The 46541-nt window shown below is 66.8% G+C and carries 43 protein-coding genes and 2 pseudogenes; 23 read left to right on the top strand and 22 right to left on the bottom strand.

Annotated elements, in window-relative coordinates; genetic code table 11:
* The 3 genes and pseudogenes from COGEMETH_RS14630 to COGEMETH_RS14640 form a co-directional block, all read left to right on the top strand.
* Positions 1-815: chloride channel protein (locus COGEMETH_RS14630; RefSeq protein ID WP_238183365.1), on the top strand; the 815-nt coding region annotated here is incomplete at its 5' end.
* Between the two features lie 10 nt (positions 816-825).
* Positions 826-1227 (top strand): DUF190 domain-containing protein, encoded by a 402-nt coding sequence (locus tag COGEMETH_RS14635; RefSeq protein ID WP_018042929.1) that lies wholly within the window; start codon positions 826-828, stop codon positions 1225-1227.
* Positions 1228-1363: 136 nt separating this feature from the next.
* Positions 1364-2002, top strand: a pseudogene (locus COGEMETH_RS14640) (Na+/H+ antiporter NhaA); the annotation flags it as partial.
* A gap of 180 nt (positions 2003-2182) precedes the next feature.
* On the opposite strand, the gene COGEMETH_RS14645 reads toward COGEMETH_RS14640, so the two are convergent.
* Positions 2183-2626, bottom strand: coding sequence for a hypothetical protein (locus tag COGEMETH_RS14645; RefSeq protein WP_238183366.1), 444 nt, complete (start codon positions 2624-2626; stop codon positions 2183-2185).
* Between the two features lie 20 nt (positions 2627-2646).
* Complete coding sequence (locus tag COGEMETH_RS14650; RefSeq protein ID WP_147764909.1) at positions 2647-3291, bottom strand: TetR/AcrR family transcriptional regulator; 645 nt, start codon at positions 3289-3291, stop codon at positions 2647-2649.
* A 230-nt stretch (positions 3292-3521) separates the two neighbouring features.
* Here COGEMETH_RS14650 and COGEMETH_RS14655 point away from each other — a divergent pair, with 230 nt between their 5' ends.
* The 5 genes and pseudogenes from COGEMETH_RS14655 (at position 3522) to COGEMETH_RS14675 (ending at position 10693) form a co-directional block, all read left to right on the top strand.
* A complete protein-coding gene (locus COGEMETH_RS14655; protein ID WP_147764910.1) occupies positions 3522-4580 on the top strand; it encodes an efflux RND transporter periplasmic adaptor subunit in 1059 nt (352 codons plus the stop codon).
* The gene (locus tag COGEMETH_RS14660; protein ID WP_147751751.1) at positions 4577-5650 is read left to right on the top strand and encodes an efflux RND transporter periplasmic adaptor subunit; all 1074 of its coding nucleotides are present in this window, start codon (positions 4577-4579) and stop codon (positions 5648-5650) included. Before COGEMETH_RS14655 ends, COGEMETH_RS14660 begins: the two co-directional genes overlap by 4 nt.
* A gap of 87 nt (positions 5651-5737) precedes the next feature.
* Positions 5738-8833, top strand: a complete 3096-nt coding sequence (locus COGEMETH_RS14665) for an efflux RND transporter permease subunit (RefSeq protein WP_238183367.1) — start codon at positions 5738-5740, stop codon at positions 8831-8833.
* Between the two features lie 20 nt (positions 8834-8853).
* Positions 8854-9420 (top strand): TetR/AcrR family transcriptional regulator, encoded by a 567-nt coding sequence (locus tag COGEMETH_RS14670; RefSeq protein ID WP_283214995.1) that lies wholly within the window; start codon positions 8854-8856, stop codon positions 9418-9420.
* Between the two features lie 56 nt (positions 9421-9476).
* Positions 9477-10693: pseudogene (locus COGEMETH_RS14675) on the top strand (patatin-like phospholipase family protein).
* A gap of 51 nt (positions 10694-10744) precedes the next feature.
* Here the strand turns inward: COGEMETH_RS14675 and COGEMETH_RS14680 are convergent.
* The gene (locus COGEMETH_RS14680) at positions 10745-11653 is read right to left on the bottom strand and encodes a VOC family protein (protein WP_238183369.1); all 909 of its coding nucleotides are present in this window, start codon (positions 11651-11653) and stop codon (positions 10745-10747) included.
* Positions 11654-11695: 42 nt separating this feature from the next.
* Complete coding sequence (locus COGEMETH_RS14685) at positions 11696-12136, bottom strand: DoxX family protein (protein WP_238183370.1); 441 nt, start codon at positions 12134-12136, stop codon at positions 11696-11698.
* Between the two features lie 101 nt (positions 12137-12237).
* Here COGEMETH_RS14685 and COGEMETH_RS14690 point away from each other — a divergent pair, with 101 nt between their 5' ends.
* A complete protein-coding gene (locus COGEMETH_RS14690; RefSeq protein WP_238183371.1) occupies positions 12238-13161 on the top strand; it encodes a LysR family transcriptional regulator in 924 nt (307 codons plus the stop codon).
* Positions 13162-13230: 69 nt separating this feature from the next.
* Here COGEMETH_RS14690 and COGEMETH_RS14695 read toward each other — a convergent pair whose 3' ends face one another.
* Both COGEMETH_RS14695 and COGEMETH_RS14700 read right to left on the bottom strand, forming a co-directional pair.
* Positions 13231-13734: a CsbD family protein gene (locus tag COGEMETH_RS14695; RefSeq protein WP_238183372.1), complete on the bottom strand. Its 504-nt coding sequence runs from the start codon at positions 13732-13734 to the stop codon at positions 13231-13233.
* Positions 13735-14125: 391 nt separating this feature from the next.
* Positions 14126-15040, bottom strand: a complete 915-nt coding sequence (locus tag COGEMETH_RS14700) for a LysR family transcriptional regulator (RefSeq protein WP_238183373.1) — start codon at positions 15038-15040, stop codon at positions 14126-14128.
* A 124-nt stretch (positions 15041-15164) separates the two neighbouring features.
* Between COGEMETH_RS14700 and COGEMETH_RS14705 the strand changes: the two genes are divergently transcribed.
* From COGEMETH_RS14705 to COGEMETH_RS14725, 5 genes are all read left to right on the top strand, one after another.
* Complete coding sequence (locus tag COGEMETH_RS14705) at positions 15165-15875, top strand: SDR family oxidoreductase (protein WP_238183374.1); 711 nt, start codon at positions 15165-15167, stop codon at positions 15873-15875.
* 10 nt (positions 15876-15885) lie between these two features.
* Positions 15886-16287 (top strand): VOC family protein, encoded by a 402-nt coding sequence (locus COGEMETH_RS14710; protein WP_238183375.1) that lies wholly within the window; start codon positions 15886-15888, stop codon positions 16285-16287.
* Complete coding sequence (locus tag COGEMETH_RS14715) at positions 16284-16814, top strand: ester cyclase (protein WP_238183376.1); 531 nt, start codon at positions 16284-16286, stop codon at positions 16812-16814. The genes COGEMETH_RS14710 and COGEMETH_RS14715 overlap by 4 nt, the downstream gene beginning before the upstream one ends.
* A gap of 167 nt (positions 16815-16981) precedes the next feature.
* Positions 16982-17986 (top strand): L-dopachrome tautomerase-related protein, encoded by a 1005-nt coding sequence (locus tag COGEMETH_RS14720; protein WP_238183381.1) that lies wholly within the window; start codon positions 16982-16984, stop codon positions 17984-17986.
* Positions 17987-18070: 84 nt separating this feature from the next.
* On the top strand, positions 18071-18496 hold the full coding sequence (locus COGEMETH_RS14725; RefSeq protein WP_238183377.1) for a cupin domain-containing protein: 426 nt from the start codon (positions 18071-18073) through the stop codon (positions 18494-18496).
* 360 nt (positions 18497-18856) lie between these two features.
* On the opposite strand, the gene COGEMETH_RS14730 is transcribed toward COGEMETH_RS14725, so the two are convergent.
* Positions 18857-22030 (bottom strand): multidrug efflux RND transporter permease subunit, encoded by a 3174-nt coding sequence (locus COGEMETH_RS14730; protein ID WP_147812796.1) that lies wholly within the window; start codon positions 22028-22030, stop codon positions 18857-18859.
* A gap of 58 nt (positions 22031-22088) precedes the next feature.
* Entirely contained in the window at positions 22089-23258 is a 1170-nt protein-coding gene (locus COGEMETH_RS14735; RefSeq protein WP_147812797.1) for an efflux RND transporter periplasmic adaptor subunit, read from the bottom strand.
* 145 nt (positions 23259-23403) lie between these two features.
* Here COGEMETH_RS14735 and COGEMETH_RS14740 point away from each other — a divergent pair, with 145 nt between their 5' ends.
* The gene (locus COGEMETH_RS14740; protein WP_056093220.1) at positions 23404-23937 is read left to right on the top strand and encodes a TetR/AcrR family transcriptional regulator; all 534 of its coding nucleotides are present in this window, start codon (positions 23404-23406) and stop codon (positions 23935-23937) included.
* Positions 23938-24150: 213 nt separating this feature from the next.
* Here the strand turns inward: COGEMETH_RS14740 and pdxR are convergent, their stop codons facing one another.
* Positions 24151-25638: a MocR-like pyridoxine biosynthesis transcription factor PdxR gene (gene pdxR, locus COGEMETH_RS14745; RefSeq protein ID WP_056093223.1), complete on the bottom strand. Its 1488-nt coding sequence runs from the start codon at positions 25636-25638 to the stop codon at positions 24151-24153.
* A gap of 239 nt (positions 25639-25877) precedes the next feature.
* Between pdxR and COGEMETH_RS14750 the strand changes: the two genes are divergently transcribed.
* Entirely contained in the window at positions 25878-28040 is a 2163-nt protein-coding gene (locus COGEMETH_RS14750; RefSeq protein WP_056093225.1) for a molybdopterin-containing oxidoreductase family protein, read from the top strand.
* A gap of 334 nt (positions 28041-28374) precedes the next feature.
* Here COGEMETH_RS14750 and COGEMETH_RS14755 read toward each other — a convergent pair whose 3' ends face one another.
* Together COGEMETH_RS14755 and copM are read right to left on the bottom strand one after the other, a co-directional pair.
* Positions 28375-29811, bottom strand: a complete 1437-nt coding sequence (locus COGEMETH_RS14755) for a YncE family protein (protein ID WP_056217678.1) — start codon at positions 29809-29811, stop codon at positions 28375-28377.
* Positions 29808-30263, bottom strand: coding sequence for a CopM family metallochaperone (gene copM, locus COGEMETH_RS14760; RefSeq protein ID WP_056160290.1), 456 nt, complete (start codon positions 30261-30263; stop codon positions 29808-29810). Before copM ends, COGEMETH_RS14755 begins: the two co-directional genes overlap by 4 nt.
* Before the next feature lie 182 nt (positions 30264-30445).
* Between copM and COGEMETH_RS14765 the strand changes: the two genes are divergently transcribed.
* Genes COGEMETH_RS14765 through COGEMETH_RS14785 form a run of 5 tightly spaced genes read left to right on the top strand, consistent with a single transcriptional unit; the run spans position 30446 to position 33413 of the window.
* Positions 30446-30829, top strand: coding sequence for a COG4315 family predicted lipoprotein (locus tag COGEMETH_RS14765; RefSeq protein WP_056160287.1), 384 nt, complete (start codon positions 30446-30448; stop codon positions 30827-30829).
* A gap of 13 nt (positions 30830-30842) precedes the next feature.
* Positions 30843-31352 carry an RNA polymerase sigma factor gene (locus COGEMETH_RS14770; protein WP_056217681.1) on the top strand — a complete coding sequence of 170 codons (510 nt, stop codon included), beginning with the start codon at positions 30843-30845 and terminating at the stop codon, positions 31350-31352.
* Complete coding sequence (locus COGEMETH_RS14775) at positions 31349-32158, top strand: anti-sigma factor family protein (RefSeq protein WP_056160280.1); 810 nt, start codon at positions 31349-31351, stop codon at positions 32156-32158. The genes COGEMETH_RS14770 and COGEMETH_RS14775 overlap by 4 nt, the downstream gene beginning before the upstream one ends.
* On the top strand, positions 32155-33045 hold the full coding sequence (locus COGEMETH_RS14780; protein ID WP_056217684.1) for a LysR family transcriptional regulator: 891 nt from the start codon (positions 32155-32157) through the stop codon (positions 33043-33045). The genes COGEMETH_RS14775 and COGEMETH_RS14780 overlap by 4 nt, the downstream gene beginning before the upstream one ends.
* Positions 33042-33413: a YidH family protein gene (locus tag COGEMETH_RS14785; RefSeq protein WP_056160273.1), complete on the top strand. Its 372-nt coding sequence runs from the start codon at positions 33042-33044 to the stop codon at positions 33411-33413. The genes COGEMETH_RS14780 and COGEMETH_RS14785 overlap by 4 nt, the downstream gene beginning before the upstream one ends.
* Before the next feature lie 3 nt (positions 33414-33416).
* Here the strand turns inward: COGEMETH_RS14785 and COGEMETH_RS14790 are convergent, their stop codons facing one another.
* From COGEMETH_RS14790 to COGEMETH_RS14830, 9 genes are all read right to left on the bottom strand, one after another.
* Positions 33417-34502: a sulfite oxidase gene (locus COGEMETH_RS14790; RefSeq protein ID WP_056160270.1), complete on the bottom strand. Its 1086-nt coding sequence runs from the start codon at positions 34500-34502 to the stop codon at positions 33417-33419.
* A gap of 78 nt (positions 34503-34580) precedes the next feature.
* Positions 34581-35564: a beta-propeller fold lactonase family protein gene (locus tag COGEMETH_RS14795; RefSeq protein ID WP_056160267.1), complete on the bottom strand. Its 984-nt coding sequence runs from the start codon at positions 35562-35564 to the stop codon at positions 34581-34583.
* 184 nt (positions 35565-35748) lie between these two features.
* Positions 35749-36087 carry a c-type cytochrome gene (locus COGEMETH_RS14800; protein WP_056160265.1) on the bottom strand — a complete coding sequence of 113 codons (339 nt, stop codon included), beginning with the start codon at positions 36085-36087 and terminating at the stop codon, positions 35749-35751.
* A gap of 11 nt (positions 36088-36098) precedes the next feature.
* Positions 36099-37322 carry a molybdopterin-dependent oxidoreductase gene (locus COGEMETH_RS14805; RefSeq protein ID WP_056217685.1) on the bottom strand — a complete coding sequence of 408 codons (1224 nt, stop codon included), beginning with the start codon at positions 37320-37322 and terminating at the stop codon, positions 36099-36101.
* Between the two features lie 196 nt (positions 37323-37518).
* A complete protein-coding gene (locus tag COGEMETH_RS14810) occupies positions 37519-38658 on the bottom strand; it encodes an adenylate/guanylate cyclase domain-containing protein (RefSeq protein WP_056217688.1) in 1140 nt (379 codons plus the stop codon).
* 101 nt (positions 38659-38759) lie between these two features.
* Positions 38760-39821, bottom strand: coding sequence for a YeiH family protein (locus tag COGEMETH_RS14815; protein ID WP_373875374.1), 1062 nt, complete (start codon positions 39819-39821; stop codon positions 38760-38762).
* A gap of 183 nt (positions 39822-40004) precedes the next feature.
* Positions 40005-40643, bottom strand: a complete 639-nt coding sequence (locus tag COGEMETH_RS14820) for a 2,3-bisphosphoglycerate-dependent phosphoglycerate mutase (protein ID WP_056278302.1) — start codon at positions 40641-40643, stop codon at positions 40005-40007.
* Positions 40644-40959: 316 nt separating this feature from the next.
* Positions 40960-41592 (bottom strand): tyrosine-type recombinase/integrase, encoded by a 633-nt coding sequence (locus COGEMETH_RS14825; protein ID WP_147763988.1) that lies wholly within the window; start codon positions 41590-41592, stop codon positions 40960-40962.
* 241 nt (positions 41593-41833) lie between these two features.
* Complete coding sequence (locus COGEMETH_RS14830; protein WP_056093231.1) at positions 41834-42709, bottom strand: helix-turn-helix domain-containing protein; 876 nt, start codon at positions 42707-42709, stop codon at positions 41834-41836.
* Positions 42710-42818: 109 nt separating this feature from the next.
* Here COGEMETH_RS14830 and COGEMETH_RS14835 point away from each other — a divergent pair, with 109 nt between their 5' ends.
* Positions 42819-43592: an SDR family oxidoreductase gene (locus COGEMETH_RS14835; protein ID WP_056093234.1), complete on the top strand. Its 774-nt coding sequence runs from the start codon at positions 42819-42821 to the stop codon at positions 43590-43592.
* A gap of 157 nt (positions 43593-43749) precedes the next feature.
* Positions 43750-44937 (top strand): adenylate/guanylate cyclase domain-containing protein, encoded by a 1188-nt coding sequence (locus COGEMETH_RS14840; RefSeq protein ID WP_157085588.1) that lies wholly within the window; start codon positions 43750-43752, stop codon positions 44935-44937.
* A 110-nt stretch (positions 44938-45047) separates the two neighbouring features.
* Here the strand turns inward: COGEMETH_RS14840 and COGEMETH_RS14845 are convergent, their stop codons facing one another.
* Both COGEMETH_RS14845 and COGEMETH_RS14850 read right to left on the bottom strand, forming a co-directional pair.
* On the bottom strand, positions 45048-45479 hold the full coding sequence (locus COGEMETH_RS14845) for a hypothetical protein (protein ID WP_238183379.1): 432 nt from the start codon (positions 45477-45479) through the stop codon (positions 45048-45050).
* A 466-nt stretch (positions 45480-45945) separates the two neighbouring features.
* On the bottom strand, positions 45946-46541 hold a 596-nt coding region (locus COGEMETH_RS14850; RefSeq protein ID WP_238183380.1), incomplete at its 5' end, for a response regulator.

Genomic DNA, 46541 nt, shown 5'->3' on the forward strand with positions numbered 1-46541 from the left:
TTCAACGCTGTTTGACACTCCTCGCCGCGGTGGTCGGCGACTGGACCTGCCAAGCCTGGGGCATCCACCACGGATTCTACCACGTCGACTTCCTCGCCGGCGGCGCGAAGGCCCTGACCGTCGATCCACTGCTACTCGCCAAGGTCGCCGTCGCCGGCGTCGCGTTCGGCCTCGTCGGTTTGCTGTTCGCGGAGGCCAACCACCTCCTCGGCGGGTGGCTCAAGCGCTTGGTCCCGTACGGACCGCTTCGCCCGGTGATCGGCGGCCTGGCCGTGATCGGCCTCGTCTACGCCCTCGGGACGCGCGACTACCTCGGGCTCGGCGTCTCGGCGGCCGACCCCGGCGGGATGACCATCAACACCTTCTTCGGACCGGACATCCATCCCTGGAGCTGGGTCCTAAAGGTCCTCTTCACGGTCGTGACCCTCAGCGCCGGGTTCAAGGGCGGCGAGGTCACCCCCCTGTTCTTCATCGGGGCCGCGCTCGGCAACGCCCTGGCCGGATTGCTCGGCGCGCCGGTGGACCTGTTTGCGGCGCTGGGGTTCGTCGCGGTCTTCGCGGGCGCCGCCAACACGCCGCTCGCCTGCACGCTGATGGGCATCGAGCTCTTCGGCGCGACGCACGGGGTCTACCTCGCGGTGGCCTGCTTCCTCGCGTACCTCTGCTCGGGCCACAACGGCATCTACCTGTCGCAGCGCATCGCCGTCCCGAAGGCGGCGACAGGCCTCGCCGGCGGCGCGACCTTGCGCGAGGCGCGGTCGGGGCGCGCGCCGGCCGTCGGGCCCCGGCCCGCCCCCTCGTCCACCATCCACTGAAGGAGCCGACATGAACGCTTCGCATCGCGTCGTCGCGACCGAGACCGGCATGATCCGGATCTACATGAGGCCCCGGGACCGGGCGGGCACCGGTCGGACCGGATGGTTTTCCGGCGGCAGGCCGCTCTATCGGGAGCTCGTCGCCCAGGCCAAGGCGGAGGGCCTCATGAACGCCGTCGCCCACCAGTCCCACCACGGCTACAGCAACCATGGGCCGATCCAGGACGATGGGGCCGAGTCGCTCAACCCCGAGCTGACCATGTGCGTCGAGCTGATCGGTACCCGCGAGCAGCTCGAAGGCTTCTGCGGCCGGCACGGTGCCCAACTCGCGAACAAAGTCATCGTCTACAAGCACCTTGAGCACTGGAGCGTCAGCCATGTCGGCGTCGGCGCGGCGGGGCGGGCTGCCTGACCTGGACCGTCCCGGGCCGTTCCAGGCATCGGAGCGCCGGATAGGCCAACGGATGCGATAGCCGGCCATGGGTGCGCGGTCCGACCTTCGGACCGGCAGGCTTCAGCGCTGGTCGGGCCGCCAGCGCGGGAGACCTATGCCCATGCCGCTTCGCCCGATCTCCGCCCTGCGTAACGTCCTCCAGGGGGAGGCATCCGACGGCCTGATCCTGATGGCGAGCGCCGCCCTGGCGCTCGCCATCGCGAACTCCGGCTGGTCGGACGCCCACTTCCCAGTCCTCAAGACATACGTCGGCGGCCTCAGCGTCCTGCACTGGGTCAACGATGGTCTGATGGCGGCGTTCTTCCTGCTCGTCGGCCTGGAGATCAAGCGCGAGGTCCTCGACGGACGCCTGCGGACCTGGCCCGACCGTGTCCTTCCAGGCGTCGCGGCGCTTGGCGGCATGGTCGCCCCGGCCCTGATCTAGATCGCGGTGAACCGGCACTCGCCCGAGACCCTGCGCGGTTGGGCGATCCCGACCGCGACCGACATCGCCTTCGCCCTCGGGGTGCTGGCCCTGCTCGGGTCGCGCGTGCCCGTGTCACTCAAGATCTTCCTGACCGCGCTCGCCATCATCGACGACCTCGGGGCGATCCTCATCATCGCCGCCTTCTACACCGCGGACCTGTCGCTTCCGATGCTCGCCGGGGCGGCGGCCGTGTTCGCGGGCCTGTTCGGCATGAACAAGGCGGGGGTGAGCCGGCTGACGCCCTACCTCGTCCTCGGCGCCGTGCTGTCTTATCGTGCATCCGCCCCTGCTGCATCCGGACCATCAAGCATGGCTGCCAATAAATTATTGAATACCGAATTTACCGGAAAATAAGTGCCCTATCGATTATAAAACTCGGATGTGTATTTTTGTGACCGTTCCCTATCGGATCTATTGTGGTGCGTGCCACTGCGTTTCGGGGGCGTTCTAGATACGGAGAACTTCGAGTTCCCGTCTGCAGGTCTCGCCGAAGTCGGCGAGGGGGTCCGCGTCCTTCCCCTGTCTGATCCTGTCCTGGATCTCGGCGAAGGTCAGGTTCGGCGAGGCATAGATGTCGACCACCTGTGAAAGCAGCCGCTCGGCCGCCTCGATCACCGGGCGCGTCGACCTCAGGCGCATGCGGCCGATGAGGGCGAACATGCCGACGACCACCTCCGGGCCCTCTGGGTCGTGGGTGATCGCGTCGGCCAGACACTTCGACGCCTCGGCGATGAACTCGTCGTAGAGCGCCTCGCGCTTCCCCGCCTCCTGCGCCTGCCATTGCGCCTTGCGCGCGCCGTTCTGGGTCAGCCACGTCGTCACCAACGACGAGGCCGCGCCCACGAGGGAGCCGGCCAGGCCGGTGGCGGCCGTAAGGACCGCGATTTCCATGACGTCCTCCTGATCGAATCTCAGCGACCTTCGCCTGCGCGACCCACGACGAGGGTCCGTTCAAGCATGTCGAGGTGGGCGTCGAAGTAGGCGGCCATATCCATGGGGTAGGCATCCCCGAACTGCGTGCGCCAGATCGAGGCGGACACGGCCGCTGCCATCATCAGGTTCGGGAACTCGCTAGCGGCGACAGGCCGGAATTCGCCGCGTTCCACACCGTAGGCGAGGACGGCGGCCAACCGGGCGTTCACCGGCCCGATGACCTCGTCGTGCCACCGCACAGCCAGTTCCGGAAAGCGCGTCCCGTCGGCTAGCAGCAGCCGGAGCAACTCCCGGCCGCGTCGGTCATGGACCAGGGCGTCGTAGACGAACCGGAAGTAGGCCCGGAGGATCTCCATCGCCGGGCCCTTCGGATTGGTCGCCAAGCTGGCGAGTAGGTCGAGGGTGGGCTGCACCATTTCCTTGAAGGTGGCGACGAAAAGATCCTCCTTGCTCGGGAAGTAGAGGTAGACCGTGCCCTTCGTGATCCCGGCGCGAAGGGCCACGTCGTCGACCCGCGTCCCAGCGAAGCCCTTGAGGGCGAACTCCTCGAACGCCGCCTCCAGGATCTCGCCCGGTCGCGCTTCCTTGCGCCTCTGCCTCGGTCCCACCGCCGCCTTGCTCATCTCATTCCCTGTTGACTGACTGGTTAGTTATTAGTAGATCATGGGCATCCCGGCAAGCGCGTCGCCTTCATGGCCGCGTGGCCGTACGGGACAACCCCTTCGCCCCATCCAGGGGCACCGGAATGGCCGTCGCCCCCCGGGAGCGACGGCCGAGAAGGAGCGGCTGCTTCGCCCCCTCGCAGCCGCTCCTTCGCCCCCCCGTCCACGCGGGTGATACGGAGCCCGATCCCATGATGACCCGCCTGACCCTTCTTTCGGTGGCGCTGCTCGTCGCAAGTGATGCGGTTGCGACCGAGGCGGTCTCTGTGAAGACGGTCACCGCGGTCCGCGCCCCGGTCTCGGAGGACGTGGTGCTGAGCGGGGACATCCAGGCGAAGTATCTGTCCAACGTCTCCTTCCGCGTGACCGGCAAGATCTCGGAGCGCCTGGCCGAGGTCGGGGACCATGTCCGGGCCGACCAGGTCATCGCGAGGCTGGAGACGCAGGAGCAACAGGTCAACGTCGACACCGCCCAGGCCGCTCTCAACTCCGCCGAGGCGCTCCTTATACAGGCCAAGGTGAACTTCGAGCGCCAGCAGACCCTGATGAAGAGCGGCTACACCACCCGCACCACCTACGACGGGGCGGAGCAGCAGCTTCGAACGACGCAGGCGTCGGTCGATTCGGCCCGGGCGGCCCTCGGTACGGCCAAGGAGCAGTTCACCTACACCGAGCTTCGGACCGGCGTGGCCGGCATCATCACAGCCCGCAGCGCGGAGGCAGGCCAGGTGGTCTCCTCTGGCCAGACCGTGTTCACGCTGGCGCAGGACGGAAGCCGCGACGCCGTCTTCACGGTCCCGACCATCCTGCTGGAGCCGCCCCCCGAGAGCCGGAAGGTCGACGTCTCGCTCCAGGCCGACCCGCGCGTGACCACAGTCGGGACCGTGCGGGAGATCTCCCCCACCGTCGACACGAACTCCGGCGGCGTCCGCGTGAAGATCGGTCTCGACGCGGTGCCGGCCGGGATGTCGCTGGGGGCGGTGGTGCTCGGACGTGCCCGCCTGCGCCCGCGGGATGCGGTGACGCTGCCGTGGAGCGCGCTCTTCCGATGGAAGGACGCGTCGGCGGTGTGGGTCCTCGACCCGGGAACGGGGAGCGTGTCGCCCAAGCCCGTCGAGATCGACCGCTACGAAGGCTCGGGCATCGTCCTCGCCGGTGGCGTCGAGCCCGGCGAGGAGGTCGTCACCGCCGGCATCCAGTTCCTGTCACCGGGCCGAAAGGTCACCGTCGCCGGAAAGGGCACGCCGTGAGACGCCTCGTCCTCCCCATCGCCGCCCTCGTCGCCCTTTCGGGCTGCAAGGAGCAGAAGGCCGAGGCCCCGCCGCCGGTCCGCCCGGTCCTGACGACGACCGTGGCACTGGAGGAAGCCCGGACCTTCGGCCCCTTCGCGGGCACGGTCCAGCCTCGCTACGAGAGCCAACTCGGCTTCCGGATCGGCGGTCGCATCGTCGCCCGCGACGTCTTCGTCGGCGACCAAGTCGCCAAGGGCACGCGGCTTGCCGCCCTTGATCCCACCGTGCAGCAGTTCGCCCTGGTGCGGGCCCGCGCCGACGTGGCCGATGCCCAGGCGCAAGTGAAGAACGCCTCGGCCGCCGAGGGGCGGCAACGCATCCTGTTCGAGAACAACAGCGCCGTGACGCAGGCCCAGCTCGACGGGGCGGTGGCCAATCGCGACACCGCCGACGCCCGGCTGGCCCAGGCCAAGGCCGCCCTGCAGAAGGCCACGGACGAGCTCGGCTACGCCACGCTCACCGCGGGCTTCGACGGCGTCGTCACGGCGTGGAGCGCCGAGGTCGGGCAGGTGGTCCCGCCGGGGCAGGTGGTGGTCACGATGGCGCGTCCCGACGTGCGCGAGGCCGTGGTCGACATCCCGGACGATCTGATCGGCGAAATGCCGAAGGACATCGAGTTCACGGTCAGGCTCCAGGAGGTTCCCGAGGTCACCGCCAGGGCCCGCGTGCGCGAGATCGGTCCCCTGGCCGAAGCCTCGACCCGGACGCGACGCGTGCGCATGTCCCTGATCGATCCGCCCGATGGTTTCCGCCTCGGCAATACCGTCACGGTCGCGTTCGAGCGGCCGGTCTCTCCGCGCTTCCCGGTGCCGTCGACGGCCCTCGTCGAGGACGACGGCCACGCCGCGGTCTGGGTCGTCGCCCCGGACGGCAGGACCATAAACCGCCGCGAGGTCACGATCCTGGAACGCGAGGAGGGTCGCGCCTTCGTCGGGACCGGTCTCAAGGCCGGCGAGAAGGTCGCCGTCGCCGGCGTCCACGGCTTCACCGAGGGCCAGGCCGTCCGGCTTCCCGAGACCGACCTCTAGGCCCGATCCGCCGCGGTCTTCCCCTCCAATCGCCCTTTCCGTTCACCCGCGGGTCCCGGACCTGTCGAGCCGCGCAAGGATGCGCCGATGAAATCCTTCAACATCTCGGAATGGGCGCTGTCCCACCGGTCCTTCATCTGGTTCCTCATGGCCATCGCGCTGTTGGCCGGGGCCATGGCCTACACCAAGCTCGGGCGCGAGGAGGACCCGGCCTTTGCGATCAAGACCATGGTCGTCCAGGCCCGCTGGCCGGGCGCCACCATCGACGAGACGCTGCAACAGGTGACCGAGCGCATCGAGAAGGAGGTCAAGCAGATCAACGCGGTCGATTACACGAAGAGCTACACGACCCCGGGCCAGACAACCGTGTTCGTCAACCTTCGCGAGACCACGCCCCCCAAAACCATCCCGTGGCTGTTCTACCAGGTGCGCAAGCGCCTCGGCGACATCCAGGGCACGTTCCCGCAGGGCGTCCAGCCGCTGGGCTACAACGACGAGTTCGGCGACGTGTTCGGCAACATCTACGCCTTCACGTCGGACGGCCTCTCGATGCGTCAGCTCCGCGACTACGTCGAGCAGGTGCGCACCGGCGTCCTGGCCGTGGAGAACGTCGGCAAGACCCAGATCCTGGGCGCGCGCGACGAGGTGATCTACCTCGACTTCTCGGTGCGCAAGCTCGCCGCGCTCGGCATCGACATGCAGAGCGTCATCAACACCCTGCAGGCCCAGAACGCCGTCCAGCCCTCGGGCGTGATCCAGGCCGGGCCCGAGCAGGTCAGCGTGCGCGTCGGCGGGCAGTTCACGGACGAGAACAGCCTGAAGGCCATCAACCTGCGGATCAACGACCGCTTCTTCCGGCTCTCGGACGTGGCCGAGATCTCCCGCGGCTTCACCGATCCGCCCGAGGCCCTGTTCCGCTACGACGGCCAGCCCGCCATCGGGCTCGCCGTCGCCATGCAGGCCAGCGCCAATCTCCTGCACTTCGGCGAGGCGCTGAAGGAGAAGATGCGCGAGCTCGAAGCCGACCTGCCCGCGGGCGTCGGCATCCACCTCGTCTCAGACCAGCCCAAGATCGTGGAGGAGGCCGTGGGCGGCTTCGTCCAGGCCCTGATCGAGGCGGTAGTGATCGTTCTGGCGGTGAGCTTCATCAGCCTGGGGTGGCGCGCCGGCCTCGTCGTCTCGCTCTCCATCCCGCTGGTCCTGGCCATCACCTTCGTGATCATGGACGCCATGGGGGTGACGCTCCAGCGCATCTCGCTCGGCGCGCTCATCATCGCGCTCGGCCTCCTGGTCGACGACGCCATGATCTCCGTCGAGATGATGGTCGCACGTTTGGAGGTCGGCGACAGCCTGCAGAAGGCCGCCGTCTTCGCCTACACCTCCACCGCCTTCCCGATGCTGACGGGCACGCTCGTGACGGTGGCGGGCTTCATCCCCATCGGATTCAACGGCTCGTCGGCGGGCGAGTACACCTACTCGCTCTTCGTCGTCATCGCGGTCTCGCTCCTCGTCTCATGGGTGGTGGCCGTGGCGTTCACCCCCCTGATCGGGGTCAAGATCCTGCCGAAGGCCATCAAGGGCCACCACGACAAGCCGAGCCGCACGCTCTCGGCCTTCCGCGCCCTGCTCCTGCCCGCCATGCGCCATCGCTGGCTGACCGTGACGGTCTGCGTCGCGCTGCTCGGGGCCTCCGTCTACGGCCTCGGCTTCGTCCAGCAGCAGTTCTTCCCGTCCTCGGATCGGCCCGAGGTGCTCGTCGACATGACGCTGCCGCAGAGCGCCAGCATCGGCGAGACGCAGGCCCAGATGGACCGCTTCGAGAGCGTGCTGAAGGGCGATCCCGAGATCCGGCACTGGACCTCCTACGTCGGACAGGGCGCCGTCCGCTTCTACCTTCCGCTGGACCAGCAACTCGCCAACGCCTTCTTCGGCCAGATCGTCATCGAGACGGCCTCCCTGGAAGCGCGCGGCCGCACCATCGCGCGCCTGAGCGAGGTCGCGAAGCGGGACTTCGTCGGCACCGACGTCTTCGTGCATCCGCTGGACATCGGGCCGCCGGTCGGACGCCCGATCCAGTACCGGATCGGCGGCCCCGACCTGCAGGTGGTGCGCCAGTCGGCGATGACGCTGTCGAACATCGTCGCCGCGAATGCCAGCCTGTCCGTCCCGACCCTCGACTGGAACGAGCCCGGCAAGGTGCTCAAGGTCGAGATCCTGCAGGACAAGGCGCGCCAGCTCGGCATCACCTCGAAGGACATCGCCACCATCCTCAACGGGGTCGTGGGCGGCGGCAGCATCACCCAGGTCCGGGACTCGATCTATCTCGTGAACGTGGTCAGCCGCGCCCAGGCCGCCGAGCGGCACTCCATCGACACCCTGAAGAGCCTCCAGGTCCCGCTCCCCAACGGCAGCACCGTCTCCCTGCTGGCCTTCGCCAAGATCCGCTACGACCTGGAGCAACCCATTGTCTGGCGGCGCGACCGGCTCCCCACCATCACCGTCAAGGCCACCATCAAGGACGCCACGCAGGCGGCCACGGTCGTGGCCGCCCTGAAGCCCGAGATCGAGGCGTTCCGGAAGACGCTTCCCGCGGGCTACGTCCTCGCGACGGGTGGCGAGGTCGAGGAAAGCGGGAAGGGTGCCGGTCCCATCGCGGCCGTGGCGCCTGTGATGCTCCTCGCCATGGCCTTCTTCCTCATGGTGCAGCTGCAGAGCATCCAGAAGCTCTTCCTGGTGGTCAGCGTCGCGCCCCTCGGCCTCATCGGCGTCGTGGCGGCCCTCCTGCCCTCGGGGGCGCCGCTCGGCTTCGTCGCGATCCTCGGCGTGCTGGCCCTCATCGGCATCATCATCCGCAACTCGGTAATCATGGTCGCCCAGATCGAGGAGTACGAGGCCACGGGCATGCCGAGGTGGGACGCCGTGGTCGAGGCGACCTGCCATCGCATGCGGCCCATCCTCCTCACGGCCGCCGCCGCCAGCCTCGCGATGATCCCCATCGCGCGCGAGATCTTCTGGGGGCCGATGGCCTATGCCATGATCGGCGGCATCATCGCCGGCACCTTCCTGACCCTGTTCTTCCTGCCCGCCCTGTATGTCGGCTGGTACCGGATCAAGCCCGGTCGGGGCGAAGGAAAGGCGGCGACCGCCGCGGACCCGCATGGCCACAGTCAGGTGCCGGCGTGATCCTCGCGGCCCACGATCCGATGGGATCGGCCACGCCGCCGGCATCGCCGATCCGCGGCCGGAGGGGCTCTGACCGCAAGGAGCGGCTCCTCCGGGCCGCTTGCCGCGTGCTCCTGCGCCATGGCGTCCAGGCGCTGACGTTGGAGGCCGTCGCGCGGGAGGCGCGCACCAGCAAGGGCGGGCTCCTCCATCACTTCCCCAGCAAGGCGAGGCTGCGGGCCTCGTTGCTCGACGACCAGATCGACCGGCTCCAGCGGGACCTGCTCCGTCTCGTGGCGACCGATCCCGACCCGCGCGGGCGTCGTCTGAGGGCCTACGTCCAGGCCCACGTCGCGCCGGACCCTGCCTGCGACCGGCCCCTCATCCTGGCGGCGCTGCTGTCCGACCCGGAGGCGCTCCACAAGTGGCAGGGCTTCTCCGACGCATGGCTGGGCCCGGACCTGAACGGCATCGACCCGGGCCGTGCCGACGCCGTGCGGGCTCTCGTCGAGGGCTCCTGGCTCGCCCTCGCCCTCGGGCTGGGACCGGCCGACCCGGCCAGGCGGGCCGCGGCCCTGAAGGACCTTCTGCGCCTCGCCCAAGCCTGAGCCGGCCGAGCGCGCGCGTGACCGACCCTCGGTCGAGGGCAAGCGAGAGGCTTACGATGAAGACCATGCCATTCGCAGGCCGGATACGGGCCGTCCTCGCGGCGTCCGCCCTGTCGAGCCTCGGGGCCTGCGCCTCGCTTCCGCGGACGCCCTACACCGCGAGCGAATCCGCTGCGGCCGAAGTGGCGGGGATTCCCGGCGCACGGATCTTCGCCGACGTCCCCCTGGATCGGTACGCCACCTTCATGGGGACCCAGCCGCCGCGTTCGAGGCTGTTCACATACCTGGCGCTGTCGGGCGGCGGCGACGACGGCGCTTACGGGGCCGGGGTTCTCAACGGCTGGTCGGCGGCGGGAACGCGGCCTGAGTTCTCCCTCGTCTCGGGCGTCAGCACCGGGGCGCTGATCGCGCCGTTCGCCTTCCTGGGCGCGGCCTACGACCCGGTCCTCACCGAGATCTATACGAGCGGCGTCGCGTCCTCGCTCGTCGCCAATCCCAGCCTCGCCAACGTGGTCTTCGGATCGGAGTTGTTCGGGGACCAGCGCCTTCGCGACCTCGTCGGGCGTACGTCACCACCGACCTGCTGGCGGCGGTGGCAAGCGAGCACGCGAAGGGTCGACGGCTCCTGGTCATGACCACGAACCTCGACGCCAAGCGGGCCATGGTCTGGAACATGGGCACCATCGCCGCGAGCGGCGCCCCGAACGCCGCCGCCCTGTTCCGTGACGTGCTCACGGCGTCGGCCAGCGTGCCGGCGGTGTTCCGGCCGCAGCTTCTCGACGTGCAGGCCGAGGGACGCCTCCACCAGGAACTCCACGTCGACGGCGCCGTGGTCGCGCCGGTCTTCATCCTGCCCCAGGCGGCGCTCGTCGGTGACAGGATCCGTGGCGCCCCGGGGAAGGCCGACTTCTACGTGCTCATGAACGGGCGGATCGATCCCGAGTTCGAGATCGTGCGGGCCGAGACCCTTCCCATCGTCCAGCAGACCCTCGCCACCGGGGCGCAGGCACGTAGCTCGGCGAGCCTGGCGGCGGCCTACGCCTTTGCTGCGAGCCACCGGGCAGGGTTCCACCTCGCCTACATCGACGGGGCCGCTCCCAGGCCAACGACGGTGAACGGCTTCGAGGTCTCGTACATGCGAAGCCTCTACTTGGCCGGCTTCGGGAAGGCGCGATCCGGGACCGCCTGGCGCAGCACGGTTCCGCTGACCGCGCCCGGCGACGTTGCAAGCTCGGTCGGAGCGCCTCGGCGAGGCCCGGGATCCGAGTTCTGAAGGGGCCGATGTTCGGATTGCATCGTTCCGCGATGATTCGCGGTCGATGCCTCACAAAGGGTTCGCCTGACCCAACGCGCTCCTCACGCGAACCGATGTGTTCCAGGGATCACGGAGGATGAGGTCGCCGCCGTCCTCTCGGGTGTCCTCTCGGATGGACCGCACGGTCGCTCGAAGCGCCGTGAGGCAGGCCGCGTCGCGCATGAGGATCTCGAAGCCCGCGAGACCTGTACTGCCTGGCTTGCGCGGTCCGGCCCCGGCGCTTCTCCAGATGTTGGCCGCGAACTGATGATGGTACCCGCCCATGCCGTAGAAGCGTGCGCTCGGCACCAGTTCGTTGGCCTGGAAACCGAGGAGCGTCGCGTAGAACCGATCCGCCAGGGCGAGGTCGCCGACCTGGAGGTGGACATGCCCGATGCAGCCGTCTGACGGCATCCCGGACCATGGACGGTACTTGGCCCGCATCAGCTCTCGAAGGTCGAGCCGCTCGCTGCCCATCCGGACGAGGTCGTCGATGACCGTCCAGGTTTCGCTCGGCCGGTCCGCATAGACCTCGACGCCGTTCCCCTCCGGATCGCGGAGGTACAAGGCCTCGCTCACGCGATGGTCCGATGCGCCTTCGAGGACGACCCCGCGCCGCATCGCGTGATCCAACCATGCCCCGAGCTGCCTCCGCGACGGCAGCAGGAAGGCGGTATGGAAAAGGCCGGCCGAACCCGGTGCCGGCGCATCGGCGTCCGGCTCGTGCGTCAGGGACAGAAGGGCCGGGCCACCGGCGCCGAGGTGGAGCGTCGGCCCCTCGCGGCCCATCGGGGCGAGGCCGATGGTCTCCTCGTAGAAGCGACGGGTTCGGTCGAGGTCGCGGACGACGAGGTCGACGCGCCCGATCCGACCGGGTGCCTTGTCGAGGAGACTGGGTGATCCTTGGTCGTGGTCGGCGGTCTGGTCGGTCAGGGACATGGCATACGGCCCGGGTTGGTTGTCGTAGGGGTCGTTCGAGGATCACGAGCGCGGTGCGATTGGCGCCCTGGTGGCGCGGCCCCACAGGACGAAGGCCGAGAGGGTCAGCAGCACGAGGTTGAGCGGCAGCACCGGGATCTCGCCACGCGAGACGTGGAAGGCCATCGCCAGGAGTTGCAGCACCACGCAGCAGAGCGCGGTGACGACCGTCAGGCGAGGCAGGATGCGGGTCGCGGCCGGAAGGATGATCCCGAGCCCGCCCGCGATGTCGACGATGCCGATCAGGCGGACGAACGCCTCGGGGAACTGCCCGGTCCAGGGCATCATCGCGGACAGGTCGGGAATCGGCGTCGTCAGCTTGGTCAAGCCCGCGAGGACGAACACGAGCGCCACCAAGCCCTGGGCGATCCAGAGACCGATGCGGAGGGCCTTGCCGGAAGACCGGTCCGAGGGCCGCAGGGCGGGAGAAAGGGTCTGGGACATCGTCGAGGGCTCCGGTTTGGGTGTTGAGCGACCCACAACGTGCTAGGTCTCGATCATCGATGAAACCGGGATTGTCTCGATGATCCCCATCGGATCTGACGATGATGATGGATGCACTCACGCTCGACCAGTTCCATGTGTTCGTGGCAGTGGTGGAGGCCGGCAGCTTCTCGGAGGCTGGGCGCAGGCTCAACCGGGCCCAATCCGCCATCACCTACGCGATCCAGAAGCTTGAGGAGCAGGTCGAGACCGAGCTCTTCGACCGGACCGTCTACAGGCCCGCCTTGAGCCCCTCGGGTCTGGCGCTGCTGCCCCAGGCGCGCCGCATCCTCGACGATGTCGGCCGGTTCCGTATCCAGGCCCGGGAGATCAAGCGGGGGTTGGAGACGGGCCTGCACCTCAGCCTCGGCGCCCTCGTGCCGGTGGGGCTACTCGCGCCGGCCCTCGCCGCCTTCGCCGACGCCTATCCGAGCGTCCGGCTCCGCATCGGCATCCAGCCGTTCTCGTTGGACGTGCGGGACAGCGCGGGATCGAGGGAGCCCGCGGACATCCACGTCGTGTTCGGCATGCTGCTTCCGGACACGATGGTGAAGCGGGTAATCGGGGCGATCACGCTCATCGACGTGGCCGCGCCGTCCCACCCGTTGGCCCTGGCCGGCCCGCTGGGTGCCGAGACGTTGCGCGACCACCTCCAGATCGTGCTGACGGAAGGCACGAAAGCGCCCGCCGACCAGGAGATCGGCGTGGCGGCGGCCAACACCTGGCGGGTGACGGATTTGGCGGCCAAGCACGCCCTGCTGCTGGCCGGCATCGGGTGGGGCAGGCTCCCCGATGCGCTCGTGGCGGATGACCTTGCCGCGGGCCGCCTCGTGCACCTCCCCACGGAGGACTGGAACGACAACGGGGCGCTCCGCCACATCACGCTGGTCGCGGCCTATCGGCGGGACGAGCCCCTGGGACCGGCGGGCCGCTGGCTTCTGGCGAGGCTGGGCGGCGACGCGGACACGCAGCCGCCCGTGTCCTGAAGGCCGGGGCGGCTGCGCGTATGACCAGGGCGACCGTTCGCCCGGGAGTTCGGGGACCCGGCCCCGGCGTCAGTGACGCCGGTGGACGAGCAGCGAGAGGCCGTAGCCGAGGATACCGGCGACGAGCAGCGCGTTGACGGGGTGCTCGGAGATCCGATGCGCCGCCTCGCGCCTCGCGTCGTGCAGGTGGCGGCCGCCGGCGCGATAGGCGTCCTCGGCATGGGCGCGGGCCTCCCGGGCGACGTGGCGTGCCGTTCGTTCCGCATCGTGGAAATGCGCCTCGGCCGCATCCCCGGCCCGGTGGAGGCGATGCTCGACCTCGTCCCGGTCAGCGAGATGGTCAATGGCGTCCCGGACGCGGCCGCCGGCGTGGCGAGCGGCATCCTCGACCTGGTCCGCGACGTCGCGCACGGCATCCCGTGCCGGGCCGTAGAGGTTCTCGGCGGCTCCCTCGGCCTCGTGAAGACGTCCCTGCGCCGAATGGCGGTGCGAACCTGTGAGGTCGCCGACGGCGCCCTGTACCTTGCCGCCGAGTTCCTTGGCGGCGCCCGTGATGCGATGCGTATCGACCATGTTGTCGTTCCTTCTTGGGTGGGAGAGGGGTGGTGTTCTTGGCCCGGCGCTCCTCAGGCGACGAGGTACCGGACCATGATCTCGCTCGCCGCCCGCGGGCCGTAGTCCACCGGGTCCTCGTCGGGATGCGGCGGGACCAGGTCCGTGGGATCGAGGCCTTCGAGGACTTGACCGAGTTCGCCGACCGTGAGGCCGAAGCCGAGCGCCTCGCGGACGGCTTGGCGGGCGGGCGTCCCGAGCCGCGAGGTGCACCCTGAGGAATAGGGAGGCCGCAGGGTCGGGACGCTAGGCGTCGTCCGCGACGAGAGCGGGCTCGCGCGAATGACCGCCTGATCGTCAGCGGAGCACGTGGGCCTTGCCTTCCTGAAGACGTCGGAGGCGGGATGGCCGCTTAGGTGGGCATGACGGCCGATGTGTTCCCGGGATCCGCCAGTTCGACGACCATCGCATCGATGAACACCCTCGCCCTGGTCGACATCGTTTGGGCGGACGCGAACAGGGCGTAGACCGGCGACGGCGCGCTCGCATAGTCCGGGAGCACCCTTTCCAGCCGGTTCGCGGCGAGGTCGGTTGAGAGGTCCAGGGCGGACTTCAGCATGATGCCTGCCCCCGCAAGAGCCCAATCGTGCACCGCGTCGCCGCTGTCCGAGCGAAGGCGCATCCTGAGACGGAATTCCGTCTCGACGCCTCCCGGACCAAGCAAGCGCCACGGCATCGTCGCATCCCCGTAGCTCAAGCCTTCCAGGCCGACGACGTCTTCAGGCTTCGACGGGCGTCCATGCCGGTCGAGGTAGTCGGGCGCCGCGACCAGGATACGCCGGTTGTCGGCTAGCCGACGCATGATCATCGTGCTGTCGCGTGGGGGCCCGATGCGGATTGCCACCTCGATGCGCTCGCCGATGAGGTCGGTAACGCGGTCGTCGAGCCTGAGGTCGACTTCGAGCCGGGGATGCCGTGCCGCGAGGCGGCCCAGGACCGGTGCGACGTGCCGCCGCCCGAACGAGACCGGCGCGCCGACCCGCAGCAATCCCATCGGCTCGTCACGCCCGGTCGCGAGGCGCTCCTCGGCGGATTCGATGGCGTCCAGCGCCCGTTCCACCTGAACGAGCAGGGTCTGGCCCTCGTCCGTTATCGACAGGCTCCGCGTGGAGCGTTGGATCAATCTTACACCGGCCCTGCGTTCGAGCGTCGTCAAGCGCTTGCTCACGACAGCCAGCCCGACTCCGAGATCGCGCGCCGCCGCCGTCAGGCTGCCGAGCGCCGCGATGCGACGGAAGGTGCGTAACTCGTTCAGATCGTCGAGCATCGATCCTCAACCCTCTTTCAAGAATAAATCAACTGTAACCTGGCTTATCAGCCGAAAAGCAAGAGTTAGGTTGTGGTGACGAACGGGGTCGCTTCCCCGGCGCAACTTAGAGGAGACTGATGCCATGCCTCTGGACCTGAACGGACGGACGGTCCTCGTCGTCGGCGCTGCCGGCGGAATTGGTTCGGCGACAACGCAGCTTTTCGCGCGGAGCGGTGCCCGGGTCGTCGCGGCGGGCCTTCCGGGCGCGAAGCTCGACGACGCCGCGCGAGCCGCAGATGCGGAGGCGACCGTGCTCGATTTCGCCAGGCAAGCCGAAGTCGAAGCCTTCTTCGGCGGCAGGAAGCCTTTCGACCACATCGTCGTCGCCGCAGCTTCCACGAAAACCGGCTCGGTGGCCGAGCTTCCTTTCGAGGACGCCAGGTCGGCGATGGATTCGAAGTTCTGGGGTGCCTACCGTGTCGCCCGGTCGGCGCGGATCGTCGACGGCGGATCCCTGACCTTCGTCTCGGGCTACCTCAGTCACCGTCCTAGTCCCACCGCCGTCCTGCAGGGGGCGATCAACGCCGCGCTTGATGCCCTTTCGCGCGGCCTGGCCTTGGAGCGGGCGCCGGTCCGGTTCAACACGGTGTCGCCCGGGCTCGTGGATACGCCGCTCTATGCGCGGATGGATTCGGCCGACCGGCAGGCGATGTTCGAGCGTCGCGCCGCGCATCTGCCTGCACGCCGGATCGGGCATCCCGACGACATCGCCCAGGCCATCCTGTTCGTGGCCACGAACCCCTATGCCACGGGCTCGACCGTCACCGTCGACGGCGGCGGCACCATCGCGTGAAGGGCGGCCGATGCGCCTCGACCACGCCACGCTCCGCACCCGCGACCTGGATGGCCACCGTCGCTACTTCAAGGATGTCTTCGACCTGAGCGAGGGCTTCCGCCCGGCCTTCGGCTTTCCCGGGCACTGGCTCTACGCGGACGGGGAACCCATCGTGCACCTCATTCCAGCGCGAGCCGGCGTGCCAGTTCCGGACGGGTCGGCCGAGTGCATCGACCACGTCGCCTTCCGCCGCGACGACCATGACGCCTTCCGCCGGCGCCTCGACGACCGTGGCATCCCCTACAGCCGGATGGAGGTCCCCGAGATCGGCGAGCGCCGCATTTTCCTGCACGCCCCGGGCGGCACGCTGATCGAGGTCGCCTTCCGCGACAGTGAACCGACAGAAATGAGCCAGGAGTTCAACCGATGATCCCGTCGCTTCGTTTCGCCACGATGGCCGTCGTGCTGGCGGCCACCCCCGCCGCCGCAGAGACGCTCGTCTCGCCCGGCGTGCTTGTCGTCGATCCCGGCCAGGCGTCGCAACAGCGCGAGGCCGTGGTGCTGGCAGCCCGGCGATACGCCACTTTCTGGAACACCGGCGACCCGGCCTACGCCCGGGCGGCGCTGTCCGAGGACTTCGTGGACGAGACGCCGCCGCCCGGGCGGGTGCAAGGTCCGACCGGACCGCTCCTGGCCTCGGAGGGTTTTCGAAAGGCTGTTCCGGACCTCACCTGCGAGGTCGAACAGATGATCGTGGCGGGCGACCGGGCCGTGCTGCACCTGCGCTTGCGCGGTCATTTCACCGGCACATTCGAGGGTCGCCAGGGCCGGGGCGAGCCGGTGGCGTTCATCGCCACCGATATCTACCGCGTCGTCGACGGACGCATCGCAGCCAACTGGCACATCGAGGACAACCTTACCCTGCTTCGGCAGCTTGGCACCGTCCCATCTCCATAAGCCCAAGCGCCACCTCGCCGGGACCGAAGACCATCGGGAAACGCATCATGACCGTCCCTCGTCGTAACATCGTCGCGAGCCTTACCCTGTGTCTCCTGGCGGGAGCATTCTCACTGCCCGGCTCCACTCGTGCGTTTGCGGAGGAGGATCCCCGCCTCGTGACGGCGATGACCCTCGCCACACCATCGACCGGGGTTAGCATCGCCCCCGATGGGCGCCGTTTCTTCGTGCTCGCGCGGCTCGACGGCTCGACCGGTCCGCAGATCGTGGAGTGGAAGGACGGCATCCTCGTCCCATATCCGGACGTGACGTGGAACGGCTGGGCGAAGGGCCAGGACCCGTCCAAGGCCTTCGTGCGCGTCAACGCCCAGCGTATCGGGCCCGACGGGGCCCTGTGGCTGGTCGATACCGGCGCCCCCGGCATCGGAAACCCCGTCCTGCCCGGCGGCCCGAAGCTCATCCGCATCGACCTCGCGACGAACCAAACCACACGCGTCTATCCGCTGGGCCCGGTGACGAGGACGGACAGCTTCGTCGACGATGTCCGTTTCAACGCCGGCCATGCCTATCTCACCGATGCCGGCGCGCCCGGTCTAATCGTACTGGACCTTGCATCGGGCCAGGCACGACGCGTCCTAGACGGCGATCCATCGACCGTGAGCGACCGAGCGGTCTCGGCCGAAGGGCGTCCGATGCACGGCCCGGATGGCAAGCCGCTCCACATTCACGCCGACCAGATCGAGGTCTCCCCCGACGGGCGATGGGTCTACTACCAGCCGAGCTCGGGCCGGATGTCGCGCATCGATACCCGCTATCTCGATGATACGGACTTGGATGCGGCGAGCCTCGCCACCCATGTCGAGCGCTTTGCCGATACGCCTTCGACCGGTGGGACCGCGATCGACGCAGAGGGCAACCTCTACGTCAGCGACACGGACCAACTCTCCGTGCTGAAGCTCATGCCCGATGGATCGCGAACGATGCTGGTGCAGGACCCGCGCCTCGTCTGGGTCGATGCGATGTGGATCGACGCTGACGGGCGCTTGTGGATGCCTGCAGCGCAACTGAATCGAATGGCCCCCTTCAACGGCGGCGCCGACCGGGTGGCGAAGCCATTGAGGGTGTTCACCCTCGACATCGGTGCAAAGCCCGCCCCCAACGACCATCGCTGATCCGAGGCAGCGACCGGGGTTAGCCGGCGCTGTTATGAGGTGGGTGACGAACCGCGCCCCAACGATCATCGCTCCGGAGCGAACATGTCGGACTCGACAAAGACCGGACGTTTCGACCTCACAGCTATCGCGGCCGCGCTCCCCAAGACTGCGCAGACGCTTCTCGTCGACACTTATCTGACCGACCGCAAGGCGGCGAGCGCTCGGGTTTTCCGCGACTATCGCCCCACGCCGCCGCATTACCACGCTACCTGCGACGAGTACCTCTACGTGCTGTCGGGGCGCGGCACATTCTGGATGGGTGATGCCGGAAGGGAGGCAGAGTTCGGGCCGGGAGAACTCCTGTTCTTCGAACGTGGTACCGTTCACGCCCTGCCGACACTCATGGAGGAACCTGTGGTTTTCCTCTCGGTCGATACGCCGCGTCGCGCACCTTCCGATATCGTCTTCGTCGATCCCGCCGACGGTTCGCCCGAGACTTTCATGGCCCGCAATGCTCCAACGCGATGAGCGTAATCTGTTACCCGGCGAGCGGCTTCAGGCGCGCAATCTGATAAACACTATGTAGTCTTGATCGAACGTTCGTTGACATCTGTGTTCATGTGTTAAGTGGATTTTAAGTGGTCTTCGAGGCTATGTCCGCTTGATACATCCGCCGCCTGGAAGCGGACTGGCGGAAATCCACCCGACCCGGTCGTCGAACGGACGGGCGGGTCCCGACCCAACCCGGTCTCTACTCCTTCGTCGGGACTAGTCGGAAAGCGGTCGGTCGTTGTGCTGTGCGTTCTGGTTTGTAGCCGAGCTGCTTGGGGAGCGCGAAAGTAGGGTTCGATGATTGCCGGAGGCAAACCTCCGGCAATCCGTCACTCATTATCGAACACCGCGCGTCATATCGATGTTCGAGGGCAAGCTCATCGTTTCATCGGCCGCACGCGGAGACGTGGCTCTTGGCCTGCCGCGGAAGGCAGAGGCAATCAGCACGTAGAACAGCGGGGTGACGAACACGGCCAGCACCGTCGCCGTGATCATGCCGCCAAGCACGCCGGTGCCGATGGCCCGCTGGCTGTTCATGCTCGCGCCCGTGGCGACGGCCAGCGGTACCACGCCGAGGATGAAAGCGAACGACGTCATGACGATGGGCCGGAAACGCAGCTCACAGGCTTCGAGGGCCGCCTCGCGCACGGGCCGCCCCTGTGCCACGAGTTCCTTGGCCACCTCGATGATCAGAATCGCGTTCTTCGCCGTCAGGCCGATCACCGTGATCAAGCCGACCTTGAAGTAGACGTCGTTCGGCATGTCACGAAGCAGCATTGCGAAGACCGCACCGACCACGCCGGTCGGCACCACAAGCAAGACGGCGAGCGGGATCGACCAGCTCTCGTAGAGCGCGGCGAGGCAGAGGAAGACACAGAATAACGCCAGGGCGAGCAGGTACACGGCCTGAGAGCCAGAGAGCTTCTCCTGCAGGGATTGCCCGGTCCAGGCATAGTCGAAGCCCGCGGGCAGTTGCCCGGCAAGGCGCTCCATCTCGGCCATGGCGTCGCCGCTGGCGAAGCCGGGGGCGGCGCTGCCCGAGATCTTGATACTCGGATAGCCGTTGAACCCGACCACCTGTGCGGGACCCATGGTCCACGCGATGCTGGCAAAGGATTGCAGCGGCACCATCTGGCCCTTCGCATTGCGGACATGCAGGTCGAGCAGATCCTCGGCCTTCATCCGGCGCCCGGCTTCCGCCTGCACTATCACCCGCTGCATGCGGGCCTGATTCGGGAAGTCGTTGACGTAGGCCGAGCCGAGGCTCGTCGAGAGCGCGTCGTTGATGTCGGCGAAGGTGACGCCAAGCGCGCTCGCCTTCTGCCGGTCGAGGGAGAGCTCGATCTGCGGCGCCGTGGGTAGGCCCTCGACGTAGACGCCCGCAAGGACCGGGCTCTGGCTCGCCGCCTTCAGCAGCTGGTCGCGTGCAGCCGCTAGCGCGGCATAGCCCTGCTGCGCCTTGTCCTGCAGGCGGAAGGCGAAGCCGCTCGAATTGCCGAGTGCCTCGATAGCCGGCGGTGACAGCGCCATGGCGATGGCGTCGGGCAGGCCGCCGAGCACCGCGTTGGCGCGGGCGCTGATCGCCCCGGCCCCGTCCTTCGGTCCACGCTCCTTCCAGTCCTTCAACGTGACAAAGGTGATGGCCGCGTTCTGGCCCTGGCCCGAAAAGCCAAAACCCAGCAGCGTGACGCGCGCCGCTACGGCCGGTTCGGCTTCGAAGTGTTCCTCGATGCGCTCAGCCACGTCGAGCGTGCGGCCGGTGGCCGATTCCGGCGGGGTCTGCGCGTCGACGATGACGTAGCCTTGGTCCTCGATGGGTAGGAAGCTCGACGGCATGCGCACGTATCCCCAGCCGAGCGCCGCGACGAGTGCGGCGTAGACGAGGAGCGAGCGCACCGGCCGCCGCAGCATCCCGGCGACGCCCGCCCGGTAGGCCAGCGTGCCGGAGTGGAAGCGGCGATTGAACCAGCCGAAGAACCCACCCTTATTAGCATGGCCATGGCCGGCCTCGACGGGCTTCAACAGGGTCGCGCAGAGGGCGGGCGTGAGCGACAGGGCCAGGAAAGCCGAGAAGGCAATGGAGGTTGCCATGCTGACCGCGAACTGCCGATAGATCACCCCGACCGAGCCGGGAAAGAAGGCGAGCGGCACGAACACGGCAATCAGCACGGAGGTGATGCCGATGATCGCGCCGGTGATCTGCCCCATGGCCTTGCGGGTGGCCTCCCTCGGGGAGAGGCCTTCCTCGCTCATGATGCGCTCGACATTCTCGAGAACCACGATGGCGTCGTCGACCAGGATGCCGATGGCCAGGACCATGCCGAACATCGTCAGGACGTTGATGGAGAAGCCGGCCGCCAGCAGCGCGCCGCAGGTGCCCAAGAGTGCCACCGGAACCACGATGGTCGGGATGACGGTGTAGCGCACGTTCTGCAGGAACAGGAACATCACCGCGAAGACGAGCGCCATCGCTTCAGCAAGGGTCATCAGCACCTTCCTGATCGACACTTCGACGAAGGGCGTGGTGTCGTAGGGTACCGTGACGCTGACATTCGCGGGCAGCGTGCGCTGGAGCTGGGCGATCTTGTCTTTTACCCCGGTCGCGGCGGCGAGCGCGTTGCCGCCGGGTGCGAGCTGGATGCCGATGCCGGCGGCCGGGCGACCGTCGAGGCGGGTCTGCATCGTGTAGGACTGGCCCGCGAGCTCGACCTCGGCCACGTCGCGCAGGCGCACCAGCGAGCCATCCGGGTTGGCGCGCAGGACGATCTCCTCGAACTCGGCGACCGTCGTCAGCTGCCCCTTCACCAGCACGCTGGCGGCGATGCGCTGACCTTGTTTGGCAGGCTGGGCGCCGACGAGACCGGAGGCCACCTGGGCGTTCTGTGCGCCCACCGCCGTCGTCACATCGCCGGGCGTCATGTTGAAGCCGACGAGCTTCATCGGGTCGATCCAGATGCGCAGCGCCTTCTCGGACGAGAACAGGATGGCGCGGCCGACGCCCGGCACGCGACGCAATTCGCCCAGGATGCGCCGGGCGGCGAGGTCGCCGAGATCACTCTCGCTCAGGGAACCGTCGCGCGAGCTCACGACGACGAACTGGAGGAAGCTAGTGCTGGCCTCCTCGACGATGACGCCCTGCTGCGTCACGGCCCGCGGCAGGCGCGCCTCGATCCGCTTGATCCGGTTCTGGACCGCGACCGTGGACTTCGAGGGATCGGAGCCCGGCGCGAAGGAAGCCATGATCTGCGCCTGGCCCGAGGTGTCGCTGGTAGACTCAAAATACATCAGCCCCGGGATGCCGTTGAGCTCCTCCTCAATGATGCGGGTCACGCCGTCGTAGAGACGCTCGGGCGGGGCACCCGGGTAGACGGCGGTCACCTGGATCGTAACGGGGGCCACGTCCGGGTACTGCGAGACGGGCAGGAAGGCGATGGAGATCGCGCCCACCAGCATGATGAAGATGGAGATCGCCCAGGCGAAGATCGGGCGTTCGATGAAGAAGCGGGTCATGGGAATGCGCCTGCGCGAGCGGAATACCGGGACGGCACCGCGGCTGTTGGGACGGGGATCAGGACTTGCGGGATGCCTCGGTTGACCAGGCACCCTTCCAGGGGACCGGGTTCACCGGCATCCCGGGCTGGATCTTCTGGAAGCCCTCGACGACGACGACCTCGTCGGCCTTCAGCCCCTCCTCCACGATCCATCCCGCACCCGTCAGGGCGCCGGTGCGGAGCGGCCGCAGCGCGGTCTTTCCGTCCACGACGACATAGGCCTGCGCCCCCCCGGCGCTGCTGCGCTGGATGGCCTGGGCGGGGACGACGACCGCGCCGGGAATCGTTCCCTGCCGAACCTGGATGCGGACATAGGTGCCCGGCAACAGGGCGACACGGGCGTTCGGGAAGGTGGCACGCAGACTGACCTGACCGGTGCCCGGGTCGACGCTGACGTCGGTGAACAGGAGCCGGCCGGCATCGGGGTGCAGGGACCCGTTGGGAAGAACGAGCCGCACCTCCGCCGCTTCCTTCCCGGCTGCCTGTTCAACGAGCAGGCTCGGGTCCGAGGCGGCCGCGTTGAAGTCGGCGTAGATGGGATCGACCTGTTGGATGAGCGCGAGCTTGGTCGCTTCCGCCTGGCCCACCAGTGCCCCCTCGGTCACCAGGGCCCGCCCGATGCGGCCGCCGATGGGGGCACGCACGGTGGCGTAGTCCAGGTCGATCCTGGCGCGCGCAAGCTGGGCCTTCGCGCTCGCGACGTCCGCCTCGGCTTGGCGCAAGGTTGCGATGGCGATGTCGTGTTGGGCGGTGCTGGCGGCCTGCTTCTCCAGAAGGGTCTCGGTGCGCTCCGACTGGCGCAACGCCTGGGTCCGCGTCGCCTCCGCGCGCGCCACGCCTGCCGTCCTGGCATCGACCTCGGCCTTGTAGACGGCCGGGTCGATGCGGAAGAGGACATCCCCCTTCCTGACAAGGCTGCCTTCCTCGAAGGCGCGCTCCTGGATAATCCCGGAGACCTGGGCCCTCACCTCGGCCACCCGCGTCGATGCTAAGCGCCCCGGCAGGTCGAGGGTGCGCGGCACCGTGGCCGCCGCCGCCACGACGGTCGAGACATCCATGGGCGACATCTCGGCGGCAGGTGCGGCCGGATTGCTCGCCTCCGGCTTGCAGCCGGTTAGGGTCATCGCCATGAGGAAAGGCAAGACGAGCCGGACGATGACCGGACGCCGATGATCAGGCCGTCTCATATTGTGGCATACCTCAGGTAGGAACGGGTCGTGGATGGCGTCGGATCGCGCTCGGACTGGTCTTGCGGTTCCGCGACTTCCTGGTTGGCATCGCACACCGCCGCGTTTAAATCCATACGTATGGAATGAAAAAGGGAATGGCTGAATGGGTCGCGCAAGGACCATCGACCGCGACCGGGTATTGGATGTCGCGGAGCAGATCGTCAGCCGGGACGGGGCCACGGCCTTGACCTTCGACGCCGTGGCGAAAGCCTCGGGCATCACCAAGGGGGGGGTACAGTACTGCTTCGGCACCAAGGACGATCTGATCGCCGCTATGGTGGAGCGCTGGTTGGCAAGATTTGACGCCGAGGTCGCACGGAGCACCCCGCCGGATGCTGACAACGTCGCGCGCGCGCGCGGTTACGTCGTGGCATCCAAGCGGATCGATGAAGCTACCCAGACCAAGATGGCCGGGATGCTCGTGACGCTGCTGCAGTCGCCCGGGTACCTGCACCGCGCCCGCACTTGGTACGCGGAATGGATTGGTATGTTCGACCCTGGCTCGGCGTCCGAGAGCCGCGCGAGGACGGCCTTTCTCGCTGCAGAGGGCGCCTTCTACCTACGCAGCCTCAACCTCATCGAATTGGACCAAGCTGGGTGGGATGACGTCTTCGACGACATACTCAAGCTCGTCTGAGCGGCATTTTCGAAGCTCGACGCGCCAGACTTTCCTTGCCGAACACACCTTCGCGACGGTCCAGCTCAAATTGCGAACGGAAAGGGGGCTGGAATGCGGAGTCCTGTCGTACCGTATGGTCTACTTCGATCGGAGCATCGCCCAAGAACGGACAGACAAAAATCGACCCAACTGCGCCCAAAAAGCCATCTCGTCGGGTGCTTTGAAGCAGACCTAACCCGTGCCTTCGTCGCGGTCTGCTTGCCCAAGCAATATCCGCTGCAACTGGCCGACCGCTGTCTCGATCTGCGTTTCGTTGAGCGATGAGTATCCAAAGACCAACATGTCATCTCGTGCCCCGGGGTCAAAATAATAGGCGGCTCCGCTTGAAAGGGCATAGACCCCGATGCCCTGCTCGCGTGCGAGGTGCTGAATCTGCCGTGCGGGCGGATAACCGGACGGGAGGCGCCAGACCAGATGCAAGCCACTCTCGCCGCCGAGTACGACGGCCCCGTCGAACGTCCTGCGCAGTGCTCCAATCAGAGAGTCACGGCGCGCCTTGTAGACCTGCCTCAGGCGGCGCAGGTGCCGGTCGAAGTGCCCCTCATCGATGAAGGCGGCGAGCGCGGCCTGTTCCAGCCAGGCCTGACCGTTGCTCATACGTGCCTTCAGCATCCGCGCCTCGTCCCAGAACATGCGCGGAACCGTGGCGAAGCCGATGCGAAGGCCTGCGCCAACGGACTTCGAGAACGTCCCGACGTAGAAGACGCGCCGGCCTCCGTCGAGACCGGCCAGGGCCGTCAGCGGCGGCCCGTCGTACCGGAAGTCGCTGTCGTAATCGTCCTCGACGATGTAGCTGTCGGTCTCCTCCGCCCATCGCAGCAGGGCCAGGCGCCGCGCCAGCGGCATGGTGGCCCCGGTGGGGAACTGGTGCGAGGGCGTGACGTAGAGCAGGCTGCCCTTGGCCGGCGGCAGGAGGTCGGTTCGCAGACCCTCGCCGTCGACCGGCACCGGATGGATCTCCATGTCGGCGTTCCTGAAGATCAGCGAGGCTCCGAGGTAGCAGGGGTTCTCGATGCAGAGCTGCCGGGTATGTCCCTTAAGCAGGTTGAACACGAGGTTGAGGGCATCCTGCCCGCCCGTGGTCACGATGACCTGATCCTCGGTCACCGCCACCGCTCTGGCCCGACGTAGGTGCGTGCTGATCGCCGTGCGCAACTCCGGGAGGCCGGCCGGATCGCAGTAATCGGTTAGGTATGTCGTCTCCCGCGCCAGGAGCCGCATCACGATCCGGCGCCAGATGGCCAGCGGGAACCCGGCCGGATCGGACCGCCCGACCCAGAAGTCGAGTTCGGGCCGGTCGCCGCCACCGCCCGGCGAGCCGGCGAAGCAAAGCAGCGGCTCGCTCGACGCGTCCAGCACCGGGCCGTTCGTGAGCGACCGACTGCCCTGTTGTATCAACAAAAGGCTGTCAGGGGGGATCGGCTCGACGAACAATCCGGCCGTGCCGCGGGCCCTGACGTAACCCTCAGCGGCAAGGCGTTCGTAGGCCAGCATCACGGTGTTGCGGGACACTCGAAGCCGCTCGGCCAGCAGGCGGCTCGGAGGCAGAGCCATGCCGGCCTTGATCTGCCCATCGAGGATGATCTCCCGAACCTGGTCGAACACCTGCGCCTGAAGAGGTTTATCGGACCGGGCGTCCAGTGTGAGCGTCAGTTCCACACGTTCCCTCCTGCTGGGCGTCGGCCCTTCGACGCGGCGTACCCCATCCAAGCGGCGTCGTGCTCGGTTTCAGGAACTCCCGGAAACCCGCGACAAAACGGTTGGTACCATGACGAGGCATTCTTTTGGCCCTTCCACCGGACCAAAATTTGGAATTGTTAGCACTAGAGTGCATTCTGATGACGCACCGGGCCGGCCCGCCAGAAAAATAAGGCGAGACGCTCGGCCGTGGAGGAAACATGAACGAGATCGTCAAGCCGGACTCCCTGCTCGTCGCCCAGGCCGAGAGCCTGACCGAGACCTTCTTCGGCGGGTGTCCGCACGATTGCCCCGACACCTGCTCGATGATCTTCGAGGTCAAGGACGGGGAGCTGCTCGGCGTGCGCGGCAACCCGGATCACCCGATGACCCGGGGCGGCCTCTGCGTGAAGCTGAAGGACTACGAGAAGCGCCACTACCACCCTGACCGCCTGCTCTACCCGATGAAGCGGGTCGGGCCGAAGGGCTCCAAACAGTTCGAGCGCATCACCTGGGACGAGGCGCTGGACACCATCGTCACCCGCTGGAAGGCGATCATCGACAGTCACGGCCCGCAGGCCATCGCGCCCTACAGCTACCTCGGCAACCAGGGCCTCGTGCACGGGCTGAACGGCGGCGACGCCTTCTTCAACCGCATGGGCGCCACGGTCATGGAGCGGACCTTCTGCGGCGAGGGCTCCTGCACCGCGTGGCTGCTGACGGTCGGCCCGACGGCCGGGCTCGACCCTGACAGCTACATCCACTCCAAGTACATCGTGATCTGGGCGTGCAACTCGGTCAGCACCAACCTGCACCACTGGGCCATCGTCAAGGACGCCCAGAAGAAGGGCGCCAAGGTCGTCGTCATCGACACCTACGCCTCGCGCACGGCGAAGGCCGCCGACTGGCACATCGCGCCGAAGCCCGGCACCGACGGCGCGCTCGCCATGGCGCTGATCAACTCGATCATCGAACAGGGGCTCGTCGATCAGGACTACGTCGACAACCACACGGTCGGCTTCGAGGAGCTGAAGGAGCGGGCGAGCACCCGCACGCCGGAATGGGCCGCCGCGATCACCGGCGTTTCCGCCGACGACATCCGCACGCTCGCCCGCGAGATGGCGACCGAGCAGCCGGTGGGCATCCGCATGGGAGTGGCGCTGGAGCGGCACTACGGCGGCGGCCAGACCATCAGGGCAGTGTCGTCCATCCCGGCGCTGACCGGCGCCTGGCGCCACGTCGGCGGCGGCGTCACCCAGTTCGGCGTCTGGGAGCACCCCTACAAGTTCGACGTGATGTGCCGGCCCGACCTGATCCCGGAGGGCACCCGCGTCGTCTCGAACCTCCAGATCGGGCGCGCGCTTACCGGCGAGCTGAAGCTCGACCCGCCGATCCTGTCGATGATGTGCTGGAACTCGAACCCCGTCACGCAGGCGCCCGAGACCGACAAGATCGTGGAAGGGCTGATGCGCGAGGACCTGTTCATGGTCTCGGCCGAGCACTTCATCTCCGACACGGCGTCCTACGCCGACATCCTGCTCCCGGCCACGATGGGCGCGGAGATGGAGGACATGATCCTGTCCTGGGGCCACCTTTATCTCACCTACAACACCAAGTGCGCCGACGCGCCCGGCGAGGCGATCCCGAACAACGAGATCTTCCGCCTGCTCGCCGCCCGGCTCGGCTTCGAGGAAGAGAACTTCAAGTGGACCGACACGGAGTGCCTGGAGCACTACGTCGATTGGAACGCCCCGGCCTGCGAGGGCATCGACCTCCAGTACATGCGCGAGCACGGCTTCGCCCGCCTGAAGGTCGGCACGCCGGACGACCGGGCGCCCCACCGCGAGGGCAACTTCCCGACGTCGACCGGCAAGTGCATGTTCATGGTCGAGGGTGCCACGAACTTCGTCGCGCCACCGTTCCGGCAGATGTACGAGGGCTTCCAGCCCGGCGAGGCGCTTGATCCGCTACCCGACTACCTGGGCCCGCGGGAATCCCACGCCAACGACCCGGAACTCGCCAAGCGCTTCCCGCTCAACATCGTCTCGCCGAAGAGCCACTACTTCCTGAACTCCTGCTACGCGAACATGGAAGACAAGCAGAAGGGTCAAGGCGAGCAGTTCGTGATGATCAGCCAACACGACGCCGACGCCCGCGGCATCCGGGATGGTGACCGCGTGCAGGTCGCCAATGACCGCGGCGCCTTCAAGGGCGTAGCGCGCATCACCGAGGACGTGAAGGCCGGCATCGTGGTGGCGACGCTGGGCTACTGGCGTCAGCTCAACGAGGGTACGGTCAACAGCATCTCGTCGGGCGCCTTCACCGACATGGGCCACGCTCCGTCGTTCTCGGACAACCTTGTCGAGGTTGCTCGGGCGAACTGAGGTCAACGATTGGCTGAGCAACAAACAGGCGTCCTACGGGACGCTTGTCCCTGGTCACCGGGTTCTTTGGTCAGCCTGCGCCGAGAACGCATTGTGAGAGCCCCCGGGTCTTCGTCGAAAGCACAGCCAGGTGTCCGCTTCTTCCACCCTTACGCCCGAAAGCGGACCGGCAAAAATCCACCCATCCTAGCCGTAGAGCGGACCGGCGGATGTCGACCCTACTCGGTCATAGAAGCAAGCCAATGGAGGCCTTGAAAGCAGACGTTGCAGCTGGACGCGCGCTGCGAACGCATGCTCTCGGATTCCCACTTCCCGCGCTCGTGAGGCCGCCCGTTCAATCCACAGTCTGCATCTGGACGACGCCGCCGAGTTCACCGGGCTTGCCCGAGACCACCACGAGGTAGCGCCGGCTCGCGCCGGCATCCGTGCGGGTGATCTGGCGGATCGGGCCGATCGCGTTGACGATGGCCGCGCCGGCCGGGTTGGTCATGAAGGCGGCGAGCGGCTCCAGGCCTGCGGCCCCCTTCGGATCGGCGGCCAGCGCCAGCACGAACGGCATCTTCGAGGGCAGTCCCGTTACCGCGGCCTGCAGCGTCTGCAACACGCCCTGGTCGAACAGGGTGACCTGCGTCGCCGGCTTGCCATCGGTACCCGCGAGCGTCAGCGCGCTGGTCTTGCCGGCTGCGCCCAGCGCTTGGAGGTTTTGCATTCCGTCGCCCTCCGGCACGGCGTTCGGGACGTAGGCGACGCCCTGCGGACCCTGCCCGATCGGCACCTCGGCGATCACCGTGTTCGACGCGGTGTCGATCACCGCCGCCTTGTCGGCGTTCTCCAGGCCGACATAGACGCGGCTGCCGTCGCCCGAGGGCCAGAGCCCGTGCGGTAGGGCGCCGGTCGGAATGGTGGCGACCTGGGTGAAGTCGTCGGTGCGAAACACCTTGACCTGGTTCAGGCCGCCGATCGTCACGTAGGCGAACTGGCCGGCCTTGGTCGAGACGATGTTGACGTGGTTGGTGATCGGCCCGGTCTCGATCGTCTTCAGCGGCGCGAATGGCGGCGTCGCAGAGAACACCTGGGTCCGGCCGACATCCTTGAGGGTGAACCACACCTGCTTGCCGTCCGGTGTTGCGGCGATGTCGGGGCAGAACGGGCTCTCCTGCTTCACGCGCCCGACGATGGAGTGGGTCTTCGTGTCGATCACCACCGTCTCGGGGCTGAAGCTGGAGCAGACATAGCCGTAGGCGCCGTCCGGCGAGAAGATCGTCATGCCGGGCCCGTTCGGCACGGTGATTCGGCGCGTCTCCTTGGCGGTCGCGGCATCGAGCACGGCGATGTAGTCCTCGCCGCGCACGCTCACCCAGACCTCTCGGCCGTCCGGCGTGAAGAAGGCCTCGTGCGGCGCGCGGCCGACATAGGCGGTGTGGCGGACCGTGTTGGTCGCCGTGTCGATGAAGCTCACGGAGTTCGAGCCGATCGAGACCGCGAGCAGCGTCCTGTGGTCGGGCGAGAAGCCCATGCCGTGGACGAGGAGCTGGCCGCGATAGAGCGGGCTCAGGTTCATCGGCGTCGGGTCGCCGAGCCGGATCACGCCGAGCAGGACGTTGGCGGCGGGATCGACCACCGAGACCGTGTTGGAGAACTGGTCCGACGTATAGAACCGGTCCCTGCCGCTGACCGGCACGTCCGGTGCAAAGGCTGCACCCGGGGCCTGCCCGGCGAGAGCCGAGCCGGAGAGCATCGCGAGCGCGAGGAGGGTGAGGGCGGTCTTCATCGGCAGATCTCCGAAGGCATCTCGGCGGCAGGGGCCGTGCCATGGTGGTGAAGGTGGGTGGCTGCGGCAGACGAATCCGGCGCGGGAGGGAGATCGGCGAGCGCCCGGCGCATCACCGCGATCTCCTGGCCCTGTTCGACGATGATCCCCTGCGCGAGGCGGCGCAGGACCGGATCCTTGCCGTAGAGCAGCTCTGCCTGGGCCATCGCGATCGCGCCCGCGTGGTGCGGGATCATCATCGCAGCGAAGTCGCGGTCCGGATCGCCCGAGGGCGGGACCATCATGTCGGCATGCATCCGCGTCATCGACTGCGCCATCATCGCGTCGAAGGACGCGGAGACGATGGCCGGCGGCTCGGCGGCGGCCAGCGTCGGGGGCATCATCATCCGGCCGCCGACGAGGCCGCCGGCCATCACGGCGGCCGTGAGCGCAAATCCCAGTGCTCCGCGCATGGGCCGTCCTCCTCGTTCGTTGTCGATGGGAGAGATGCCGGAGAAACGGCTTTATTCCCTGGCCGGGGACGAATTGGTGGCCCTGCCGATGTGATCGATCTTTTCCAAATGTCAGTGGAATAGACGCGCCCGTTCGGCATCTCTCCCGATGCGGTCATGGTAGACCGCCGGAGACCTCACTCATGCGCACCATGCTGATCCGCGCCGCCTTTGCGGCCTTCGCCTTCTCCGCCGTCGCCGCCCAGGCCGCTGCGCCTGCGATAACGGCCGAGACTGCCAAGGGGCCGGCGCTCGTCGATTCCAAGAGCATGACCCTCTACACCTTCGACAAGGACATGGGCGGCAAGTCGATGTGCAACGGCCCCTGCGCCGCCAACTGGCCGGCACTGATGGCCGCCTCCGGCTCGGCTGCTAGTGGCGACTGGACGATGGTGACGCGGGACGACGGCACGATGCAGTGGGCCCACAAGGGCAAGCCGCTCTACACCTTCGCCAAGGATACGAAGCCCGGCGACATCACCGGCGACGGATTCCTCAACGGTGCATGGCACATCGCCAAGCCCTAATCGGTAAAGCCTCGTGGACGAGATCGCCGCCCTCATCGAACCGCAGATCCCAGCGTTGCGGCGCTACGCAGTCGCACTGTTGCGGGACCGCGAAGCGGCGGACGACCTCGTCCAGGACACTTTGGAGCGGGCGTTGTCCGCCTGGTCCGGACGTCGCCGCGACGGCGACCTGCGAGCCTGGCTGTTCACGATCGAGCGCAACCTGTTCCTTGGCACTGTTCGACGCCGGGGCCGGCGCGGCATCGATGTCGGCGCTGAGGCTTTGGAGCAGGTGCCCGATCCGGGTGCCGACCCCGAGGCCGCTATGGGGGCACGCGACGTGCTCACCGGGCTCGACACCCTGCCCGAGGAGCAGCGCTCGGTGCTGCTCCTCGTCGCGGTCGAGGATCTGTCTTATGCCGAGGCGGCCCAGGTGCTCGGGGTACCGCTCGGCACGGTGATGTCGCGGTTGAGCCGGGCCCGGACGCGGATGCGCGGTTTTCTGGAAACTGGCCGGACCGGACTCTTGAGGAGGGTGAAATGAGCGGGGATCCGCGCCCGGTCGGCGAGGACGACCTCCACGGCCTGATCGACGGTCGTCTCGAACCGGAGCGGCAGGCGCTGGTCGAGGCATGGCTCAGGGGAAACCCCGCGCGGGCGGCGGAGGTCTCGGCGGATCGCGCCCTACGCGAGCGCTTGCGTGCCCGCCTCGCGCCGATCGCCGAGGAGGCGATTCCGGCGCGGCTCCGGGTGGCCAACATCCGCTCGCGACATCGCCCGATAACCTACCGCTGGCTTCCGGTCGCGGCTGCGGCCGTGCTCTGCCTCGCGGTCGGCGGCGCCGCCGGCTGGTTCGGCCATGCCGCGCGGCAGGTACCCACGGTCACGCTCGCGCGAACCGAGCCAGCGACCGACGACGCGGTGGCGGCCTTCCGCACCTACGTGGTCGAGGCGGTGCATCCGGTGGAGGTGCGCGCCGACGAGAAGCCGCACCTTGTTACGTGGCTCTCGAAGCGCCTCGGCCGGGCGGTGACCACCCCCGACCTTACGGCGTACGGCTTCCGCCTGATGGGCGGCCGGCTGCTGCCGGCGGGTTCCGAATCCGCCGCGATGCTGATGTACGATGACGACCACGGCACCCGGCTGACACTCTACAGCCGCGTAGGCGATGCGGATGGCCGCACGGTGTTCCGCTTCGCCCGCGAGGGCGACATCGCCGCCTTCTCCTGGGTCGATGGCGGCATGTCCTACGTCGTCACGGGTCGCACCGACGAGGCGCGGCTGTTGATCGTCGCGCAGTCGGTCGACGCGCAAGTCCGTGGACTGCCGGTTCCGCAGCGGCAACCATGACCCTCGACCAACTCCGCATCTTTGTGGCGGTGGCCGAGCGACAGCACGTGACGCGGGCCGCCGAAGCGCTGAACCTCGTCCAGTCGGCGGTCAGCACGGCGATCGCCAACATCGAGGGGCGACACGCCACCAAGCTCTTTCACCGGGTCGGCCGCGGGATCGAGCTGACTGAGGCGGGGCGCATATTTCTCGTCGAGGCCCGCGCCGTGCTCGCCCGGGCCGAGGCCGCCGAACTGGTGCTCGCCGACCTCAGCGGCCTGCGGCGCGGGACGCTGGCGCTCTACGCCAGCCAGACCATCGCCAGCGACTGGCTGCCTCGCCACCTCGTCGCCTTCCGCCGGGCCTACCCTGAGATCGCTATCCGGTTGGCGGTGGGCAACACCACCGACGCCGCCGACGCGGTGCGCGCCGGGCAGGCCGAACTCGGCTTCGTCGAGGGGGCGCTCGACGACCCGACGCTTGCGAGCACCACCATCGCGCAGGACCAACTGGTCCTCGTGGTCGCCCCTGGCCATGCCTTCGCCGGGGCGACCGACCTCGAACCCGAAAATCTCGCCGGGGCCGACTGGGTGCTGCGCGAGGCGGGATCGGGAACCCGCTCGGCCTTCGAGGCGGCCCTGGGTGCGGCCGGCCTCGCAGCCGCCCAGCTTCGGGTCACGCTCGAACTGCCCTCTAACGAGGCGGTGCGCGCCGCCGTCGAGGCCGGGGGCGGGGCCGCCGTCCTGTCCGAGACCGTGGTCGCCGCCGCGCTTCGGACCGGAACCCTGGTGCGGGCGGCGTTCGCCCTGCCGAGCCGGCCGTTCCGGGTGCTGCGCCACAAGGAGCGCTACCGCAGCCGGGCCGCCGACGCGTTGCTCGACCTGATCGCGACGGCGGATGCCGGATGAGCGATCCTGCGAAACCCGTGCACCCCGACGATCCCCGGGTGAGGCTCGCCGAGGACCGGACGGTTCTGGCAGCCGAGCGTACGTTCGTGGCGTGGCTTCGCACCGGGCTCGCCTTCCTCGGCGTCGGCCTGGCCGCGCAGCGCTTCCTGCGGGAGGTGCTGGCGGTCTGGCCGCTGAAGGTGCTGTCGCTCACGTTGATCGCCTGCGCGCTTGCCTCGTTCGCCGGCGCCGCATGGCGGGACCGGGCGATCCGGGCGCGTCTCGCCGATGCCGAGATCCCGATGATGCCGCGCATCCTCACCGTCGGGATCGTGGCCTTGCTGATCGCGATCTCGGGCCTTGCGGCCACCGCCCTGCTCTGGGCGTGACGGTCAGGCCACAGTGACCCGTACCCGGTGCCAGGCGGCGCTGAGGTAGCCCTTGTAGTTCCAGGTGTCGTCGGGCGCGGCCGGCTGGGTCTGGCCGGCGGAGTCCCAGGCCCGCACCGCGAGTTCGTGCTCGCCCGCGGTCAGCTCGCGGTCGATCTCCCAGAACGTCCAGGCGTAGGGCGCGTCGGCATCGCGGTCGATCCGGGCCTGCGCCCAGCTGCGGCCGCCATCCGTCGAGACGTCGACGCGGGCGACCGCGCGATCGCTGGCGATGGCGTAGCCGCGGATCGCGTGCCGGCCGGGCTTCAACGCTGCGCCGCGGGCGGGCTCGCAGATCGCGCTGTTGAGCGGCATCGCCTCGATGGTGATGCCGTGGGCGGGGTCCGCGGTCTCGGCGGTCACGTCGGGCGGAAACAGCTTGTAGTCGTCGGCCTGCATCGGGTTGTCGGAGGGGTGGTCCTGCACCGTGATGCGGGCGAGCCATTTCGGGCTGCGGATGCCGGCAAATCCCGGCACCACCACGCGCAACGGATAGCCGTGCTCGGGGGCGAGAGGCTCGCCGTTCATCGCGAAGGCGAGCAGCGTCTCGGGCGCCAGCGCCTTGGCGAGCGGGATCGAGGCGCCGAAGCGTATGTCCGACCCCGCGATACGGTCGTGGCTCTCGAAGGCGACGTGGCGCGGACTGCCCGCATCGATCCCGGCGGCGTGCAGGACGTCGGCGAGCCGCACCCCAGTCCATTCCGCGTTGCCGATGGCGCCGGCCGCCCACGGGTCGCCGGCGACCGGGGCCACCGCCAGCATGTCGGCCCGGCGGTTGCCGGCGCATTGCATCACCGCCGTGACGGTGACGTGCGCGAAGCGTGCCTTCAGATCGGCGACGGACAATTCGAGGGGCGTCGCGATCATCCCGTCGACAGTCAGGCGGTAGCCGTCGGCGTCGAGGTCCGGGATGTCGCCGTGGCTGCGGACGTAGAAGTCGGCCTGGTCGGTGAGGAAGGCCGCCCGCAGGCGATCGAGCGGCGGCTCGGCATTGTAGGGCGCCTCGCCGTGCACGATGAGGCGGTCCTTGCGCTGGAACAGGCCGAGCATGGGGTTTTTGTCCTGCGTTCGTGACGTATCGACGACGAGAACGCGCCGGGGGCGATAAGGCCCCCGGCGCGCGTCGCCTCAGGGCTTCATCGTCGAGACCACCGCGTTCTTCGCCCGGTCCACTACGGCGACGCTGAGGTCGCGGTTGAGGACGTAGGCATGGGCGTTGTCGGCCGAGAACGCGATCGCCTGGCGCGGCTCGTTCAGGCCGGTCACCGTGGCGACGACCTTGAGGGTGCCGGTGTCGATCACCGAGAGCGAGTTGTCCTTCAGGTTGCCCGAATAGACGAAGCGCCCGTCCGGGGTCAGTGCGGCGCCGTAGGGGTCCTTGCCCACTTCCACTTCGGAGGTGACCTTATGGGCGGCGACATCGACCACGCCGATGGTATTACGGCCGCTGTTGGCGGCAAAAAGCGTCTTGCCGTCCTTGGTGATCGAGATGGCGCGCAGCTTGTCGAACCCGGCGATCTCACCGGTGATCTTGTTGGTGGCGGTATCGACCAACGTGATCTTGTCGCCAAGGAAGTTCGTGACGAACACGGTCTTGCCGTCAGGCGACAGCTTCACGCCCTGGCGCGGCTGCGCGAAGCCGGGGATCACGGCCTCGGCGAGCATGGTCCTGGTGTCGAACACGGTCAGCGTGCTCGCGGCCTCGTTGTTGACGTAGAGCTTGGCCCCGTCGGCCGAGAGCACCGTGCCGAACGCGCCGGGGCCGGCGGCGAGAACGCCGGCTTCCTTGCCGGTGGCGGTCTCATAGACCGTGATCCGGCCGGTGCCACTGTCGGAGACGTAGAAGCGGGCGCCGTCCGGCGCGAAAACGATGTTGCGCGGCGTGACGAAGCCGTCGAGGCGGCGCAGCACCGTGCCCTTGGCGACGTCGTAGACGATGACGGCGCTCTCCTCGCTGTTCGACACAGCGGCGACGGTCCCAGCGGCGTTCAGCGCCAGGGCGTTGTTCTTGATCGCGCCGTCGAAGCCAGCGGCGGACCCGGGCTGGCCCTGGGCGAGGAGCAAGGCGGCTCCGGCGAGGAGGGCGCGGAGGCTGGTGCGGACGTGGGTCATGAAGCGTGTCTCTCTGGCATGCGCGCTCGTTCGGCGGCCGGGGCCTGCCGTGAGGGCTGGTTCTAATTCGGATTGCGTGATGCGAGACCGGTTTGGCCGTGCATCGCCCTGGGGAGATGCCGGAGGGCGCGGTCTATTCCCCGAGGCCGGCGAAAAAAACGCGGCGGCCTCGGGATTCGGGGGTTCAGGGCGTCGGCTTCAACGCCGTGAGGTAGTCGACGATGGTCTGCACGTCGGCCGGATCGACCGGCGCCTTGTAGACGTGAACCATCTTGTTCACGGTCTCGGTCCACTGCGCCTTCGTGAGCTTGGGCTGGGTCAGCACCATCCCGGCCGAGTGGCAGGCGAGGCAGTTGTTGTTGACCGCCTCGGCCCCCGGCCCGTCCGGGAAGATCCGGTCGGAAGTCGGGAATTCGATCGATTGCGAGGTGAAGCGCATCGGCTCGGGAGCCGAAGCGGCGAACGCCACCAGGGGAGACAGTATGAGGGCGGCGATGAGGGCCGCAGGGCGGATCGGGTTCATGGCTGTTCTCCTCAAGCGGCCTGGAAGGACACGGCCTCGATGCCGTTCTGCATGAAGCCGGCCCCGTTCCAGACCCGGTCCAGGGGCTGCGCGACGCCGTTGGTGTTGGTGCAGCGGACCCTGACCGTGTGGCTGCCGGCAGCCAATGCCGGCAAGCTGCCGTCGAAGCGGCGGAAGCTGTAGGGGCCTTCGTCCGCGCCGAGCTGCGCCGGGAACCACGTCGCGCCGCCGTCGCCTGAGAAGTCCACCGCCTTCACCCCGCAATCGCCGCCGAAGGCGATGCCGCGCAACGCCACCGGCGTTCCGGCCGCCACCTTGGCGCCATCGGTCAGGTTGGTGACGAACGAGCGCGGCACCATCCTGTTGATCGGCACCGTCTTGAAGCCGGTCTGACCGGGCTTGATGTTAGCGCCCGGCACGTCAGGAATGCGGTAAGCGGTCTTCATCCAGTACCCGTCGTCGGGCTTGTCCAGCACTTCGATGTCGGACAGCATCTTGACCCAGTAGGTCGAGTACCAGCCCGGCACCACGAGCCGGAGCGGGAAACCATTGAGCAGCGGCAATTGCTCGCCGTTCATCGCGTAGGCGATCATCACCTCACCATTGTTGGCGTGCTTGAGATCGAGCGACTTCTTGAAGTCGGGCGCGTCGTCGACCACCGGCTCGTCGAGGCCGTTGAAGCGCACCTGCACGGCACCGGCCTTCACCCCGGCCTTTTCGAGCACGTCCCTGAGGCGCACGCCGGTCCAGCGGGCGTTGCCCATCGAACCGTTTGCCCATTGCGCGCCGGTCACCCGCGGCTCGAACAACCCGCGCGAATTGCCCGAGCACTGGTTCACTGCGGCGATCTCGAAGCGCGGCAGGCCGGCGATGGCGTCGAGCGAGAGCGAGAGCTCCTTCTCGACATGGCCGTGGACCTTGAGCCGGAAGGTGCCGGCATCGACTTCGGTCGGGATCGAGGCCCAGTGCCAGCGGACGTAGAAGCGGTCGTTGGGGGTGAATACACCCTCGTCGAACACCGAGAACGGCGTCTCCAGTAGCGGCGGATGAGTGCGCTGGAGGATCATCTCGGCCTTGCCCGGAAAGGCCGTGGTCAGCGCCCGCTCGTCCGGGCCGCCGGGCAGCGGAAGCTTCACCGAGCCCGCCGCCCAGGCCGGTATGGCGGCGCCGAGGCTTCCGAGCCCTAGGCCACCCAGGACGAGGCGGCGGTTCATCGGTCTGTCCAGTCCGTGCATGGTCTCTCCCCTTGAAGGATGTCGGCGTCGATGCGTTCGAAGGCATCGGACCCGTGGCGATTCCTCGCGACCAGGGAGATGCTACGGGATACGATTTATTCCCACCAACGGTCTTTCGCGATACGAATGATCTCCAAACGCGATGATTTGAGAAGTTTCGATCTCCAATGGGACGATCAAGGACGCCGTCTCGGCGTCACGCCGCCGGCGCGCCGACGGGCGCGGTCCTGCGACACCCGAACAGGGCGTGACGCTCGGAAAAACCGCGCAAGGCGACGGTGCCGAGCGGTTCAAGGGCATGTGCCAACCCGTCGATGAAGGTGTCGGTGGCGATCAGCGGCGTGTTGTAGGTCTTGCACAGGCGCTCGACGCGGGCGAGCACGTTGAGATCGCGGCCGATCGCCGTGAAATCGACCCGGTCGCCGCCGCCGATATTGCCGTAGGCGACCTCCCCGACATGAAGTGCGACGCCGACCTCGAAGGCAGCCCTGTCACCGTTGCGCAGGGTCGCAAGCGCATCAAGCGCGGCCTCGGCGGCACGCAAGGCGGCACTGCGCGCCTCGGCCTCGTCGCGATCGGCATCGAACACGGCCAGTAGCCCGTCGCCGATGTACTTCAGCACCTCGCCGCCTTCCGCCTCGACGGCCGGCACGATGGCATCGAACATCCGGTTGAGGGCGGCCACGACACGGTCGGGGCTTTGCCGGTCGGACAGTTCGCCGAACCCGCGCAGGTCGGTCAGCATCATCGCGGCCCGCATCAAGCGTACGTCGCCGCGCCGCACCGTGCCGGTCAGGATTTGCCGCGCCGGGTCGCGTCCGACATAGGCGCTCAGCACCGCGCCTAGCATGTCGTCGAGCGCCTTGATCTCGAACAGCAGCGAGAACGGCTCGACCAGCGCCAGCAACGTGCAGATCTCGATCGGCGTGAAGCCGCCCGGTCTCGCCGTGGCCCAGGAGGCGGCGCCCATGCGTCCACGCGCGGCGCGCAGCGGCACGATGAGGTAGTCGGTTAGACCCTCGGTGCGAAGCTCGCCGAGCACGGGAAACGGCAGCGGCCCATCCCCGTCGAGACGGCATCGGAACGGGGTACGGGTCTCGACTACGCGCTCGACGGTGTTGCCGTGGAACGTCGGCGTACTCTCGATGCCGTGGCGGCGACGCAAGGCTAGGCTCGACGCTCCTGGATGCCAGACGCGCATTACCCAGCGGAACGACGGATGCAGGGTCGGCGCGTGGGTGGTGGCGCGGGCCAGTGGCAGGCCAAGCCCCGAGAGGCACGCACTGAACCCGTCGAGAAGGGCTGCCGCGTCCGCCGCTTCGCGACCCGGCCCCATCAACCATCCCGTCCCCTGCGCGACCGCCTCGGACGAAGATTGGGACGAACGTGTCACGGCAGTTCTTTCATCAAGGAGTTGGATCGATGCCATAGCGCGGATCAGACGAGGCCGAGCACGCGGATCAGGCCGAGGCTGACGGCGCCGAGGGCGAGGAGCGAGGCGACCACCGCGAGGGTCACCCGCGCCCCGGCCTTGGCGACGCTGCGCACGTCGACCCCGAGGCCGAGCGCCGCCATCGAGACCACGGTCAGCACGTTGGCGGTCTCCGACATCGGCGCGAACGCAAACGGCGGGATCAGGCCCGTCGAGCGAAGGCCCGCGAGCGCAAGGAAGGCGAGGATGAACCACGGCACCAGGCGGTGGATCGCGAGGCCGCCGCGGGCTGGGCGGTCGCCCGCGGTGACGCCGGGGGCGGCCTCGTCGGTCTCCTCGCGCAGCCGGCTCGCGCCGAGCGAGAGCACCAGGACGATCGGGCCTAGCATCAGCACCCGGACGAGCTTCACCAGGGTTCCGACCTGGACGCTGAGCGCCGCGACCGGCGCGGTGGCGGCGAGCACCTGCGGCACGGCGTAGACGGTAAGGCCGGCGAGCACGCCGTACTGCATCGGCGACAGGCCGAGCAGCGGCACCAGCAGCGGCAGGCCGAGCACCACCAGCACGCCTAGCACCGCAGTGAAGGCAATGGAGGCGGCGACGTCCTCGCCGTCTGCGCCGATCACCGGTGCCGTGGCGGCGATCGCCGAGTTGCCGCAGATCGAGTTCCCGCAGGCCACGAGGATCGCCATGCGCGGATGCAGCCCGAGCGCTCGGCCGATGCCGTAACTCGACAGGATCGCGACCACGACGACGCCCGCGATGCCGAAAAGCAGACCCGGACCGGCGGCGAGGATCGTCGTGAGGCTGAGCGAGGCCCCGAGTAGAACGACCGCGATCTCCAGTACGGTCTTGGCCCCGAAGGCGATGCCGGGAAAGAAACGTTGCGACGGGGTCCAGGCGGTGCGGATCGCGCTCCCGAGCAGGATCGCCAGCACCAGGGCTTCGAGCCAGGCGCGACCGAACAGATGCGCCTCGACGGCCTCGAAGCCGACCGCTGCGGCGGTGACCGCCATACAGAGACCCAGTCCCGGAAGGATGGCTCTCGTGCCGGCCAAGGCACGCATTGACCGAGCGTGGGAGAAAAGTCTGGGCGCGGACATGGGTGGCTCCGATGTGATGCCGGAGAATCCCATGTTCTTTTCATTCACTCCAACGGAATGATTAGATGCTTCCCATCACTGAAATAGATGAAATAAGTGCCCCTTCGCAGATCACGGAGACCCATTGTGAGAGGCCGACAGGCGGATTCACCCGTCGATCCAGTGGGCCTTGATCGTCGTGTCCGCGGCAAGCTCATAGATCCTGACGGAGCCCGTCGCGAGTTCGAGGTGCTCGACCTCCGCCGGGCTGAGGTCTTCGAGCGCCATCACAAGGGCCCGCAGGCAATTGCCGTAGGCGACGACGAGCACGTCTCCGCCCATGACCGCCGGCTGGATGGTTCGGAGGTAGCATGGCACGATACGGGAGACGGTATCGCGCAGGCTCTCACCGTTCGGCGGCGCCTCTGCGTAGGAGCGGCGCCAGGTCTCGATCCGCTCCGCCCCCCAGCGCGCATCGGCGGCGATCTTGTCGAGCCCGCTGAGGTCCCCGTAGTCTCGCTCGTCGAGCGCGGCGAAGCTTTGGGGGACCAATCCGGGTTGCCCGAGCGCATCGAGGATAAGCCGGCCGCTCACGACGGCCCGCGTTAGCGTCGAGGTGAAGGCAGCGGAAAAGCGCCAGTTGCACTCTGCCAAACGCCGGCCGGCTGCCTCGGCTTCCCTCCGGCCCTGCTCGGTCAAGGGCGAGTCCAGCAATCCCGTGAACAGGCCGGATCGGTTGGCTACGCTCTGGCCATGCCGGACCAGCACGAGATGTCGCGTGACCGGGGCTTTGCAATCGTGAATCACCCTGTCTCCCGAGGCAGAGCACTTTCGTGCTGGTCGCATCGCCTCTGATGATGTCGGCATCCGACTTTAACGAACTTCGACCCTGCGATGGGTTGGACCGTCCATCCGGAGACGGCGGGTCATCCTAGGTCCGCTTATGAACGTCTTGCGACTGAAAGCAGCCAAGCTGCTTCCCACCCAAGGCGGAAAGGCGGGGTTGGTCAGAGAACGTCTATATCCAAGACATTATCTTGACGGGGCAAACGACTGCACCGGACGCGCTGCGGTCATAGAGACTTCATGGCCTCCTCGACGTTGCCGCCGAGGAGGCCGGGCTTCATATTTCAGTCCCTTCCGCCAAAGCGAGCGCGTCTTCAACGTCCACGCCGAGATAGCGTACCGTACTCTCAATTTTGGTATGCCCGAGCAGGATTTGCACCGCGCGTAGGTTGCCGGTTCGCTTGTAGATCAACGCCGCCTTTGTTCGGCGCAGAGAGTGCGTACCGTAGTCTTCGCGCCGTAGCCCGATGCCCGTGACCCATTCATCCACCAGTCGGGCGTACTGCCGGGTGCTTATGTGAGCCTCGTGGTCGATCCGGCTCGGGAAGGTGTAATCGTCGAGCCCGCCCCCTCGGCACCCCAGCCAAGTTAGAATGCTGGTACGTGCTGGTTCCAGCAATTCGAATTGAACAGGCCGCCCAGTTTTTCGCTGAACGACGATGACGCGCGCGCGTACATGCCCGCCGCTCACGAGCTCACCGATCTTCAATTTGACGATATCGCAACCGCGCAGCTTGCTGTCGATGGCGAGGTCGAACATAGCGCGGTCGCGTACACGCCGCTCTCCGTCGAGCCAGAAGCGAATGGCCCAAACCTGCTGTGGTTTGAGAGGGCGTTTGGCGCCCAGCTTCCGTCCTGCATTCCACGGTCGGCGATTCTTGAAGGCTGGGTCGTACTCTGAATGTCCCATTTCTCATCTCCCAACCGGCAGATGCCGGCCGGGAGAGAAAGGGCGCTGCGAACGTGGCCAGCGCAGTATTGGCTCGACGTTTTAAATGTGCGTCTCGGAGCTGCCAGGTTGAGAAGCCGCCCCACCGCGTCCGACCCAACCTGGCCATCCATCGCGCCCTTCGAATTATCCAAAAGAAGACGTTCGATGCACAGGCGAAAGCAAGGTCTCGAAACCGCTCAAAGGACCTCCACGAGCAGCTTCAGGCACGCAGTGCCCCTGGTGTTAGGCCGTCCTCCCGACGCATCACGGATGTCAGGTGACTCTGGCTAGAGAACCCGCATGTCAAAGCGATCTCTGCCAGAGTCATGGGTCCACCGAGGATGAGTGTACGCGCATGATCGAGACGCATGCGGGTAAGGTACTGATGAGGGCTCGTGCCAGTGCGCTGCCGGAAGGTGCGGAGCAATTGGCTGGACGAGAGACCGACAACGCTCGCGATGTCGTCAAGCTTCACGGTACCGGCAAAATTCGCAGACATGTAATCCCGCAGCCGCCTGAACTGTCGGTCGGACAAACCGGCACCGACCTGTTTTACGCTGCGGGCGCCATATTGCTTGAGCAAGTGGAACCCCAAAAGGTTCAACAGCGAGTCCAATTGCAGGTCTGGCATGCCCGTATCGGCGTCGCATCGGAGCTCGTCACGGAGCATTTCGCCTAGAATGGCCACACGGCGATCCAGGACCGGTAATGCGTCTGACATGACGGTTGCTGATGGCAAGTCGAAGCTGTCTTGCGCCACCTTATCGAGCCAGCGTTCCGACAGGGCGAAAGCCGCGACCTCCTTGTGCTCGTGCCATCGCGCCCAGTAATCCGCACCAGCAGGCACGATCTCGCACATCCCGCTGGTGGCGGACGCAGTGCGTATCCTCGTCCCACCTAACCGCGTCTCGCGATTTGCGAATGGCGCGAACGAGAACAATACCAAATGATGGGGAATGGTTTGGCTGATCTCCCCGGCATCTCGCTTATTCCACGCCGCCGTGCCGAAATCCGTTCGGACGAGCCGCCCCCAGTTCGGCACGGGATCTTCGGCGGTGGCGACGTCGGGAAAGCCAGGCTGGTCGAGTTGATCCATGATCGCTTTCCGTCCGGAATGCGCGGCTTCTACTACGAACGCGCAATTTCTGAAAGCCAAGCTTGGGAGCTTCGGCTAGTTTTCTTCTGCTCAACAAAGAGGGAAGACTATGACAAATACAAATTCAGGCGGGGATCTCAGTGGTAAGATCGGATTAGTTACTGGCGCAACGCGTAACCAAGGCAGGGCCTATGCTGTGATGCTAGCGCAGAATGGCTGTCGCGGCGTGGCGGTTCACTATCATGGCGAGCGTTCGCGCGGCGAGGCTGAGGAGACCGCCGCCGAGATCGAGCACCTTGGCAGCACCCCTCTCCTGGTCAGTGCGAACCTTGCTCGGGTCAGCGAAGTGACAGAACTCTTCGATGCTATCGACCGTCAGTTCGGACAACTGGACATTGTGGTGAACACCGTCGGCAAGGTGGTGAAAAAGCCCTTCGTGGAGATCACTGAGGACGATTTCGACCAAAGCTTCGCGGTCAATACCAAGGCTGCCTTCTTCTGCATGCAGGAGGCCGCGAAACGCATCTCGGATCACGGTCGGATCATTAACATAGGGACGACGCTACAGGCCGCCACCACCGGACTGTACTCGATCTACGCAGGGTCGAAGGCGCCCCTCGAACATTTCACCCGTGCCCTGGCCAAGGAAATCGGCGCTCGGGGTGTCACGGTCAATACAGTCGCGCCGGGTCCCTTGAACACGTCCTTTTTCTACCCGGCCGAAACCGAGCATTCCACTGAATTCCTGAAGGGTATGAGCGTCCAGAATCGCCTGGGCGAGATCGATGAGATCACGCCCCTCATCGCTTTCTTGGCCGGTCCGAGCAGCGGTTGGGTTACGGCACAGACCCTGTTCATCAACGGCGGATTCATCGCACGCTGAGACCGGCGGCGGGTATTCTGAACCCCTGCAAGAGACATATGGATGTCATGTAGCTGTCGCCCCGCTGCAGCGGAGCGGCAACCAAAGCCTCATGACCCATCGAGATGTCCGTCATTCCGTCCCCATTCAGATCGACGGTACGAGAAAATTGTAAAGCTTGCTCGGGGAGCGTCTGTGGATTAAGAAATCCCAAAATAATCGCGAATTTAGCTTTTCTGTAATTTGGGTTGTGATCGATCCAGAGGGAGCATCTGCTGTGCAGTCTGAAGTTTCCTCCCCGATGAGATTCGCAGGTGTGCAGGGAAGGGTATTCGAATTTATTCGAGGTTCCGCCTCGTTGAGTTACGTTCTTATATCCGCAATCGTTATATTTCTACTCGACACATGGAGTCCATTACATTTCGCCGTTGCTGTTCTATATAGCGTCGTCGTGGTTCTGGCGACCCTTTGGTTTAAGCGCCTTGGTACGATCAGAACTGCGGCGTTCTGTGCGTTTCTAACGGGCCTGAGCTACATCATCACTCACGGAGCAGATCTGGATAGTGCTGCCTCGGCCCGGACATTGATCAGCCTCGCCGCCATTGCGATCACGACGAAACTGGCTCTGCTAAACATCGCCACTCGTGAGCGGCTAATCATGGTCGGTAAGGAAAAAGACAACTTAGCTCGATTTTTTCCGCCTGCCATCGTCGAGCAAATCGCTACGAACGACATCGCGCTATCGACGACACGCTACGAGCCTGCCGCGGTTCTGTTCGTCGATATGATCGGGTTCACGAAATTCTGCAGCGTTCTGCAGCCGCAGGACGTGATCGCCATGCTTCGTGAATTACTATGCACCTTGAGCGCCAGTGTGTTCGAGCACCAGGGCACCGTGGACAAGTTCACGGGCGACGGTTTGATCGCGGTATTTGGCCTGCCCGTAGTGAACGACCTGAGTGCCACGAACGCCGTACGATGTGCGCTGACCATGCAGGCGAGGCTCCAGGCATGGAACGATGAACGTGCGGCGTCGGGACTGGAAGCGGTCGCCGTTGCCATCGGCATCCATTACGGCGCTGTCGTGCTCGGCGATGTCGGATGCGAGAGCCGGCTCGAATTGACGGTCCTGGGCGATACCGTGAATGTTGCGAGCCGCGTCGAGCATCACTGCCGTGAAGCTAAGGCCTCGATCCTGATCACGGACGCTGTTGTCAGGCGCATGCAGAGCGAGGGAAGTGAGGGGGCGGTAAGAAGGTTCACCGACCGAGGGTTTCACACGATCCGGGGACATTCGGATGCCATACGACTATTCGCAATTCCGAGAGATGCAGCACTAAACGTCAATCAGCTTCTAGCAGGGTGATGATCTCTGAGTTTTTTGGATGGTTCGCCGCCGATACGGCGCATCCATTCGTGTCCGGACTCTGGTTCTTCGCGCACAAAAGCTGACCGACCGCTTACCACCCTACGCGGTCATTGGTGCACTTTCTCGGACTCCGACAACCGCCGACGTTGATGTTTGCGGATCGCCTCACGTTCTTCGGGCGAGAATTGGACGCGGTGAATTATGCCTTGAACGGCTGCGACGAAAATTCCCGCGCCTATGAAGACGAGCGGGTTTGGCTCGGAAATTGTCGGGATTAAGGTGTATATTCCCTCGCATGCGGGGAGAAGCAGTGCACAAAACCCGAGCCCATGCAGGGTGTTATAGTCCTTCAGGCTAGCCCAGCGACATCCGATGCGTTCGCTCACGATGATGATGCAAACGGACCACATCGCTATACCGGAAATGACCATTGTCGCCTGCGATGAAAGCCCGGCCGCGAGCAGTAACACATTGTACAGACCCAACCAGAGGGCAATACCGAGGCCAAGGATAGCCGCTGTGTGGTTGCGTTGCTCCATGAAAAAACCCCTAAGTCGTTTTTTGCCGAGATTTACTTGAGCTCGATCGTTCACACCATCGTTGAGTAATCAGATTACTACCTTGCAACCTTGTAACTTATACCTCTAATTTCTACCCGAGTCGCGAACTAGTGATAGACAACATCATTCGCCTCGATAATCGTCTCGCCAAGCTTGGATAAATCTTCCATTTTCCATGTTGATCGCCGTGTCTATTTTGTATACGTTATTATGGAGTCGGTGTATCTTTTCCGGCAAGTCGGCCAACCTTAGATACCTCAAGACTAAGTCATCGGACAAGCCGGGAGATGGTTTAGGACAGCTCGGCGACAATGCAATTAGACAACTTCCGCTTCGATGCGTTAGCCATCCAGAAGCAGACGGACAGGAAGCCACCCACCTCAGACGTTCATAGCGGGTATTGAGCATCAGATTTCTGCCACTAGGCTTGGACGTGCCCGAAGTCCTACGTCATCCGCCCGGGACCCGTACGCGCCCCGCGCCGGAGCGCCGCCTGCAGCCGGTCGATCATCTCGCTGCGCCGGTACGGCTTGCCGAGGACGTCCATCGCGTGGGGCTGGGGACCGTCGATGGCCATCTCGTCATTGTAGCCCGTGGTCAGGACCACTGGCAACGCCGGATCGCGCTTCCTGACCTTCTCGGCGAGCGTGATGCCGTTGGCGCCTCCGGGCATGATCACGTCCGTGAACACGAGCTTGAACCCGTCGCCCGACGCGGAAGCCTCGTCGAACCGCTTCAACGCCTCCTCCGTGCTGTGGGCGACCACGACGCGGTAGCCGATGTCCTGCAGCGCCTCTTCCGCCAAGGCCGCCGCCTCACGGCTGTCGTCGACCACCAGGATCAGCGAGGGCGCGGTCGAGGTGTCGAGTGGCCTTGCCCGATTGCCCGGAACGGCGGGACGGTCGCCGCGCTCGCCGACCTCCCGGTCCCGGGGGAGGATCATGCGCACCGTGGTGCCGCGACCCTCCACACTCTCGATCTCCAGGCGTCCGCCGGATTGTTGCACGAAGCCGTGCGCCATCGCCTGTCCGTCGTCAGATG

Source organism: Methylobacterium trifolii (genome assembly GCF_022179685.1).
Classification (GTDB): domain Bacteria; phylum Pseudomonadota; class Alphaproteobacteria; order Rhizobiales; family Beijerinckiaceae; genus Methylobacterium; species Methylobacterium trifolii.

Bases quoted from the DNA above. Each gene is read 5' to 3' on its own strand.
- COGEMETH_RS14635 (WP_018042929.1), top strand. From the start codon at position 826: ATGAACGCTTCGCATCGCGTCGTCGCGACCGAGACCGGCATGATCCGG.
- COGEMETH_RS14645 (WP_238183366.1), bottom strand. From the start codon at position 2,626: ATGGAAATCGCGGTCCTTACGGCCGCCACCGGCCTGGCCGGCTCCCTC.
- COGEMETH_RS14650 (WP_147764909.1), bottom strand. From the start codon at position 3,291: ATGAGCAAGGCGGCGGTGGGACCGAGGCAGAGGCGCAAGGAAGCGCGA.
- COGEMETH_RS14655 (WP_147764910.1), top strand. From the start codon at position 3,522: ATGATGACCCGCCTGACCCTTCTTTCGGTGGCGCTGCTCGTCGCAAGT.
- COGEMETH_RS14665 (WP_238183367.1), top strand. From the start codon at position 5,738: ATGAAATCCTTCAACATCTCGGAATGGGCGCTGTCCCACCGGTCCTTC.
- COGEMETH_RS14670 (WP_283214995.1), top strand. From the start codon at position 8,854: ATGGGATCGGCCACGCCGCCGGCATCGCCGATCCGCGGCCGGAGGGGC.
- COGEMETH_RS14680 (WP_238183369.1), bottom strand. From the start codon at position 11,653: ATGTCCCTGACCGACCAGACCGCCGACCACGACCAAGGATCACCCAGT.
- COGEMETH_RS14685 (WP_238183370.1), bottom strand. From the start codon at position 12,136: ATGTCCCAGACCCTTTCTCCCGCCCTGCGGCCCTCGGACCGGTCTTCC.
- COGEMETH_RS14690 (WP_238183371.1), top strand. From the start codon at position 12,238: ATGATGATGGATGCACTCACGCTCGACCAGTTCCATGTGTTCGTGGCA.
- COGEMETH_RS14695 (WP_238183372.1), bottom strand. From the start codon at position 13,734: ATGGTCGATACGCATCGCATCACGGGCGCCGCCAAGGAACTCGGCGGC.
- COGEMETH_RS14700 (WP_238183373.1), bottom strand. From the start codon at position 15,040: ATGCTCGACGATCTGAACGAGTTACGCACCTTCCGTCGCATCGCGGCG.
- COGEMETH_RS14705 (WP_238183374.1), top strand. From the start codon at position 15,165: ATGCCTCTGGACCTGAACGGACGGACGGTCCTCGTCGTCGGCGCTGCC.
- COGEMETH_RS14710 (WP_238183375.1), top strand. From the start codon at position 15,886: ATGCGCCTCGACCACGCCACGCTCCGCACCCGCGACCTGGATGGCCAC.
- COGEMETH_RS14715 (WP_238183376.1), top strand. From the start codon at position 16,284: ATGATCCCGTCGCTTCGTTTCGCCACGATGGCCGTCGTGCTGGCGGCC.
- COGEMETH_RS14720 (WP_238183381.1), top strand. From the start codon at position 16,982: ATGACCCTCGCCACACCATCGACCGGGGTTAGCATCGCCCCCGATGGG.
- COGEMETH_RS14725 (WP_238183377.1), top strand. From the start codon at position 18,071: ATGTCGGACTCGACAAAGACCGGACGTTTCGACCTCACAGCTATCGCG.
- COGEMETH_RS14730 (WP_147812796.1), bottom strand. From the start codon at position 22,030: ATGACCCGCTTCTTCATCGAACGCCCGATCTTCGCCTGGGCGATCTCC.
- COGEMETH_RS14735 (WP_147812797.1), bottom strand. From the start codon at position 23,258: ATGAGACGGCCTGATCATCGGCGTCCGGTCATCGTCCGGCTCGTCTTG.
- COGEMETH_RS14740 (WP_056093220.1), top strand. From the start codon at position 23,404: ATGGGTCGCGCAAGGACCATCGACCGCGACCGGGTATTGGATGTCGCG.
- COGEMETH_RS14750 (WP_056093225.1), top strand. From the start codon at position 25,878: ATGAACGAGATCGTCAAGCCGGACTCCCTGCTCGTCGCCCAGGCCGAG.
- COGEMETH_RS14755 (WP_056217678.1), bottom strand. From the start codon at position 29,811: ATGAAGACCGCCCTCACCCTCCTCGCGCTCGCGATGCTCTCCGGCTCG.
- copM (WP_056160290.1), bottom strand. From the start codon at position 30,263: ATGCGCGGAGCACTGGGATTTGCGCTCACGGCCGCCGTGATGGCCGGC.
- COGEMETH_RS14765 (WP_056160287.1), top strand. From the start codon at position 30,446: ATGCGCACCATGCTGATCCGCGCCGCCTTTGCGGCCTTCGCCTTCTCC.
- COGEMETH_RS14775 (WP_056160280.1), top strand. From the start codon at position 31,349: ATGAGCGGGGATCCGCGCCCGGTCGGCGAGGACGACCTCCACGGCCTG.
- COGEMETH_RS14780 (WP_056217684.1), top strand. From the start codon at position 32,155: ATGACCCTCGACCAACTCCGCATCTTTGTGGCGGTGGCCGAGCGACAG.
- COGEMETH_RS14785 (WP_056160273.1), top strand. From the start codon at position 33,042: ATGAGCGATCCTGCGAAACCCGTGCACCCCGACGATCCCCGGGTGAGG.
- COGEMETH_RS14790 (WP_056160270.1), bottom strand. From the start codon at position 34,502: ATGCTCGGCCTGTTCCAGCGCAAGGACCGCCTCATCGTGCACGGCGAG.
- COGEMETH_RS14795 (WP_056160267.1), bottom strand. From the start codon at position 35,564: ATGACCCACGTCCGCACCAGCCTCCGCGCCCTCCTCGCCGGAGCCGCC.
- COGEMETH_RS14800 (WP_056160265.1), bottom strand. From the start codon at position 36,087: ATGAACCCGATCCGCCCTGCGGCCCTCATCGCCGCCCTCATACTGTCT.
- COGEMETH_RS14805 (WP_056217685.1), bottom strand. From the start codon at position 37,322: ATGCACGGACTGGACAGACCGATGAACCGCCGCCTCGTCCTGGGTGGC.
- COGEMETH_RS14810 (WP_056217688.1), bottom strand. From the start codon at position 38,658: ATGGGGCCGGGTCGCGAAGCGGCGGACGCGGCAGCCCTTCTCGACGGG.
- COGEMETH_RS14815 (WP_373875374.1), bottom strand. From the start codon at position 39,821: ATGCGTGCCTTGGCCGGCACGAGAGCCATCCTTCCGGGACTGGGTCTC.
- COGEMETH_RS14825 (WP_147763988.1), bottom strand. From the start codon at position 41,592: ATGGGACATTCAGAGTACGACCCAGCCTTCAAGAATCGCCGACCGTGG.
- COGEMETH_RS14830 (WP_056093231.1), bottom strand. From the start codon at position 42,709: ATGGATCAACTCGACCAGCCTGGCTTTCCCGACGTCGCCACCGCCGAA.
- COGEMETH_RS14835 (WP_056093234.1), top strand. From the start codon at position 42,819: ATGACAAATACAAATTCAGGCGGGGATCTCAGTGGTAAGATCGGATTA.
- COGEMETH_RS14845 (WP_238183379.1), bottom strand. From the start codon at position 45,479: ATGGAGCAACGCAACCACACAGCGGCTATCCTTGGCCTCGGTATTGCC.